Annotated in this window: 54 protein-coding genes (2 of these 54 only partly in view); 47 read left to right on the top strand and 7 right to left on the bottom strand. The window is 59.8% G+C overall.

Annotated elements, in window-relative coordinates; all coding sequences use genetic code 11:
* From KFE19_05680 to KFE19_05565, 24 genes are all read left to right on the top strand, one after another.
* Positions 1–493, top strand: the 3' portion of a protein-coding gene (locus tag KFE19_05680) for a hypothetical protein (protein QUO38996.1). It extends 269 nt beyond the left edge of the window; the window shows 493 of its 762 coding nt (coding positions 270–762); its start codon lies beyond the left edge, outside the window; the stop codon is at positions 491–493.
* Positions 494–608: 115 nt separating this feature from the next.
* Positions 609–1,082, top strand: coding sequence for a transcription elongation factor GreA (gene greA / locus KFE19_05675; protein ID QUO38995.1), 474 nt, complete (start codon positions 609–611; stop codon positions 1,080–1,082).
* Positions 1,083–1,094: 12 nt separating this feature from the next.
* Positions 1,095–2,594, top strand: a complete 1,500-nt coding sequence (gene lysS / locus KFE19_05670; protein QUO38994.1) for a lysine--tRNA ligase — start codon at positions 1,095–1,097, stop codon at positions 2,592–2,594.
* A gap of 524 nt (positions 2,595–3,118) precedes the next feature.
* Positions 3,119–4,186: a hypothetical protein gene (locus KFE19_05665; protein QUO38993.1), complete on the top strand. Its 1,068-nt coding sequence runs from the start codon at positions 3,119–3,121 to the stop codon at positions 4,184–4,186.
* Entirely contained in the window at positions 4,155–4,781 is a 627-nt protein-coding gene (locus KFE19_05660) for a hypothetical protein (protein ID QUO38992.1), read from the top strand. Before KFE19_05665 ends, KFE19_05660 begins: the two co-directional genes overlap by 32 nt.
* Positions 4,781–5,008, top strand: a complete 228-nt coding sequence (locus KFE19_05655; protein QUO38991.1) for a hypothetical protein — start codon at positions 4,781–4,783, stop codon at positions 5,006–5,008. The genes KFE19_05660 and KFE19_05655 overlap by 1 nt, the downstream gene beginning before the upstream one ends.
* On the top strand, positions 4,972–5,364 hold the full coding sequence (locus KFE19_05650; protein ID QUO38990.1) for a hypothetical protein: 393 nt from the start codon (positions 4,972–4,974) through the stop codon (positions 5,362–5,364). Before KFE19_05655 ends, KFE19_05650 begins: the two co-directional genes overlap by 37 nt.
* A 34-nt stretch (positions 5,365–5,398) precedes the next feature.
* The gene (locus tag KFE19_05645; GenBank protein QUO38989.1) at positions 5,399–6,370 is read left to right on the top strand and encodes a cell wall protein; all 972 of its coding nucleotides are present in this window, start codon (positions 5,399–5,401) and stop codon (positions 6,368–6,370) included.
* Positions 6,312–7,076: a class D sortase gene (locus tag KFE19_05640; protein ID QUO39533.1), complete on the top strand. Its 765-nt coding sequence runs from the start codon at positions 6,312–6,314 to the stop codon at positions 7,074–7,076. The genes KFE19_05645 and KFE19_05640 overlap by 59 nt, the downstream gene beginning before the upstream one ends.
* Before the next feature lie 69 nt (positions 7,077–7,145).
* Positions 7,146–8,405, top strand: coding sequence for an S-layer homology domain-containing protein (locus tag KFE19_05635; GenBank protein QUO38988.1), 1,260 nt, complete (start codon positions 7,146–7,148; stop codon positions 8,403–8,405).
* 81 nt (positions 8,406–8,486) lie between these two features.
* Positions 8,487–14,084: a hypothetical protein gene (locus KFE19_05630; GenBank protein ID QUO38987.1), complete on the top strand. Its 5,598-nt coding sequence runs from the start codon at positions 8,487–8,489 to the stop codon at positions 14,082–14,084.
* 65 nt (positions 14,085–14,149) lie between these two features.
* The gene (locus KFE19_05625) at positions 14,150–16,315 is read left to right on the top strand and encodes a hypothetical protein (GenBank protein QUO38986.1); all 2,166 of its coding nucleotides are present in this window, start codon (positions 14,150–14,152) and stop codon (positions 16,313–16,315) included.
* A 60-nt stretch (positions 16,316–16,375) separates the two neighbouring features.
* On the top strand, positions 16,376–17,929 hold the full coding sequence (locus KFE19_05620; protein QUO38985.1) for a C40 family peptidase: 1,554 nt from the start codon (positions 16,376–16,378) through the stop codon (positions 17,927–17,929).
* Between the two features lie 311 nt (positions 17,930–18,240).
* Positions 18,241–20,841: a hypothetical protein gene (locus KFE19_05615; protein ID QUO38984.1), complete on the top strand. Its 2,601-nt coding sequence runs from the start codon at positions 18,241–18,243 to the stop codon at positions 20,839–20,841.
* 36 nt (positions 20,842–20,877) lie between these two features.
* Positions 20,878–21,531, top strand: a complete 654-nt coding sequence (locus tag KFE19_05610) for an HD-GYP domain-containing protein (protein ID QUO38983.1) — start codon at positions 20,878–20,880, stop codon at positions 21,529–21,531.
* Positions 21,492–22,034 (top strand): hypothetical protein, encoded by a 543-nt coding sequence (locus KFE19_05605; protein QUO38982.1) that lies wholly within the window; start codon positions 21,492–21,494, stop codon positions 22,032–22,034. Before KFE19_05610 ends, KFE19_05605 begins: the two co-directional genes overlap by 40 nt.
* Complete coding sequence (locus KFE19_05600) at positions 22,021–22,710, top strand: hypothetical protein (protein QUO38981.1); 690 nt, start codon at positions 22,021–22,023, stop codon at positions 22,708–22,710. Before KFE19_05605 ends, KFE19_05600 begins: the two co-directional genes overlap by 14 nt.
* Entirely contained in the window at positions 22,685–22,879 is a 195-nt protein-coding gene (locus KFE19_05595) for a hypothetical protein (GenBank protein QUO38980.1), read from the top strand. Before KFE19_05600 ends, KFE19_05595 begins: the two co-directional genes overlap by 26 nt.
* Complete coding sequence (locus KFE19_05590; GenBank protein QUO38979.1) at positions 22,876–24,036, top strand: hypothetical protein; 1,161 nt, start codon at positions 22,876–22,878, stop codon at positions 24,034–24,036. The genes KFE19_05595 and KFE19_05590 overlap by 4 nt, the downstream gene beginning before the upstream one ends.
* Positions 23,990–26,032, top strand: coding sequence for a type IV secretory system conjugative DNA transfer family protein (locus KFE19_05585; protein QUO38978.1), 2,043 nt, complete (start codon positions 23,990–23,992; stop codon positions 26,030–26,032). Before KFE19_05590 ends, KFE19_05585 begins: the two co-directional genes overlap by 47 nt.
* 49 nt (positions 26,033–26,081) lie before the next feature.
* Complete coding sequence (locus KFE19_05580; GenBank protein QUO38977.1) at positions 26,082–27,611, top strand: S1 RNA-binding domain-containing protein; 1,530 nt, start codon at positions 26,082–26,084, stop codon at positions 27,609–27,611.
* A gap of 17 nt (positions 27,612–27,628) precedes the next feature.
* On the top strand, positions 27,629–28,183 hold the full coding sequence (locus tag KFE19_05575) for a hypothetical protein (GenBank protein QUO38976.1): 555 nt from the start codon (positions 27,629–27,631) through the stop codon (positions 28,181–28,183).
* A gap of 446 nt (positions 28,184–28,629) precedes the next feature.
* Complete coding sequence (locus KFE19_05570) at positions 28,630–29,094, top strand: hypothetical protein (protein ID QUO38975.1); 465 nt, start codon at positions 28,630–28,632, stop codon at positions 29,092–29,094.
* 1 nt (position 29,095) lies between these two features.
* Positions 29,096–29,629: a sigma-70 family RNA polymerase sigma factor gene (locus KFE19_05565; GenBank protein ID QUO38974.1), complete on the top strand. Its 534-nt coding sequence runs from the start codon at positions 29,096–29,098 to the stop codon at positions 29,627–29,629.
* 166 nt (positions 29,630–29,795) lie between these two features.
* Here the strand turns inward: KFE19_05565 and KFE19_05560 are convergent, their stop codons facing one another.
* Together KFE19_05560 and KFE19_05555 are read right to left on the bottom strand one after the other, a co-directional pair.
* Positions 29,796–30,560 carry a hypothetical protein gene (locus KFE19_05560; protein QUO38973.1) on the bottom strand — a complete coding sequence of 255 codons (765 nt, stop codon included), beginning with the start codon at positions 30,558–30,560 and terminating at the stop codon, positions 29,796–29,798.
* On the bottom strand, positions 30,557–31,117 hold the full coding sequence (locus KFE19_05555; protein ID QUO38972.1) for a sigma-70 family RNA polymerase sigma factor: 561 nt from the start codon (positions 31,115–31,117) through the stop codon (positions 30,557–30,559). Before KFE19_05555 ends, KFE19_05560 begins: the two co-directional genes overlap by 4 nt.
* 320 nt (positions 31,118–31,437) lie before the next feature.
* On the opposite strand from KFE19_05555, the gene KFE19_05550 reads away from it, so the two are divergent.
* The 5 genes from KFE19_05550 to KFE19_05530 all read left to right on the top strand — a co-directional run bounded on the left by KFE19_05550 (position 31,438) and on the right by KFE19_05530 (position 35,802).
* The gene (locus tag KFE19_05550; GenBank protein ID QUO38971.1) at positions 31,438–31,962 is read left to right on the top strand and encodes an XRE family transcriptional regulator; all 525 of its coding nucleotides are present in this window, start codon (positions 31,438–31,440) and stop codon (positions 31,960–31,962) included.
* 364 nt (positions 31,963–32,326) lie between these two features.
* Complete coding sequence (locus tag KFE19_05545; GenBank protein ID QUO38970.1) at positions 32,327–33,268, top strand: hypothetical protein; 942 nt, start codon at positions 32,327–32,329, stop codon at positions 33,266–33,268.
* 53 nt (positions 33,269–33,321) lie between these two features.
* Positions 33,322–33,492 carry a hypothetical protein gene (locus tag KFE19_05540; GenBank protein ID QUO38969.1) on the top strand — a complete coding sequence of 57 codons (171 nt, stop codon included), beginning with the start codon at positions 33,322–33,324 and terminating at the stop codon, positions 33,490–33,492.
* A gap of 38 nt (positions 33,493–33,530) precedes the next feature.
* Complete coding sequence (locus KFE19_05535; GenBank protein ID QUO38968.1) at positions 33,531–34,238, top strand: ABC transporter ATP-binding protein; 708 nt, start codon at positions 33,531–33,533, stop codon at positions 34,236–34,238.
* The gene (locus KFE19_05530) at positions 34,231–35,802 is read left to right on the top strand and encodes a hypothetical protein (GenBank protein QUO38967.1); all 1,572 of its coding nucleotides are present in this window, start codon (positions 34,231–34,233) and stop codon (positions 35,800–35,802) included. The genes KFE19_05535 and KFE19_05530 overlap by 8 nt, the downstream gene beginning before the upstream one ends.
* Before the next feature lie 123 nt (positions 35,803–35,925).
* Here KFE19_05530 and KFE19_05525 read toward each other — a convergent pair whose 3' ends face one another.
* Positions 35,926–37,257, bottom strand: a complete 1,332-nt coding sequence (locus tag KFE19_05525; GenBank protein QUO38966.1) for an ATP-binding protein — start codon at positions 37,255–37,257, stop codon at positions 35,926–35,928.
* A 269-nt stretch (positions 37,258–37,526) separates the two neighbouring features.
* Between KFE19_05525 and KFE19_05520 the strand changes: the two genes are divergently transcribed.
* The 5 genes from KFE19_05520 to KFE19_05500 all read left to right on the top strand — a co-directional run bounded on the left by KFE19_05520 (position 37,527) and on the right by KFE19_05500 (position 41,567).
* The gene (locus tag KFE19_05520) at positions 37,527–38,387 is read left to right on the top strand and encodes a Tat pathway signal protein (protein QUO38965.1); all 861 of its coding nucleotides are present in this window, start codon (positions 37,527–37,529) and stop codon (positions 38,385–38,387) included.
* Between the two features lie 9 nt (positions 38,388–38,396).
* Positions 38,397–39,062, top strand: coding sequence for a response regulator transcription factor (locus tag KFE19_05515; GenBank protein ID QUO39531.1), 666 nt, complete (start codon positions 38,397–38,399; stop codon positions 39,060–39,062).
* A complete protein-coding gene (locus KFE19_05510) occupies positions 39,059–40,423 on the top strand; it encodes a HAMP domain-containing histidine kinase (protein ID QUO39532.1) in 1,365 nt (454 codons plus the stop codon). The genes KFE19_05515 and KFE19_05510 overlap by 4 nt, the downstream gene beginning before the upstream one ends.
* A gap of 138 nt (positions 40,424–40,561) precedes the next feature.
* The gene (locus KFE19_05505; protein ID QUO38964.1) at positions 40,562–41,071 is read left to right on the top strand and encodes a helix-turn-helix transcriptional regulator; all 510 of its coding nucleotides are present in this window, start codon (positions 40,562–40,564) and stop codon (positions 41,069–41,071) included.
* A 25-nt stretch (positions 41,072–41,096) separates the two neighbouring features.
* Positions 41,097–41,567, top strand: a complete 471-nt coding sequence (locus KFE19_05500; protein QUO38963.1) for a hypothetical protein — start codon at positions 41,097–41,099, stop codon at positions 41,565–41,567.
* 158 nt (positions 41,568–41,725) lie between these two features.
* On the opposite strand, the gene KFE19_05495 is transcribed toward KFE19_05500, so the two are convergent.
* The gene (locus tag KFE19_05495) at positions 41,726–42,091 is read right to left on the bottom strand and encodes a hypothetical protein (GenBank protein QUO38962.1); all 366 of its coding nucleotides are present in this window, start codon (positions 42,089–42,091) and stop codon (positions 41,726–41,728) included.
* 99 nt (positions 42,092–42,190) lie between these two features.
* Here KFE19_05495 and KFE19_05490 point away from each other — a divergent pair, with 99 nt between their 5' ends.
* The 10 genes from KFE19_05490 (at position 42,191) to KFE19_05445 (ending at position 51,969) form a co-directional block, all read left to right on the top strand.
* Entirely contained in the window at positions 42,191–42,862 is a 672-nt protein-coding gene (locus KFE19_05490; protein ID QUO38961.1) for a response regulator transcription factor, read from the top strand.
* Positions 42,859–43,878 (top strand): sensor histidine kinase, encoded by a 1,020-nt coding sequence (locus KFE19_05485; GenBank protein QUO38960.1) that lies wholly within the window; start codon positions 42,859–42,861, stop codon positions 43,876–43,878. Before KFE19_05490 ends, KFE19_05485 begins: the two co-directional genes overlap by 4 nt.
* 112 nt (positions 43,879–43,990) lie before the next feature.
* Complete coding sequence (locus KFE19_05480) at positions 43,991–44,758, top strand: ABC transporter ATP-binding protein (GenBank protein ID QUO38959.1); 768 nt, start codon at positions 43,991–43,993, stop codon at positions 44,756–44,758.
* On the top strand, positions 44,748–46,988 hold the full coding sequence (locus KFE19_05475; protein QUO38958.1) for an ABC transporter permease: 2,241 nt from the start codon (positions 44,748–44,750) through the stop codon (positions 46,986–46,988). The genes KFE19_05480 and KFE19_05475 overlap by 11 nt, the downstream gene beginning before the upstream one ends.
* A gap of 147 nt (positions 46,989–47,135) precedes the next feature.
* Positions 47,136–47,855, top strand: coding sequence for a response regulator transcription factor (locus KFE19_05470; protein QUO38957.1), 720 nt, complete (start codon positions 47,136–47,138; stop codon positions 47,853–47,855).
* Positions 47,852–49,138: a sensor histidine kinase gene (locus tag KFE19_05465; GenBank protein QUO38956.1), complete on the top strand. Its 1,287-nt coding sequence runs from the start codon at positions 47,852–47,854 to the stop codon at positions 49,136–49,138. Before KFE19_05470 ends, KFE19_05465 begins: the two co-directional genes overlap by 4 nt.
* Before the next feature lie 163 nt (positions 49,139–49,301).
* Complete coding sequence (locus KFE19_05460) at positions 49,302–49,472, top strand: hypothetical protein (protein ID QUO38955.1); 171 nt, start codon at positions 49,302–49,304, stop codon at positions 49,470–49,472.
* A 5-nt stretch (positions 49,473–49,477) separates the two neighbouring features.
* On the top strand, positions 49,478–50,188 hold the full coding sequence (locus KFE19_05455; GenBank protein QUO38954.1) for an ABC transporter ATP-binding protein: 711 nt from the start codon (positions 49,478–49,480) through the stop codon (positions 50,186–50,188).
* Complete coding sequence (locus tag KFE19_05450) at positions 50,172–51,389, top strand: hypothetical protein (GenBank protein ID QUO38953.1); 1,218 nt, start codon at positions 50,172–50,174, stop codon at positions 51,387–51,389. Before KFE19_05455 ends, KFE19_05450 begins: the two co-directional genes overlap by 17 nt.
* A 235-nt stretch (positions 51,390–51,624) precedes the next feature.
* The gene (locus tag KFE19_05445; GenBank protein ID QUO38952.1) at positions 51,625–51,969 is read left to right on the top strand and encodes a GntR family transcriptional regulator; all 345 of its coding nucleotides are present in this window, start codon (positions 51,625–51,627) and stop codon (positions 51,967–51,969) included.
* Between the two features lie 140 nt (positions 51,970–52,109).
* Here KFE19_05445 and KFE19_05440 read toward each other — a convergent pair whose 3' ends face one another.
* Positions 52,110–53,327: a HAMP domain-containing histidine kinase gene (locus KFE19_05440; protein ID QUO38951.1), complete on the bottom strand. Its 1,218-nt coding sequence runs from the start codon at positions 53,325–53,327 to the stop codon at positions 52,110–52,112.
* On the bottom strand, positions 53,324–54,010 hold the full coding sequence (locus KFE19_05435) for a response regulator transcription factor (GenBank protein QUO38950.1): 687 nt from the start codon (positions 54,008–54,010) through the stop codon (positions 53,324–53,326). The genes KFE19_05440 and KFE19_05435 overlap by 4 nt, the downstream gene beginning before the upstream one ends.
* Positions 54,011–54,160: 150 nt before the next feature.
* On the opposite strand from KFE19_05435, the gene KFE19_05430 reads away from it, so the two are divergent.
* From KFE19_05430 to KFE19_05420, 3 genes are read left to right on the top strand one after another with little or no spacing between them, the layout of a single operon-like run.
* On the top strand, positions 54,161–55,072 hold the full coding sequence (locus KFE19_05430; protein ID QUO38949.1) for an ATP-binding cassette domain-containing protein: 912 nt from the start codon (positions 54,161–54,163) through the stop codon (positions 55,070–55,072).
* A complete protein-coding gene (locus KFE19_05425) occupies positions 55,069–55,818 on the top strand; it encodes an ABC transporter permease (protein ID QUO38948.1) in 750 nt (249 codons plus the stop codon). Before KFE19_05430 ends, KFE19_05425 begins: the two co-directional genes overlap by 4 nt.
* Positions 55,819–55,821: 3 nt before the next feature.
* A complete protein-coding gene (locus tag KFE19_05420) occupies positions 55,822–56,550 on the top strand; it encodes an ABC transporter permease (protein QUO38947.1) in 729 nt (242 codons plus the stop codon).
* Positions 56,551–56,612: 62 nt separating this feature from the next.
* Here the strand turns inward: KFE19_05420 and KFE19_05415 are convergent, their stop codons facing one another.
* Positions 56,613–57,671: the 3' portion of a HAMP domain-containing histidine kinase gene (locus tag KFE19_05415; protein QUO38946.1), read on the bottom strand. It continues 300 nt past the right edge of the window; the window shows 1,059 of its 1,359 coding nt (coding positions 301–1,359); its start codon lies off the right edge, out of view — the gene reads right to left on this strand; the stop codon is at positions 56,613–56,615.

Raw genomic sequence — 57,671 nt, 5'->3', positions numbered from 1 at the left:
GCGGGAGCTGGCGGCGGAGCAGACCTGCCGGGGACTGGAGGACCGGGGCCTGAGCGGAGGGACGGTGGCGGTGTCGGCAGATGCCATGAGCGCCGAACTGGTGCGGACTGTGACGGAGCTGTCCCTGCGGTGCCGGTATGTGCTGCTGGACGTCCCCTACGGCGGACCGGACCTGGCGGGCCGGCTGCGGCGGGAGTACGGCGTGGCGCTGCGGCTGGAGCCGGATCTGGCCCGGCTGGGGGAGGCGGAGGCCCTGGTGCTCTTCGCGCCCCGGACGGATCTGCGCCGGAACAATCCGGTGGTGGTAGAGGCTTACCGGGGTAGCGAGGCACCTCTGCCGCCGCTGCTGCTGCCGCCGGCGCTGGAGGAGCAGCTGCCGGCAGGCTGCTGCCGCATCCAGCTTCTGGCAGCGCTGCGGGAGAGCGGCGCCCTGCGGCCTGGTCAGATCTCCCTGGGACGGAGCGCAGCGGCGGGAAATGGCTCTGGCGCTTGACATTCTGAAATCCAACCTCTATAATACAACTCTATGATATTATAGAATAAGTATGTTCAGGGAGATGGAGGGGCCATTTTCCCAGGAAAATAGAATGCGGAAAGGAACTTTGGACATGGAAAAAGAGTACAAGATGAGCGCGGCCCGGGCGCAGGAGCTGCAGGAGGAACTGAATTATCTCAAGACCACTCGTTCCGACGAGGTGGCTGAGCAGATCAAGGTGGCCCGGGGCTTCGGCGACCTGAGCGAGAACAGCGAGTACGACGAGGCCAAGAACGAGCAGGGCAAGCTGTACTCCCGCATTGCCGAACTGGAGGAGATCCTCCAGCACGTGGTCATCGTGGACGAGGCTAACGCCCCCACCAATGTGGTCACCATCGGCTGCCGCGTGACCGTGGCCGATAAGAGCGGCAAGGAACTGCCCGCCTATAAGATCGTGGGCTCCCAGGAGGCGGATCCCATGCACGGCGCTATCTCCGAGGAGTCCCCCTTCGGCAAGGCCCTGGTGGGTGCCAAGGAGGGCGACACTGTCACCGTGGAGGCCCCCCAGGGCGCCATCGTGTACACGGTGCGTAAGATCGAGCGGTAAGGAGCGGAAGAGATGGCTGAACAAAAGACGAACCAGCAGCCCGAGCAGGACCTGAGCCAGCAGAGCAAGGTCCGCCGGGAGAAGCTGGCGGCCCTCCAGGCCGAGGGCCGGGACCCCTTCCAGATCACCCGCTTCGACTGGGACCACACCTCCGCTCAGATCAAGGAGAATTTTGACGCTCTGGAGGGCCAGAGCGTCAAGGTGGCCGGGCGCCTCATGAGCAAGCGGGGCATGGGCAAGGTCAGCTTCTGCGACCTCCAGGACCGCGACGGCCGCATCCAGCTCTACGCCCGTCAGGACGAGATGGATGAGGAGATCTACAAGCAGTTCAAGAAGTACGACATCGGCGACATTGTGGGCGTGGACGGCGAGGTGTTCCGCACCCAGCGGGGCGAGATGAGCGTTCGGGCGAAGACCATTACCCTGCTGAGCAAGTCCCTGCTGCCCCTGCCGGAGAAGTTCCACGGCCTCCAGGACAAGGAGCTGCGCTTCCGCCAGCGGTATGTGGACCTGATGGTGAACCCGGAGGTCAAGCGCAATTTCGCCATCCGATCCCGGTTTATCAAGTTCATGCGCAACTACCTGGACGACATGGGCTATATTGAGGTGGAGACCCCGGTTTTGAACACCATCGCCGGCGGCGCCGCCGCCCGGCCCTTCATCACCCACCACAACACCCTGGACATCGACATGTATATGCGCATCGCCACGGAGCTGCCCCTGAAGCGGCTGATCGTGGGCGGCATGGACCGGGTGTATGAGATCGGCCGCATCTTCCGCAACGAGGGTATGGACCCCAAGCACAACCCCGAGTTTACCACCGTGGAGCTGTACCAGGCCTACACGGATTTCCACGGCATGATGGACATTGCCGAGGGCATCCTCTCCGGCGCTGCCCAGGCCATCCTGGGCACCTATCAGGTCCAGTGGCAGGGCGAGGACATCGACCTGACCCCCGGCTGGCGCCGGCTGACCATGGTGGACGCCGTGAAGGAGTATGCCGGAGTGGACTTCGGCGCCATCACCGACGACGCCGAGGCCGTCTCCGCTGCCAAGGCCATCGGTGTGGAGCTGGCGGACGCCGCCGAAAAGACCTGGGGCAACGCCCTGTACGCCTGCTTTGACCAGAAGGTGGAGGAGCAGCTGGTCCAGCCCACCTTTATCACCATGTACCCGGTGGAGGTGTCTCCGCTGACCAAGCGCAGCCCGGCGGATCCCCGGCTCACCGAGCGGTTCGAGCTGTTCATCTGCCGCAGCGAGCTGGCCAACGCCTACTCCGAGCTCAACGACCCCATCGACCAGCGAGAGCGCTTTGAAAAGCAGGTGGAGCAGCGGGAGCGGGGCGACGAGGAGACGGAGATGCTGGACGAGGACTTCCTCACCGCCCTGGAGTACGGCATGCCGCCCACCGGCGGCATGGGCATGGGCATCGACCGGTGCGTCATGCTCCTGACCGGGGCCGACACCATCCGGGAAGTGATCCTCTTCCCGACGATGAAGCCACTGGATTAAAGACCCGTTGCGGCGCAAGGGTTTGCGGGTTTTTCACGAGCCTGAAAGAGCGGTTTTACACCAGTTTTACACCAGTTGGATTCAGCAGTAACACGTTTTTACACCTGATTTTACACCAGTTTTTAGAGAGCCTCCTAAAAGAGAAAGTGCCCGTGGCAGTTGAGCTACGGGCACTTTTTTTATACTTTTTCAGTTATTTTTATACACGGCGGTGCAACAAATGAAATGGGTTTAATTAGAAGCCATTGCGCGGGGGTGAAATGACCGGCTACACACGGCAGCTATTTGAATCCTCTGTCCACAGATTTTCTTTCTCACGATTTTTATATTCTTCCTGCTCTTCAGAAGTTGCCGGCCGGATCATGGCCTTTCCGCAGTCCGGGCAGGTATCCTCAGACGTTCTAAGGAACAGGTAATGACAATTATCACAGGCATATAGCATTTCAATCAGGCCTCGCTTTCGTGTTTACCAGTGTAGCACGGAGCGGGGCTTTTTTCAATCTATCAGGAGGGAGGCCGGCGAGATGAAGTGCCTGCTCAAATATCAATGGGTCAAACTACCCCGCAATCAGCTTCCGCCCGGCAAGGGCATTATGGCCTCTTGGGCTCGATTGGCCTCCCGTGCAGCCTTTAGGACTGGGCAGGCCCGGTACTGCGGTTACACCAACAAAGTGAGTGCCGGGGGCTGGGCAGGCGGCATCGTCGGTCTGAAGAGTATCCTGGCAATCAAACGTCGGCGGCAGGCCCTTGAACATATGGACACTCTGGCTGACCTCGGTTATATTACCTACTCACTGGACACAAAAACAAAGAAACTGACCTATCAAGTCACAGATTGGGTCGTAAGATGCTCTGGCGAGCCCTGTATGGGCCGTGAGGCGGTTTATGCGACAGAGGGGTATGGATTCCTCTGCCTGCCCAGGAACGTCACACAGAGGCTTGCAGAGCGGCATTATCAATTTGCTGAGGCAGACGCATGGCTCGACCTCTGGTGCCACACAGTTTGGCAGGAGCCCAGCAATGCGTTTTCCTTCTCGGCACCGGCTGTTCAGTTTGGGCAGTACGGCGCTGTTTTGACATTGGAATCCCTTGGCAGGCGTTGGGGATGGGAAAAGACGAAGGTCTGGCGCTTTTTCAGAAAACATGCGGATGCCTTCCCGCTGTATAAGCTGCCAGGCGCTTTCGGCTGCCTCATCTTCAATGCAGTCTATCCGACTGGAGAACAATTCACCTTGCCGTCCCAGGACAAAGTCGAGCGCATTTTGAGAGAAATACGCACAAAAGACGGGAATACGCACGAAAACCAGCAGAGCGACCATGCTCGCATCTGCAAGCTGGTCGCTTGGTACAGTCGTGCAGTGCTGCCCCGGGAACAAGAGGAGCGCCGTGTTGCATCTGAGGACTGCTATATTACGCGCGCGTATTTTTCTCCGTGTAAGATTTTAGAGTATGTTAGGGAGGACTGCCAAGGGATATCTCCAGCGACGCCAAATTTTGAATTATTCCGCGGAACCTTGCCACGGGCCGGGCCTGCGGATCAGGATGATGGAGGTATTGAAAATGGCAGATTTGAAGGCATCCCTCTGTGGTGAACTGCCGAATCAGGATAGTGCGATCCCCCAGGAGCAGCTGCGCGCCTTGCTGGAGCGCAGGGGGATCGTGGGAGATCCGGACATCCCCAATGCGAAAGCCCGGCTTGCGGAGCAGGAGCTTCGCCGGAATATGTACCATAACACCCAGGTCATGCTCAAGCACTACCGGGACATCGTCTGGGCCTTGGAATGCTTCCCCAGTGAAGTCGCACAGGAGCTGGATCAGCCGCTGAAGGATCTGGACGCGCTGCTCAGCGTAGTGGACACGCAGGTGGCGCTGGGGAACGCGAAGTTGGAGCACCGCCTGCTCAGCATTCGGAAGTCCCGCCTGCTGCTGGACCGGATCAATGAGGCCCTGACGGTCCTGCGCCATAAGCCGGGCAACGGGGAGCTGATGTATAACATCATCTTCCAGACGTTCATCACGCCGGACAAGCCCAGCCATACGGATATCCTGTACCGGCTGGATATCTCGGAGCGGCACTATTACCGGCTCCGCCAGCAGGCGGTCAACATCTTATCCATCCGGCTGTGGACGGCCCCAGCCGGCTGTCTGGATGCCTGGCTGGAGCTTTTGACGCTGCTGGAGGGGTGATGTCCTACTCTGCGGCAGAAAAATGGCAGAAAATTGGCAAGGTCGGTGCGGATGACAAGGGGAGTGCAGATGTGCTATCCTGTTATCGTCCAAAACTGGACCTGACGGCAGGGAGCCGCCTTGAAGTGATTGAGAACAGTCGCTTCGAGGCGGCTCTTTGCTGCAAATATGACGAAAAGGAGGGAAGCAAATGGCAAAGGACGAGAGCAGGAGGGATCGCTGGGTGAAGGCGTCCCAACGGCTGCGCAACGCTTTCCAGATGGCGGCGGTATCCTGTTACATGATGGTGCTGTTCGCCCAGCCGGCGGCTGCTGCGGACACCATGTGGACACGGTTCAGCACGATTATCGCAGATGTCTATGGCGAGCTGGTGGGCATCTCTACCATCGTGGCAGTGACTGCGGCTGCGGTGGCGCTGTTGGTGCGGATGATCTCCCGCAATGAGCGGGCCGTCGCAGAGGCGACCAGTTGGCTGAAGAGAATCGTCGTGACCTGGATCGTGCTCAATACCCTGGGCTTTGTGGTCGCCTACCTGCAGCCGCTGATTCAGGGCGGACAGTACACGCCGTCGACTACTCCCTGATTCCAGAAAGAGCAAAATCAAACCTGAGGAGGATATGTCAGTGAAGAACAAAATCTTATCTCTCACCGCATCGCTCCTGCTTTTGACCATGCTGACGCTGCCTGCGGGCGCGGTCAGTTTGGACGTGACGGATCCTGACGCCATGCTCCCGGTCGATATCATCCTCGACCAGGACAACAAGGAGATCCGCAAGGTGTATGATCTCTCGCCCAACACCGATCCCTCCACGCTCCCCATGGGGCAGTTTGAGCGGGATGGCCTCCTGTACGACTGCACCGATGTGCTGCGAGAGGTCATCATCGGCAGTGAGACGCAGGTCATCACCCAGGAAGAGAAGGTGGACAGCGACAAAAAGGACATGGACACGATTTTGTCCCTGCTGCCCCAGGAGAAAGAGGTCACCACGGAAGAGGGGTTTACCGGCACCCTCACGCTGGATCTGGACAGCATCAAGACCGAAGCGGCCGGGTATGGCAGCAGCACCCAGCCGGTCACAGCCACCAGGACCTACCCCAATCTTGCAAACCAAGACCTCAACCATCTGCCGAAAAGCATCACTGAGGGCGGACGGACCCTGACGCTCCAGGATGTCCAGTGGCAGACGGACAACACCTACAACGCCGATGACTATGAGATCGGGGATCGTTTTACTGCTGTCTGCACCTACGGCGGGAGCAAAACAGTCAGTTATGTGACGGGCTATACCACCACAGCCAACTACTCAGGTGAGGTCTACCGCACTGGGGTCACAGTGATCCGCTACACCGTCATTTTCACCGGCACGCCGATGGAGCCTGTTGCGGAGGAGCAGTCTCAAAGCGGCGGCCTCAACTGGCTCATGGTGGCCCTGCCCGCGCTGGTGGCTCTCGGCGCCGGTACCGGAGGAACATACTTTTTCATGAAACGGAAGGAGCGAAAGATGTATGAGGAACTGGCTGAAAGCAACGATGCTGCTGCTGGCCATCACAGCGATGATGGCGACCCCGGCACTGGCGGCGGAGTATGAGTTTGACGACTCGGACGGCCCCATGTATGCTCCGCCCACCTCCGTTGACCAGGTGATCGTGGTTGGCCGAGGGGTGACGGAGAGCAGTAACATCGACCGCAGCAAGAATACCGCCGTCATTGCGCCGCCTTTCGGCAGTCCGGAGTCCTATCTGCCTGGTGCCGGCACGACACTGATCCCCCAGTCCGGAACATCAACTGGCAGCAGCACCATCAGCGGTGAAACAATCTACCTGCCGCCGGCGTCCTACGATGAAAGCACCCCGGCCGCGGATACCAGCCTGAGCAGCAACAAGTTCACCCTCCCGGACGGCCTCTTTTATGAGGACGGCAGCCTGGGCCGGCTGAAGATCCCCTCTCTGGGGCTTTCCGTCAAGGTGTATGAGGACGAAAGCCTGGAGAGCCTTGCCAAAGGCGCCGGGCATTTCAAATCCACCTCCTGCTGGGACGGCAATGTTGGGCTTGCGGGCCATAACAGAGGTGTGGCCAACCACTTTGGACAGATCCACACCCTGGAGGACGGCGACAAGATCACTTACACCACGAAGCTCGGCACGCGCACCTATGAGGTGTTCTATGTGGGGCAGATTGAAGAAACGGATTTCTCCCGCCTGGGCCGGAGCAGCGAGAATATGATCACGCTGATCACCTGTGTCCGAAATGTGCCGGAGATGCGCTGGTGCGTGCAGGCCCGGGAGATCACCTGACAGTATTTTTGCAAAACTGACCTCTTTTCGATGTAATTAAGTCAAATATCAAGAAAAGGGGGAATCAGTATGCGTAAACTGCCCATCCTGCTGTTTACTGCCGTCTTTTCGCTTTCTTTGGCCCTGCCGGCGTATGCGGCGGAAAGCAGCAACAAAGAACTGAAAGCCGCTTCGCAGTACCTGAACAGTCATGGGATCATGGTCGGGGACGGGGAGGGGAATATGAACTTCAGCGCCCCGCTGACCCGCGCCCATCTGGCCACGATTCTTGCACGGCTGCACGGCGGCTCCGGACAGGTGGAGGAAAGCCGAGACTTCTATGCCGCCCAGTGCCAATTTCAGGACGTTCCAGACTGGGCCCGGCAATATGCCGGTTACTGCGCCTACCACGGCCTCATGGTCGGCTATGGCGATGGCCTGTTTGGCGCGGAGGATCCTGTGACGCCCACGGCAGCCTGCACCGTGATTCTGCGGTATCTGGCTCTGCCAGACCTGGTGTGGGATTACAACAGCGCCTGTAGCACCGCCTGTGATCTTGGCCTAAGTGAGCCTGCTATGACGGCTCAGGGAACCATATCCCGCGGTGATCTTGCGGTCATGCTATACCGCGCACTGACCGGAAACTTCCAGAGGACCTCCGCTGGAGCGACCGGAGCATCTGTTTCCATCAGTAGCTACAAGGGGAACATCCTGAAGGCGGGTACACGAAGCGGCCTGCTGGTCTATCCGTCGGACGCGCAACTTGAGCTGGTATCCAGCAATCCGGAAATCCTTACGGTAGAGCAGATCGCCGGGAATTGGGTCGCGGTCGCAAAGTCGCCCGGTACTGCAAGCATTTTTGTAGTTGCGGCAGACGGGGAACAGGGCCGTCTTACGATCACGGTATCCGATGTTGACGAAGGTCGGCCGGCAGCAGGAACTGATTACGCAGATAACCTGGAGATCCGAACAGAGATCCTTGCCCTTGTCAATCAGGTCCGGCAGAAATACGGCCAGTCCGCAGCCCCGGCCGATCAGTCGCTCATGGACGCGGCTCAGGACTATGCCACGCGCCGGAACACCTGGCACGACAGCCAGGAGGAGTGTGAGCTTGTCCTCGCTCATGGATATCCCTATGGGTTCAGCTGCAATTTAACAGTATTTACCAGCGTGACCGCGGAGGATGTTGCCAAAACCGCAGTGAAAAACTGGGTAAACTCCCCTGGGCATCTGCGAGCAATGCTCGACCCAAAGGCGGACAGTCTGGGCGTCGGTGTGGTGCGGTATGAGGGGGTGACCTACTGCTATTTATTTGTCGGAATGTCCGGCACCATCAATCCATACGCATAATACCTCAAACGCGGAAAGCCTTCCAGCAGCAGCTGGGAGGCTTTTTTCTTACACAATTTTCGAGAAAAGGAGTTTATCTGCATGGAAAAACTGAAACAATTTCCTGCTGCGCAAAAGCGCCTCGTTTGTATCCTGCTGGCGCTGATCTGCATGCTCGGACTCCTGCCCAGCACCGCTTTCGCGGCCGGCCCCAATACCATCGTTATGGAGGATTGCACGCATAACGGTGTCTATTATGAGTCTGCTGCCCTTAGCACCTGTTGGCTGCACCAGATGAAATTCGACTACAACGGTGACACCGTCATGGGATTTTGTGCCGATCACGGAGGCGGCATGGGCTGGTCACTTGAGGGGCATGAATGGAACAATCCCAGGGAAATTACCGACCCCACCGTGAAGACCATGCTGGCGTATTTCTATGCCCACAGCCGCGGGATCTTCACGGACCAGGCCCGCGCCCTGGGGGTGGACGAGGTCTGGAGCAGCGACTATACCTGGACCATGAACGCCTGGGTGCAGGCGGTGGTGTGGCGCTATCAGGAGAATCTCTTCTCTGATCCGGTAGCTGCCTGCGCCGAGGAGCTGCTATACGTTTATAACAATCTGGAGCACACCAACTACACCAGTATTGACGACGTTGTAGACGGGACCACTCTGCGCGACCGGGCGCAGTATATTTTGGATCTGGGAGCCCAGGGCGTCTGGGGCGACTGTAAAGTCTACGAGTACGACTACGCCGGCCCCGGTTCCGCCCAGCATCCGGCCTATGATGTTCAGAGCATCATCATTGGCGACTTGACCGTCACACGGGAGCGGTACCAGATGACCGTCAAAAAGGTGGATGCGACCAATCCCAACCTTGCGCTCCCCGGCGCCCGGTTCCTGGTGCAGAATGCCAACGGCACTTTTAGCCAGGAAGTCGTCACCGGAAGTGATGGAACTGTGACGATCACCAATCTGGAGGCCTCGACTTACTCTGTGACGGAACTGGATCCGCCGGATAATTACCAAATCGACAATGCCGGCCCTCAGTATGTCGTTCTGCCCAGCGCTACTGGTGAAACGACTGCAACTGTGACCTTCACTGACACCCCTATCCGTACGGGCGAAGGCAGCATCCGCAAAGTCGATGCCGATGATCCCACCAAGGGCCTGGCCGGCGCGGTCATCAAGATCGAGGGCGTGGACAATGAGTTCGTGGGCACGTACATCACCGGCGCAGGGGGCTACCTGGAGGACGTGCCCTGGGATGCCATGCCTATTGGTTCTTTTGTCGCGTCTGAGGTGACCCCGCCGAATGGGTACACCACCAGCAGTGATCCTGACAAGGTCCGCCAGGAGTTCTACTGGGACGGCAAGCATGATGTCGATTTGATTTTTGAAAACGACGCCAAGGTCAAAGTTCAGCTGATCAAGCTGGATGACTCAGATGACCCCATCGAGGGCGCCGTGTTCAATGTGGTCAAAGACGGCCAGGTGGTTGCCACGGAGGCCACCGACGCGGACGGCAGCATCATCGTTCCCAATGTTACCGAGGGGATGTACGCCTTTTTCGAGGTATCTGTCCCGGCCCCGTATGCCAAACTGCAGCAGCCGGTCATCGCCCATGTGGATCAGGCCACTGTGGACGGCGGCGGCACCGTCACTGTCACGGCGGTGGATCAGATGCTTCCGACCCTCACCATCCTCAAGCGGGACGGACAGACGGGTGAGGTGGTCCCCGGCGCGGTGTTTGAAATCACTGGCATTCATTACGGCTACCACATGGATGTGACCACCGGGCCGGACGGCACCGCGACCCTGACCGGCCTCCCCGTTGACAGCTACGAGGTGACGGAGATCTCCGTCCCGGACCCCTATGTGGTGGCGGCGGAGCCGACTCAGACCATCTGGCTGGGCCCTGGCGATGACCGTCAGTTGATTTTTGATAACCTCAAGCAGCCGGAGCTGACGATTGCAAAAGTAGACGCCGCGGACTCTACCACCCCGATCCCCGGCACCGTCTTTCGGATCGAGGCAATCGACGGCGATTATCAGCATGATGTGACCACCGGCCAGGATGGCACCGTCACCCTGCGGGTTCAGCCGGGCACATACAAAATCACAGAGCTGTCCGTTCCGGCCCCCTACTACCTCCCCGATAAGGACGCAGACCGGGAGCAGACGATCACGCTCAATGCCGGCGATGATAAAGAGGTGACGTTCAAGGACCACAAGGCCCCGGAACTCACCATTTATAAGGTGGACAGTATTGCAGGCGCTCCTGTTGAGGGGGCGCGTTTTCACGTGACCTATGCCAGCAATGGCGAAGCCGCAGATGCACCTGCCACCATCGACTATGGCGAGATCGTCACCGATGCCAACGGCGAGATCAAGCTCCACGAGCAGGGCCAGCGACTGTACCCCGGCGAGTTTACCATCGAGGAAGTTGAGCCTGCCCCTGGGTTCCAGATGAAGGAGCCCACCCGCCAGACAGTCATCCTCCACGGCGGCGAGAGCAAGACGGTGCGTTTTGAGAATACGCCGCTCAACGCAATTATTGTCGAGAAGTATGATTCCGTCACCGGTGAAGCCTTGGCTGGGGCCACCTTCCAACTGAGATTTTTGGGTGGTACCTCGGGCACCGGAGGAACCATCATCGGGCAGAAAGTGACCGGGCAAAACGGCACCGCCATCTGGACCGGCCTCACTGCGGGCACCTATATTTTGGAAGAAGTGGATCCGGCGGATGGATACAGCATTATCCAGTCCTCTGAGACGGTCTACCTGGCCGACAGCGGCGAGCAGTCCGTAATCACCGTGAGGTTCCAGAATATGCCGGACGGGATTTTGCTCGTCCGCAAGGTCTGCGCCACCAACCCCAGCGTTACCCTTCCTAATGCCGAGTTCAAAGTCACCTATGCGGACGGCACCCTCATCGGCGACAGCAACGGCATTTTTAGGACAGATGAAAACGGTGAGATCCGAATTGAGGGTCTGGCCCCCGGCAAGAGCGTCATCGTCACGGAGGTCTCCGCGCCGCCGGGCTATATCATCGACACACAGAGTCAGACGGTGCAGATTAAAGAGGGCAGAACTGTCACATTAACCTTTAAGAACCAGCCCAAGGGCGAGCTGATCATCCAGAAACGGGACAGCGCCACAAAGCAGCCCCTCCCCGGTGCGGAGTTCAGAGTTACAACCGCCGCCGGCTGCGAGGTGGGCTTGGATGGGGTAATCGGTGATTCCACCCTCACCCAGAACGGTATTTTTACGACCGACAGCAATGGAGAAATCCGCATCACTAATCTGGCCCCCGGGGCATACGTCATTTCTGAGATCCGCAGCCCGTCCGGCTATGTGATGGACGCCCCCTCCACCAATGTGGTCATTGGAGAGGGCGGCGATACTCAGACGGTGGTCATTACCAACTCCAAGGCCGGGTCCCTGGTCATCGACAAGCGGGATTCTTTGACAGGGGAGCCGCTGGAGGGAGTAACGTTCAAGGTCACTACTTCTACCGGCGAATTTGTCCCCGACGAGAACGGCTACATTTCAAGTAATGGCCTCTACAAGACGGACAAGGACGGCAATATCCAGATCGACGGGGTGGTGGGTACCTTGGTGGTGACGGAGGTGGAGACCATCCCCGGCTACACCATCGACCCGGCCCATCAGACGCAGACCGTCCAGGTCAATCCCAACGACACACAGACGCTCTACTTTACCAATACCCCCTCGACGACCCTCGTCATTGAGAAGTACATCGAAGGCACTACTACGCCTCTGGAGGGCGTTACCTTCCTGGTGACCGACAGCTCCGGCGCGGTGGTCGGTCCATCCAACGGCGAATATATCACTGACGAGGCGGGCCGAATCGTGATCGACGATCTGGAGCCCGGTACCACTGTCACCGCCCGGGAGATCAAAACGCTGGAGGGCTACGTCCTGGACGGCGCCCCGAAGTCGATTAAAATCAAGGCCGGCGAGGTGCAGATCCTCCGGTTTTACAACAGCAAGCAGGGCACCCTCGTCATCCGGAAACTGGACTCCGAAACCCATGAGCCTCTGGCCGGGGTGGAGTTTGAACTGACCTATGCGGACGGGGGCTATGTGGACGACGCCAACGGGCACCTTTCCAGCAAGGGCCTCTACACGACCGACCAGAACGGCGAGATCCGCATCAGCGGCGTGACTGGAACTATCGTGATCAAGGAGACCAAGACGATTGAGGGGTACACCATCGACGAGGCAACCCGCATCCAGACGGTGGAGGTCAACCCCGAGGACACCCAGACGATCACGGTGTATAACGATCCCATCGGCGGTGTGGAGATCCTGAAGGTTGATGCCAACCGAACCAGCAAGCGGATCCCGAACACGACCTTTGAAATTAGAAAGATCGACGATGAACTGATCGACACCGTCACGACGGATAAAAATGGCCGTGTGTTCTGCGCTCTTGAGAACGGCGCCTACTACGCCGTTGAGATCGAGGCAGGGGAGGGGTATCGCTTAGACGATACGCCGCATTATTTCGAGGTTGAAAACGGCAAGACCACCTCTATCAGCATTGAGAATGAGGCGTTCAGCGGTCTTCTCATCCATAAGGTTGATTCTACCACCGGAGAAGGGATCTATGGCGCGCATTTCTTGGTGTATGACAGCAGTAAAAACCCCATCGGCGAATACGTCAGCGATGACCGGGGCTATGTCTATGTTGAGGGACTCTCCAGCGGGCGCTACTATGTCCGAGAGTTGGACAACGAAGGCTACCTGGTGGATGATGAGCTGAAGACCGTCTATATCCGGGACGGGGCTACCACCGAGATCGAGTGGGAGAACACGCCTATCACAGCCCAGATCCAGATCTGGAAGAAGTCCGCGGACGACAATGCCATCAACGGCTTCCCGGCCGGGACCCCGCTGGAAGGCGCGGTGTTTGAGATCTACAACAAAGCCAATGCCCTTGTGGATACCATCGAGAGCAACAGCAGGGGACTTGCGGTGTCTAAGCCGCTGCCTCTGGGCCGCTATATCGTGAAGGAAGTGTCCAGTCCCCAGTATTACTCCGTCAGCGAGGAAGAAGTGACGGTGTATCTGGAGCATGAGGGCCAGATTGTTCAGATCGAGTTCCTCAACGAGAGCGTCTACACCAATGTGTCCATCGGCAAGAGCGGCTACACAGAAGTCGTGCCCGGCCAGGAGATCCGCTACACCTTCAAGGACATCGCCAACAACTCCACCGTTCCGCTGGACAGCTTCTACTGGCGCGACACGCTGCCGACCGATGCCGTGCGGCTGGATAAGATCATCACTGGCACCTATTCGGCCCGGCTGAACTACAAAGTCGTGTTCCAGACCAACCTCTCCAACACCCAGCGGGTGCTGGCCGACAACCTGAACACCTTGCAGAACTATACCCTGGACGCCTCCCCGGCGGCGCTTGGGCTGGCCTCCAACGAGTATGTGACCCAGGTCACCTTCCTGTTCGGCCGTGTCCCCGGCGGCTTCCGGCAGGTGGAGACTCCGTACATTTATTGTGATGTCCTGTCCGACCTGCCCCACGAATACCGCTTCGCCAACAAGTGCGATGTGGGCGGTATGTGGCGGAATCAGTGGATCCAGGCGACTGACCGGTGGGTGACCATCATCTACCGCGGCGGCCCGGTCCCGACCCTGCCCCGGACAGGCTACTAAGCACAACCGACCGATGATGGGGGCGGCCTCTGTGCCGCTCCCATCCATGTTGAGGAAACGAAACCATGTTAGATTGGATCTTTGAGGGCATAGCGACCTGGGTGGCCAGCGTGATGACCCAGATCATGGATGCCATCTCCGGGGTGTTCATCGGGGCACTGGGCACGGACATGACCGCGATGGAGGAATACTTCCCATTCGCTGTCAGTGCCTACACCATCATCCAGTACACGGCCTGGGCGCTGCTCTTTCTGGTGGCGGTCTGGCAGATCTTCCGCGCCTTCAGCGGCCCGCTGGCGGAGACGGAGAACCCTCTTGCAATTCTGGCGCGGGGCGCGATTTTCGGCTTTTTAATCGCCTATGCAAAACCCATCTTCAGCCTCGCCCTGGACATCGCGCGGGCGCCGTACACGGCGCTCATGGACTCCACGCTGGATCCCGGCGATTTTACCTTCGCGGGGATCGAGCAGGCGCTCACCAATGGGCTGACCACCCTCGTCTCAGTATCCACGGTGGTCGGCCTGATCCTTTTGATTATCCTGATGATCGCCCTGGCCTGGAACTACTTCAAATTGCTTCTGGAAACTGTGGAGCGGTATGTGCTCGTGGGCGTTCTCTGCTATACCTCGCCGCTTGCCTACGCCATGGGCGCGTCTAAAGCCACCTCGCGGGTCTTCCAGAGCTGGTGCCGGATGGTCGGCTCCCAACTGCTGCTCCTGGTGCTCAATGTGTGGTTCCTGCGCGCCTTCAACTCGTCGGTCGGCCAGTTCATTGCCAACGGCGGCGCGCTGACCAATGGCCAAGGCAATATCTTCCTATGGCTCTTTTGTGCCCTGGCGCTGCTGAAGATTGCCCAGAAATGCGACAGCTATCTGGCGGCACTTGGCCTGTCTGTGGCCCAGACGGGCAGCAGTATGGGCATGGAGATGCTGATGGCTGCCCGGGTGCTGACCGGCTTCTCCAGAGGCGGAGGCGGGAATGCCGCTTCCGTATTCGGAGGGGGAGCGCGGGGCGGCGCCGGTGCTGCTGCTGCCGGAACGGCCGGCGGTGTCGCCGCCGGAGGGATCCTGTCCGGCTTCATGAACCGATACCGACCCAACAGCTTTGTCCGCGATGCCGTGGTGGACGGCGGGAGCCGGATGGGCGCGGGCGGCGGCGTAGGCTTCGTGGGCAGGGCCTTCGGCGGCATGGCGGCCCGCAACGGGGCCACGCTGACGTCAAACTCCATATCCTCTGTGGCCACGCGGCCACCCAACGTCTCCGGCACCATCGGCGGAGAGATCGCCGACCGTAGCATTCCGGGCTATATGCCCCAGCTGGCGGGGGGAGCCGCGGCCAATATGACCTATTCCGGCACCCAGATCACCGGCGGGCACATCAGTACCACCGCCACCGCGCCGGATGGGCGGCAGGCCAAGGTAGACCTATACAGTACCGCCCAGCATGAGGCGCCAAGCACGCCGCACACGGTGGTCACGGCCGCCGACGGGAGTCAGTGGTATCAGGTTGCCTCCGGAGAGGGCATGGGCGCCTTCTATGCCACGCCCGCCTTTACTGGCGATGTGTCCGAGGCGGCCCAGGTCGCCGAGGCATTCCCCAGCGCACCGGACGGCACCCTGCTGCGGCAGGTGGACGAAGGGACTCTGGAGGCCAGTTACCCGGATGGCGGGAACAGCCTTTGGTACAACAGCGCCTACTTCCAGGAGCCGGATGCGCCCCATGAGGTTATCCAGGGTGCGGACGGCCTGAGCTGGTACGCGATGACGCCGGCTGCCGCAGTCCCGGAGTTCGAGCCGGAGACACCGGCGCCGTCGGGTGGTGGTCTGAGCCCATCTGCCCAGTACAACGCGGCGCTCTTTGGCCAGTTCATGCCTGGCTTCGACCAGCCGGTGGTGTCTGTGGACAGCTCCCGGTCCGCCGACGGTATTCTGGAGGTGCGCCACGAGGACGGCACCGGAACGGCTTTCTACGACCGGACCATGTATCAGGCGCCACGCGGCGACTACCATGTGTTTGAAGACAGCGGCGGCAGCCAGTGGTACGCCATCCCCGGCACGCCCGCTGTGGAGCGCCGGCCCGTCTATGAGGACGGCAGGCCGGTCTACGATGGCGACAAGCTGCAGACGACGACGGTGGAAACTATGCGCTACAAATCCACGCCGTCCCGCCACACGCAGCCCCAAAAGCGGCCTGTGACGGAGCGCAAGCCACCCAATCGGAAGAAACCCTGATCTGCGGGCAGACGCATCCATCTTCGGGCGCGTCTGCCCGACTCTTTTACCAGAAGCGAGGTGATCCCCTTGTCTGAAGAACAGCGCTTCGGCGATGGGCAGGACAACTACCTGCAAGGCATGCGGCAGGCCTCCGAGGCGGCGCGGCAGTTTGGCTCCGCCGCCGGCGGCGCCGGCGCCGCTGGAGCTGCAGGCTCCGCTGCGGGTGAGGCCGCGGCCAATGCGGCCGCAGCGACGGTGAAGGCAGGAGTAGAGGCTGGCAAAGCGGTGTCAGGAATTGCGGCGGGCACCGCAGTCGGCGGCCCTTGGGGCGCCGTTCTGTCCGCCGCCTGGTCGCTCCGGCACACTCTGTTCAAGATCCTCATTTTTATCTGCCTGTTCCTTCTCTTCATTATCATCGCGGTGGTGTCCCTGCCCTCCATCGTGTTCAACAACATTTTCCACACTGATCCATCCACCGTCGATCCCAACGGGCCGACGGAGGTGTCCGCAAACTTCGATGACCTGTCCGCCGTGGTGTCAGAATGTATCCAGGCCGGCTATGACGCCGCCCTGGCCAGGGTAGATCAAATCATCGCGGACGGCGGCTATGACTATGAGCTTTCCATGGAGGCGCTGGTCAACAACGCCCTCGTATCCGCAGACTACGACACCTGCTACGCCCTGGCGGCCTACTCCGCGTCCATGGGCCAGCGCGGCACCACAAAGGCGGATCTGCAGAGCAAACTCAATGCGGTGGCCGATCAGATGTATCGCGTGACCTATGAGGTAAAGGAGGCGCAGGTCCCGGCAGAGAGCAGGGAAGATACAGATGAGGCGGGGGAGGGCAGTGATTCGGAATCGGAAGAGGAGCCGGAAATGGAGACGGTGGAATATGTCGTCTGCACCATCCATCCCTTCGACCAGTCCGTGATCCTGGATGCCTTCGGAGTGGATGTGGACGCCACCTATGACCAGTTCAGCATCACCTATGGCGAGGCCATCCTCAATATGTCCAATGCCCTAAAGATGACCATGTACGGAACCGCCAGCGACGGAAGCGTGCCGCCGATCAGTGATGCGGAACTGAACCTGTTCCTGGCCAGCCTGGACTGCAGCGGCAAGCGGAAGGAGCTGATGCGCTGCGCCCTGTCCCTGGTGGGCCGTGTTCCATATTTCTGGGGCGGGAAAAGCGCCCCCGGCTGGAACAGCGAGTGGAACACGCCAAAGCTGGTGACTTCCGCCGGCTCCAGCAGCACAGGAACGATCCGGCCCTACGGGCTGGACTGCTCGGGGTTCACGGAATGGGTCTATCAGACGGCGCTTGGCGTCACCCTCTACGACGGGACATGGAACCAGTGGGATGCCACCCACGCCATCACCGAGGAGGAACTGCTGCCCGGCGACCTGGGCTTTATGGCGGTGCCAGGCACCGTCCCGGTCAATCATGTCCTGCTCTATGCGGGCGAGGACGCCGACGGAAATAAGCTCTGGGTCCACTGCGCCAGCGGGACAGGGGTGGTCCTCAACTCACCCGATTATGTGACCCAGTACCGCCGCAGGAACGATGTTGACCTGGAGGGCGACCTTGTCCCGGCGGCGCTTGATGTGGAGGAGGCCGGCGCAAGTGGATGACCGAGAGTTCAGCAATGTCTATACGATCCCGCCCAACTACACCGATTCCGGGAAGCTGTTGGGCGGTATGCTGGAGACCCGCAACACGATAGAGGCTGTGTTTTTGCTTCTGCTTGTGGGCTACCCAGAACTGATGTGGATGCTCCTGCCGGTCACCGCAAAGGTTGTGGTGATGACCATGACGCTGCTGCCGATGGGCGTATTCGCGCTCATGGGGATCGGCGGCGATTCCCTGCTCCAATTTGCCACGCACATCGTTCTGTTCTGGATGCGGCGTCGCCAGCTCCATTACAGGAGGATAGGTTATCACTATGGCACATCAGACACGCACAGGAAACTCCCGGGGGCGAAAGGCTCCGCCCGCCCGGGGAAGGCAGGCCGAGCGCCTGGAGTTCGTCCAGGACTACATCCCGATCAAAGACCTGCGAAACGGCATCGTTGAAACCACGGACGGCCGCTACCTGAAGATCCTGGAGATCGAGCCCATCAATTTCCTGCTCCGCTCCAATGAGGAGCAGTGGGGCATCATCTCCACCTTTGCCAGTTGGCTCAAGATCTCGCCCATGCGCCTGCAGTTCAAATCCGTCACCCGCAAGGCCGACTCGGACCGCTATGTGGCCGGTCTGGAGGCGGACATTGAAAAGGAAGATGTTGCCGCCTGCCGGGAACTGGGCGAGGGCACCATCCGCTTTATCCAGGAGGAGGGGAGCCGGGAGGCCCTGACCCGCCGGTTTTTCCTGATCTTTCAGTATGAGGCGGTGCGCCGGCAGTCAGACACCGACTACGGGGAGGTCTACGCCGCCCTTCAGACGGTGACCCAGAACGCCAGGACCTACTTCGCCCAGTGCGGCAACAGTATCGTGCAGCCCAAGGATGAAGACGCCTTTGTGGCGGAGATCCTCTATATGTACTTCAACCGCCGCTCCTGCGTGGAAGACCCTTTCCAGAGCCGGCTCAACCGCGTGGTGGTGGATGCCATGACGGCAAAGAAGCGGGTGGTGGGCGTGGATCCCGTGCCAAAGATCCGGGCCGTCAATTTCGTGGCGCCCCGTGGCCTCGATCTGAGCCATCCGGGCTATATCGTCATGGACGGTATGTACTACACCTACCTCTATATCCGCAAGAGCGGATTCCCGCAGCAGGTGCGGGGCGGCTGGATGTCCTCCCTGATCAATGCCGGCGAAGGCGTCGATGTGGATCTGCACCTTCGCCGGGAGATCCGCGGCAAGACCATTGACCGGGTGGCCCAGCGCATCCGGCTCAACCGCACCAAACTGCGGGAACTGCAGGACACATCCACGGACTATGAGGAGCTTGCCGGCTCCATCCAGGCGGGCTACTACATCAAGCAGGGCCTGTCCAGCAGGAATGAGGACCTGTTCTATATGACGGTGCTCATTACAGTGTCCGCCGCCACCCTCGACGAGCTCCAGTGGCGCAAGCAGCAGATGACCGACCTGATGAAGTCAATGGACATCCAGGTGGGGGACTGCCTGTTTCAGCAGGAGGCGGCGCTTCGCTCCACCATGCCGTTTCTCTACCTCGACCCCAGCCTGGAGCGCAAGTCCAAGCGCAACGTGCTCACGTCCGGGGCTGCATCCACCTATATGTTCACGAGCTTTGAGCTCTCGGACGACAACGGTATCCTGCTGGGCCTCAACCGGCACAATAACTCCCTGTGCATCGTTGACCCTTTCAACACCAAGGTCAATAAGAACGCCAATTTTACCATCTGCGGCACCTCTGGCGCCGGCAAGACCTTTACTATACAAGTGATGGCACTACGATTAAGAATGCGCGGCGTCCAGTGTTACATCCTGGCGCCGCTCAAGGGCCATGAGTTCAAGCGGGCCTGCCATAAAATCGGCGGCACTTATATCAAACTGGCACCCGGCTCCAGCGCCTGTATCAACGTCATGGAGATCCGGCCCACCCTCACACCGGAGATGGAGCTGATCGACGAGCTTGATTACAGCGATATCGACTCCATGCTGGCGAAAAAGATCCAGCAGCTGATGATCTTCTTCTCCCTCCTGATTCCGGATATGTCCAATGAAGAGGAGCAGTTGCTGGACGAGGCGTTGGTAAAAACCTACGCCAACTTCGGCATCACCCACGACAACAGTTCCATCTATGAGGATCCCGGCAGCGGAAAGGTCAAGACCATGCCCATTCTGGGCGACCTCTATGAAGTGCTCAAGGAGAGCCCGCTGACCGCCCGCCTTGCCACCATCGTCAGCCGGTTCGTCACCGGCAGCGCCCAGAGCTTTAACCGCCAATCGAACATCAATCTGAGTAACCGCTATGTTGTCCTGGACATTTCCGAGCTGAAGGGCAAGATGCTCCCCGTTGGCATGATGATCGCGCTGGACTATGTGTGGGACCAGGTGAAGGCCGACCGCACGAAGAAGAAGATGGTATTCATCGACGAGATCTGGAAACTGATTGGCGGCTCGGCAAACAGGCAGGCGGCGGAGTTCTGCCTGGAAATTTTCAAAATTATCCGAGGGTACGGTGGAGGTGCAGTTGCAGCGACACAGGACCTGTCCGATTTCTTCGGGCTGGAGGATGGCCGCTACGGGAGGTCCATCCTCAATAACTCAAAGACGAAGATTATTCTGAACCTGGAGCCAGATGAGGCGGAATACGTCAAGGATGTCCTGAAGCTCACCCGCACCGAAATCCGCAGCATCACCCAGTTCGAGCGCGGCGAGGCCCTGATCTCCAGCAACAGCAACAAAGTGCCGGTCATCATCAAGGCGTCCAGGGAGGAGCAGCAGATGATCACCACCGACCGCGCCGAGCTGGAGGCCATGCTCAACGAACTGAAGGCGGTGGCCGATACCGCAGAGGCTGCCGCTGTCCCGGACGGTGAGGCGGTTGAAGATAGCCGCGGCCAGGCGCTGAGTTAAACATCACATTATTCTCAAGTTAAGGAGGGCAGCACTATGAATCTTCCCGCACCTCTGCCTCCCGCAGAGCAGGCCCACTGCCGCCGCACGGCGGCACTATCCGAACTGCTGGCCAAGCTGGCCGGCTTACCGGACTCCGAGGTGAGAACAGTTACCCAGTCCGCCCTTGTCCACGACATCGGCAAGACGGCCATCCCGCCCGCCATCCTTGGCAAGACCGGACCGCTGACTGAAGAGGAGCATGCGATCATGCGTATGCACACTGCCATCGGCGCCCATATCCTGATCCATACCCACGGCGCCATGCGCACCGCCTCCGCCGTGGCGCTCCAGCACCATGAGCGCCTGGACGGCAGCGGCTACCTGGGCCTGCGCGGGAATGAGATCCATCCCCATTCGAAGCTGGTCGCGGTCGCCGATGTCTTTGACGCCCTGCTTTCGCCCCGCCCCTATAAGCGGCCGTGGAGCATTCGGCGTACCTGCGATTACCTCTCCAGCCTCGCCGGCGTGAAACTGGACGCCAAACTCGTCGGACTTCTGCTGGACCACCTCCCGCAGGCCCTGGCGCTGCGCCATGAGGAAATACGCATAAGGAGCAGATTACGCATTCCTGCAGATTATGCACACAAGGGGAAGGGGGTGATTGGCCCATGCTGCTGCAGGAGGAACAGTACATTATCCATTGGCTGACGGAGTATGGCGCGCTGACCAAGACGCAGGTGGTCCGCATGCTGAAGGATAAGCCGCCCCAGACGGCGGAGAAGATCATCCGGGGGCTGAAGCGTGACGTGTTGCTCTATGACATTTCCGGCGGGTACTATCTGGGAGTTGACCCCATGTGCCAGCCGGACCCGCGCATGATCCTCGCGGTGTGGGTGCTTTTGCAGTTCATTGACAAGGTGGAGCCCATGGCCCACTACCCGGCCACCTATCCGTCCCAGATCTTTTTCCTCAAGGAGGACATCGGCTATGAGATCGTCGTCCTCTACGACGGGGAGCAGCATCTGGCCCGCCTGCTCCAGCCGCAGGAGGATCTGCGGTACATCTTTGTCCTGCCTCATATCCACATGGCGCAGGAGCTGGTGCTGCCGAGTGTCCCGTGCCTGTTTGCCACGGTGGACTACAACGGTCAGGAGGTGCCCGATGTGCGCTTTTACACAGAGAGCGAGGGCGGCCGGGATGGCGCAGTCTGACTTTGGGCAGGCTTTGGCCGGGGCCGAGCGCCGGATGGAGCGCGCCGCTGTGGAGCTTGCCCGCACCCGGCGCCTGCTGGAACGGGAGGATATGGCGGGCGCGTTCGGTTCTGCCTTTGCCTTCTCCGCGGAGGTGGAGAAGCTGGCCCTGCTCGCACGGGTGCTTCCGGCCTATACCGGGCACCCGAAGGCAGCGGAATTGACGGAGCAGATGCTGCTGGACACCGTGCCCATTGAGATGGGCTACGCCAGGCGGGGATGGTTTCTGCTGAAGATCCCCGCGCTCCTTCCAAAGAAGGGAACGGGATCGCCTATCTATATCCAGCAGTATCTCTATCCCGCCCTGCGCCGCTACTTCGACGGCAAGCCGCCGGCGTGCTACCGCAGCTGCGTGCTGGCTTACCGGCATGTGTATCAGCGCGGCAGGCCGGAGCGGGCCTACCGCGACCATGACAACATTGAGGTCAACATGGTGACCGATATCATCACGCTCTACCTGCTGCCGGATGACGCCCCCCGGCGGTGCGCCCATTACTACTGCAGCACAGCCGGGGAGGTGGACTGTACAGAGGTGTATGTGGTGCCCGCCAGCCGGTTTCCCGAGTGGCTGGCGGCGGAGCAGGCGGACGATCTGAAGGAGGATACCCTGTATGAAACGAGCGAAATATGGGCCTGAAAAGATACGGGATTTTAGGCCCGTTTCCAGGCCGCAGGCACACGTAAATCCGAAACGGCGGAAGATCCCCGAAAAGACAGGGGTTCCCAAGCGCGACCGGGAGCCGATTTGCGGCAAAGAGAGCAACAGCCATGCCTTAAATCCCGATGACCCCGGGCAGTCCGAATGATCACGCTCCGGCCCGGCAGCCACGTCTGGCGCCTGCTGCTCCTGCTGGCCATCTGCGGGGAGTACCCCTACCGCTCCCTTCACCTGCTGGGTAGTGTCCGGACGCTGGAGGAGCTGGTCAGAAGGCTGGAGGTGGTGCAGCACTTCCGTACCCCCGCCGGGGCAGACCTCGGCGCCTGTAAAATGCTCACCACCAGCGGGAGGGGGAACAGGCGGACGATCCGGCTGTATAAGAGCGCCCTATCGCTCCTGCAGGCCCTGCACCCGGCAGCCCTCAGCTGGTATCTTGCCGCCACCGGCGGTCACCGCTTTTCCGGGAGTGTAAGCCATGTGGAGCGAAATCATCGGGTCGCGGAATCGGTGGCAATCTGTATGGGGGCCGGAGTGGAAACACGCCCCTTCCTGCTGCCGCCCCTGCAGAAGCAGGCGATCCGGCAGGTCGTGCCGGCATATGCCTGCTTTTACCCGGCAAAATCGGTCAAGCAGCTGGACAATACCGAGATGAACAAGACCATCTTCACCCGCCTCACCGGCGCCATCTTCAGCCCGGGGTACTGTTACGCCGTCTACAACACAAGGGACGCCGTGATGAAGTGGAGCGGGATGGGCGAGTTCAAGACCGCCCGGCACCTGGAGGAGCTGGCCCGCATGAATGCGGGCCCCGCCCGGGCAGACCATGCCATCCTGCTGGGGGAGCATATGGACCTGGCGCTGCAGACCCTACTGGAGTCCGACAAGAGCCGGCGCATGGAGCTGCGCTTTGACCGGATCTATCCCCATGTGCATTTTATCCCCATGACCGAGCAGGGCTCCCGCCTCCTACGCCTCCTGACGCTCTCAGACTGGCATGAGCAGGTGCTTGCCGCGGTATTCCCGGAGCGGATGCGTGTGAGGTTACCCGGTGTGATGGAGTATGACGCACAGGATGGGAACACCCTGATTCTCTCCCACCTGGATGGCGACATCGCCCGCCTGGTGCGGGTGCGGCAGGCGCTGGAGCACAGCGGCGCGCCGTATGAGATTCTGTGCTTCCCCTGGCAGAGTCAGTTTGTGGACAGGTACATAGGCGGCCGGGCACAGCTGCGGGAGATCGGCTTGCCGGATCTGGAAGATGCCCTCGGACTCAGAGCAGGGGAGGGGGCAGACGAAGGGAGTTGATGCGATGAAAAGTAATTCTGTGCGCGCAGCGGGAATCGTCCTCGCCGTGATCCTGGGTGTGGCGGCGCTGCTCTATCTGGGCGGCCTCATCAGCCAGCTCACCATTGGCTACCAGAAGTGGCTGGCCGACGGCGGCATGACCGGCAAGGCCACCATGGGCGCCATCTATTTCTCGCCCCTTGTGTGCTGGCGCAGCGCCATGACGGGGAGCGGCCTGAAATGCACCTTATTCACGGCGGTGCTGGCAGGCGGCCTGTTCGTATTTGTACGGCTCCAAAACCGATTTGGGAGCAACGACTACGACCCCCGCAACTTCACCCGCAGCAAGCGGGGCACCTACGGCACATCCGGCTGGATGAGCGAGAAGGAGATGCGCTCCGTGCTGGAGGTGGCCGGTCCGGAGCGTGCAAAGGGGATCATCCTGGGCAAGACGGAGCGCGGCTCCGTCATCTGCCTGCCGGAGGACACCCGGCTCAATAAGCACATCGCCGTCTTCGGCGCCAGCGGCACCATGAAGTCCAGGGGCGTCATCCGGCCGGCCCTGTTCCAGAGCATCCGGCGCGGCGAGTCGGTAGTGGTCGCGGATCCAAAGTCGGAGATGTTCGCCGACACGGCGGAGCTGTTCAAAAAGCACGGCTATAAGGTGCGGGTCTATAACCTTCTGCAGCCGGAGTACAGCGACTCCTGGAACTGCATGTTTGACCTGGGCGGCGACACACTCATGGCCCAGATCCTCACCGACGTGATCATCTCCAACACGAAGGGCGATGAGAAGGGCGACCACTTCTGGGACAACGGCGAGAGCAACCTGCTCAAGAGCCTGATCCTTTATGTGGACCTGGACAGCACCCGCACGCCGGAGGAGCGGAACCTGGCCGCCGTCTATCAGATGCTCACCCAGCACACGGAGAAGGAACTCACCATGCTCTTTGACCGGCTGCCCATCGGCCATCCGGCCAAGGGGCCGTACAGCCTGTTCAGCCAGGCCAGCGACACCGTGCGCGCAGGCATCGTCCTGGGCCTTGGCACCAGACTCCAGGTGCTCCAGAGCGAGGCCGTGCGGCGGATCACCCGCAGCTCCGACATCGACCTGTCTGAACCGGGCTGGAGCAAGTGCGCCTATTACATCATCCTGGACGATCAGAACTCCTCCCTGGAGTTCCTGTCGGCCCTGTTCTTCGCATTCCTGTTCATCAAGCTCGTGCGCTACGCCGACAGCACCCCGGAACAGCGCTGCAAGGTGCCGGTCAACATCATCCTGGACGAGATGAACAACATCGGCACCATCAAGGATTTCGGCAGGCGGCTGTCTACCATCAGGTCGAGAGCGCTCCAGGTCATCATGTGCTCGCAAAGCCTTCCCCAGCTGCAAAACCGCTACCCCAATAACCTGTGGGCGGAGCTGCTGGGCAACGCCGACACCCAGATCATGCTGGGCGCCACGGATGACGTGACTGCGGAGTACTTCAGCGCCCGCAGCGGGGACATGACGGTGGAGGTCAACTCCACCATGACCACACGGCAGAGTCTCGCCCTGGCGCAGGTCATCCCCCAGTACCGCTACACGGAGGGGATCGGCCGGCGGCGGGTGCTGACCCCGGACGAGGTGCTCCGGCTCCCCAACGATGAGCTGCTGATCATCCTGCGCGGCCAGAAGGTGCTCCGGGCCAAGAAGTTCGACTTCACCGAGCATCCCTATGCCAAAGAGTGCGAGCGCACCAGTATCCAGCGCTACCAAACCGACCCGGCGCCGGCTCAGCCGCTGGAGCCACCGGCTCAGTCCATGCCTGCTGAACCCGACATGGACAAACCGCCCGGACCGGCGCCTGCCGCCGCCGCAAAGCCGCCCGTTAAAGCGAAACCGCCACAGGCAAAGCCGAAGGCGCCCGTCCCCAAGTCACCGTCATCTGGCGGTCAGCCCTCGGAATTCCCTGCAAAGTCCGCCAAACGGCCCAAGACGCTCTACGAGAGCTCCCGGCCGCCGGCGGATTTTTAATTGTCCGCCCCCATAACCCACATCATCAACCAAAGGAGGAACCCATACCATGGCAAGAACCAAGAAAGAGATTGAGGAACAGGCTCCCGATGCGGAGCAGGAAACCACCGGGACTGAGTCTGATCCCGTCCCCCAGACTGAGCAGGAAACGCCGCCCGGCGAGGTGGCCAATGCCGGTGTGACGGACCTGGAGCTGGCGGCTGCCAAGAGCCTGGATCCCGACGCGCCCCAGACCGACCTGGAATCGGGCGACGATCCCGATGGCCAGGCAGCTCCGCCCCAGACTGACCCGGAATGGGACCCGGATAGCCAGTCTGAGTCTGGCCAAGAAACCTTTTCATCCCAGACTGACATGGAATCCGCCGACTCGAATGCCGGTTCCCAGACTGACCTGGAACCAGCTGAAGAACCCGGCGATGGCCAGGCATTTGATCCCACGGCCGATCTCGGTTCCCAGACTGAGCCGGAAACAGAACCGGACGACAAAGCCTCGACTCAGTCTGAAGGGGACGCTGCGGCTGAAGGGGACGCCGAGCCGCCTGCCCCGCCCAGGCGCCGGCGCACCTCCCGCAAGAAGGCGGCAGAGGTGCAGGAGGCGCAGGACGGGGGAGAGGATGTGCCCGCGGAGGAGGAGCAATCCGAATCCGGGCAGCCCCAGAAACTCCGCATGCCGGGCAGGCGCCGCCAGCGGGTGGTATCCATCGACGCTGAACGGACGGTGGAGACGGATACAGACCGGCTGCGCAACGACCTGCTGGACCTGGTGGAGTCCCTCAAGAGCAAGAAGATCCTCACCGGTACGATCCAGGGCGTGGAGCGGCTGGCGGATAACCCGGAGATGTCCTATGCCGTCATCTACCACGGCGACTTCAAGGTCATCATCCCGGTGCTGGAGGCCATCGAGGAGCCGGAGGACTACCGTGGCCAGCCCAAGGGCGACGTGCTCCACTACCTGCTCAACAAGCGGCTGGGCGCGGAGGTGGATTACATCGTCAAGGGCATCGACCAGGAACACAACGTGGTGGCGGCCAGCCGGTTGGAGGCCATGGCGCTCAAGCGCAGGGAGTACTACTTCCGTACCGACCGGGACGGCAACTACCAGATCTATGAGGGCATCCGCGCCGAGGCACGGGTCATCTCCGTCATCCGGGCGGGCATCTTTGTGGACCTGTTCGGCGCGGAGTGCTATATCCCCCTCCGTGAGCTGTCCTACCAGCGCTGGGTGGACGCCGCGCAGCACTATCAGCCCGGCCAGCGCGTGCTGGTGCGGGTGCTGGAGGTGGACCGCAGCGACCGCAACCGGCCCAGGGTGACCGCCTCGGTGAAGCAGGCAATGGAGAACCCCTATGAGAAGGCGCTGAAGAAGTATGTGGTGGGCAACCGCTATGTGGGCACCGTCAGCATGGTCGATCTCAACGGCGTGTTCGTGTCCTTGGACGGCGGCATCGACTGCCTGTGTACTTATCCCAAGCGCGGCCGGCCGCCCCGGGGCGCCAGGGCGACGGTGCGGATCCTGGGCATCAACCACGAGAACAACCGGATCTGGGGCGTCATCACCCACATGTCCACCACGCGCTGAGGGGAGGGGAGCGGACCATGACGATCCAGAGACGGCTCCGGGTGACCCTCCTGACCGCCCTGTGCCTGGCCATGTGCCTTTGTACCACGGCCTTCGCGGATACGGACGGCACCGAGCCGAAGATCACCCAGCAGCCGGACCAGCTGGTACTTCAGCTAGGCACGCGCTGGGCGGGCGTGGAGTTTGAACTGCGCACCGATGCCGGAGTCTTCCCGGCCCCCATCATAGTGGACGAGACTGGTGTTCTGACCATGGATCTGGGCGGCAGCACCACCTACACCCTCAGCTGCATCAACTCCACCGTCCCCATCCCTGACCCGCCCGCAGAGCAGGTTCCTGATACCCAGCAGCAGCCGGACAGCTCAGCCCAGCAGCCTTCCGGACAGGTACAGCAGCCGCAGGAGCAGGTCCCCGCCGGAGAGCCTGCCGGCGTCCCCATCGCTCCTATGGTGGTGTTTTTCGTCGGCCTCGCCTGCGGGATCGGCGGCCTTGTGGCCCTCTACTTCGCCAAGCGACGCCGCCAGCAGGCCGACTACGACGAGTGGGCGGAGGAGGATGAGGAACAGTATTGACCGGCAAAAACCGCCCCAGACTGAGATAAAATCTCCCAGACTGAGATGGGCAAAAAAGTGGCGGAAATCGCGCAAAAACTGCGTTTTTTCATTGACTATTTGCCGGCATCCTGTTATAATTTCATTGTAGCAAGATACTGCGCGCAGGCTCTCGATACGCCGGGGCGCCTTGGCGTCAGACCTGCCGGTGCAGGCGGGGAATCGTGACGGAGCCGCTGTCCCGCGGCCCCACAAAGCGCAGGTCTTGTTGATAAAATATGTGGCCGGAAGGCCGCTGAAATACAGTGCAGAGTCAATGGCTGGATGCGACACCAATACTCCAGCACCTGGCTCTGCATTGTCTTTTTTCAGCGGGCTTCCGGCCTTTTTTGTTTTTCAGCCGGCTGTGATAAAGCCGGTGCGAGTAGGAACTATGGAAGATCTCTTCCGGAAAGGTGGGATACAAGGTGAGCAAGAGATCAAGACGCAGCCGGACAGGGGTGCTGCCCGGCGCCGGACGCCTGCGCTGCCACTGCGGCAGCCCCGCTGTGCTTCGAAGCGCGGAGGGCCTTTGCAGGACGCACCGGCCGGGTGCGATGGCCTATGTCTGCTCCCGGTACCCGGCGTGCGATTCCTATGTGATGGCGCACCCAGGCACCTTGGAGCCCATGGGGAGCCTGGCCGGGCCGAAACTGCGGCAGCTGCGCTATGCCGCGCATCGGGAGTTCAACAAACTGTATCAGTCCGGACTCATGAGCAAGCGGAACGCCTACCAGTGGCTGGCCATGACCGTACAGGCGCCCATGGCCCACGCCCATATCGGACATCTGGGCGAGTATTACTGTCAGGTGGTCATTGACGAGAGCCGGAAACTGCTCCGGGAGCGGCTGGAGCAGCAAAACAAATTGAAAGAGGTAGCAGGAGGTGTATGATATGCTGTCGCCGCTTACGAAGGAGCAGCGGATGAAGGTAGAAGAGAACATGGGACTGGTGGGCAAGGTGATCCAGGACTGCGTCCATACCCTGGGCGCCGGGAGCATGTTCGACTACGACGACCTGTTCCAGATCGGCTGCCTGGGGCTTTGCAAAGCGGCCCAGACGGATAAACCGGGGCACACGGTGGCCTTTTCCACCTACGCCTACCGGCTCATCCGCAATGAAATCTATACCGAACTGGAGCGCGCCACCCGCCGGGGGCGGGAGGTCGCCACCGATCCTGCCGAGCTGCCCTGCACGGTGCTGGACGATGATACCCCGGAGCAGCGGGAAGCCTGCTCGGCGCTCCTGGTGCGCCTGGAGCGGGCGGAGGCCGGGGCCGCCGGCGTGACAGCCAAGGGGTTCCAGGCCATCCGGATGCTGATGGACGGGTACACCAACCGGGAGATCGGGGAGATGTTCGGCGTGCCGGCAAATCATGTAACGGCGTGGGTGTCCAGGGCCCGCAAGGCCCTCGGCGCTTCAGAGTGATGGGCAGGTGAGAACTCCCTTTTTAAGGAAAGTAGTGATTTCAAAGAAAATTGAAAATTCCCGTCAAATTGACGGAAATCCCGACAGCTTATTAAAATTTCTCTCTGTCTGTCGGCATAGAAAAAGGACAGTCGATTTTCTCGGCTGCCCTTGTGGGGAAACAAAGTTATTCTTCTGCGTTTGAATCAAGTGTTCCTGCACCGTCATCGGTATATAGGTCGGCAGGGATTGAACTAACAGCAAGTTGTTCTTCTGGCGACAAGGAATTATACCATTCAAGCCATTCAAGAGTTTCTTCGGTCAAGTCAGATTTGCTAAATGACTGTCCATTAAATTCAATGGTTCCATTAGAACCTATATCCCCAGAAATAGGGGTCAATGCCTTTAATAAATCTTCGCCTGTAACACCTAACTGAGCACCATCACTTGCAAATGGAATGTGCAACAAATATTCTCCGTCTACTTCATAAACATAAATATAGATGCCAGAACCAATATCTTGTGTATTGCCCAAAAGGGAAAGGACTTCTTCTCTTGTCATAGCTGGCTCTAATTCTCTTATCTGTTCAGATGTTACTTGTGTCGGCACGTCAATCTGCTCTTCGTTACCTGGCAATAGGTTAAGGATTTCTTCGGTTAATGGACTACTTTCTCCAGCATCGATGGTTTTTACTGCTTCTTTTATTTCTTTGTGGGAGTAGTCGCCCAAATCTTCAACAGGAATACCGAGGGAATTCAGATAATCGACTGCCGCATTATATTGAATTGTATCAATAGCAAATGCGGTTAATGGTACCATCAAGCACAAACAAGCCGCAATAGCTCCCCACTTTACCCAGCCGGGCTTCTTTGCTTTGTGATATGCCCTTGCCTCGTTGATATGATTCTCATTGATGTCACCGAGGACTTCATACAGTTTTTCATTCGTCATAGTTCAAAGCCCCTTTCTAAAAGGTAGTTGTGTAGTTTTAGGCGGATGCGGTTAAGAGTCATTGATACAGCTCCATCATTCATATTGTGCCGGACGGCAATTTCTGAAATGCTGTCGGTGTACCAATATCGGCTGATAAAAATGCTTCTTTTCTTTGGTGATAGACGATCCAAAAATGTATCAATGGCTTTCGTGAGTTCCTTTTGGTCAAATGCCTGCTCAACATCATCCTTGCCAGACACCAGGTCAGAAAGTTCCTCCAGAACCACAGGCAATTCTCCGCTACCTCGTTTATCGGCGGTATTGTGTTTATACCTGTTAAACGACAGGTTTCTTGTAATTTTTCCAAGGAATGTGGACAGAATGCTTGGCCTGTAAGGCGGCATGGCGTTCCATGCGTTTAAGTAGGTATCGTTGACACATTCTTCAGCATCTTCCTGATTGCCCAGTATATTCTTAGCAATCGAGGTACAGTAGTTCCCGTATTTGTCAGATGTGGCATGGATGGCCTGCTCGTTTCTATCCCAGTATAATTGGACTATCTGTGCATCATCCATCGGTTTTCACCTCGCTTCCTTATTTACCTTTTCACCTATATACACAACTTTTGAACTCGAATCTCACACATTTTTTTGAAAAAAACTTTCTCTTTAATCATACCATATTGTTATCACTGTAGTATATAGCAATAGGACCACCATCCAGTTCTGAATGATAGTCCTGCCTGCCCAAAGGGAATGCTTGCTGTTTGGTGAAACCGACGGAGTTTGGGCCATCACTACTTATCTTGAAAAGGGACGGTGAGAAATGGGAATTGCTTTTCCGGCCGGAACCACCTATAATGGCACTTAGATTTTGTGTTTGTGAGGTTTCGGCCATGGGGAGAGCATCCACGAGAGAGAATAAGAACATCTATCAGACCACCCGGGAGGCCATGCACCTGACCCGGGAGGCCGCCGGCGAGCTGCTGGAGTCCATTCCGCCCGAGCGCATCGAGAAGATCGAGAACGAGCGGTCCCTGCCCCACCCGGACGAGGTGCTGACCATGGCGGAGAAGTACAAGCAGCCGGGCCTTTGCAACTACTACTGCGCCAATCAGTGCCCCATCGGGCAGGAGTATGTGCCGGAGGTGAAGATCAAGGACCTCTCCCAGATCGTCCTGGAAATGCTGGCCTCCCTCAACTCCATGAACCGGCGCAAGGACCGGCTGATCGAGATCACCGCCGACGGCGTCATCAGCGACGACGAGCTGGAGGACTTCATCCGCATCCGGGAGGAGCTGGAGCGCATCTCCATCGCGGTAGAGACGCTGCAGCTGTGGTCGGAGCGGATGCTGGCCACCGGCGCCATTGACGCTGAACGGTATGAGGAATATGAGCGCCGGCGTGCGGAGCGGGATTGAACCGGGTATTTTGCCGCGGCAGTGGAAATAGAGGGGCCTAATTTGCCAAACCGATGCTGGAAGCCGCTGGTGCGGGATGGTAGAATACGGGTAAGCAGAGAGAGCAGATGCTCCTGTGAAGTTTGCGCAGCGAGGTGACGGCGATGGATCCAAAAACGAGACTCCTGGCGATCCGCCTGATGGAGAACCTCCGGAAAAATCCCGCTTACGCCCAGACACTGGGCGTCCAGGTGACCTTAAAGAGATCCGCCTGAAGGGTTGGGCTCCCATCCCGATCCGGCGGCGGCTGAGGGCTTCACAGCTGGGTGAAGCCCTCTTTTGCAGAGAGAATTGATGCCTTGGGAAGGGAAAGGAGCGAAACGAGATGAACGGCTATGACCAGCAGCTGAAGGAGCTGCTCGCCCAGTGCGCCCGCAAGCGGAAACTGGAGGCCTCGGCCGCGGAGCTGCGGCGCCAGCGGGATACCTACGCCGCCAGGGCGGAGGAGCTGAAAGAAGCCATGCGGGAGGAGCAGGCGGATGTGGACCGGCTGGAGGGCCGGAGCCTGGCCGCCTTCTTCTACAACGTGGTAGGGAAGATGGATGAAAAGCTGACGCAGGAGCGGCAGGAGGCCTACGCCGCCCGGGTGCGGTATGACGCGGCGGCCCGGGAGCTGGCCGGCTCGGAGGAGGATCTGGCCCGGTGCCATGCGGAGCTGGAGGAGTTGGACGGCTGCGAGGAGCGGTACGCCGCGCTGCTCCGGGAGAAGACCCAGGCGGTCAAGGCCGCCGGCGGCGCGGCCGCGGAACAGATCCTCCGCATGGAGGAGCGCGAGGCCTACTTAGAGAGCCAGGAGCGTGAGCTGGGGGAGGCGTCCGCCGCCGGGCAGAGCGCCCTGGCGACGGCCGATGGGATCCTGGAGAGCCTGAGCAGCGCGGAGGGCTGGGGCACCTGGGACCTGATCGGCGGTGGGCTCATCGCCGACCTGGCCAAGCACAGCAGGCTGGATGAGGCACAGGCGGCGGTGGAGTACCTGCAGTCGCAGCTGCGCGCCTTCCGGACAGAGCTGGCCGACGTGACCATCAGCGCTGATTTCCAGGTCAATATCGACGGCTTCCTCCGATTTGCCGACTATGTGTTCGACGGTATCTTCGCCGACTGGGCGGTGCTGGACCGGATCAACCAGGCCCAGGCCCAGGTGGAGGACACCCGGGCGCAGATCTGCGCCGTCCTGGACCGCCTGGGGCAGATGGCGGACCAGGCGGAGCGGGAGCGGGCCGGACTGCGGCAGGAGATCGAGGGCCTGGTCAGCAGCGTGCCCATGTAGGATAAATCGCTAAGCGGTATGGGAAACAAGAGGGAATAAGGAGAATAACGAGTATGGATGATGACGCGGGTGCCCAGGCGCCCCAGTTGCTCTGGATCAATTGGACGGACCAGGTGGTGTCCTTCCATTCGGAGGAGGGGTTTGATCCGGTGGCGTTCCCCGACCACGACGCCATGCTGGCATATGTGTTCCAGAAGACCTCCAACGGCTTTCGCATCCAGTGAGAGGCCGCTGGGAGAAAATCGACTGCAAGGAGTAACCCATGAAATTTATCATTGAGCACCTGTCCAAGCGCTTTGAGCAGAAAGAGGTGCTGAAAGACATCGACTTTACCTTTGAGGAGGGGAGGATCTACGGCCTTTTAGGCCGAAACGGCGCCGGTAAGACGACGCTCTTCAACTGCCTGAACCGGGACCTCAAGGCCGACAGCGGCAGCTTTTACATCGAGGAAAACGGTGAGCGCCGGGAGGTGGCGGCGGAGGACATCGGGTATGTCCTCTCCACGCCCACGGTGCCGGAGTTCCTCACCGGTCGGGAGTTCCTCAAGTTCTTTGTGGACATCAACGCAGACTCCATCCGGGCCCCCAAGCCCCTGGATGAATACTTTGCGGAAATGAGCATCGCCCCGGAGGACCGGGACAAGCTGCTGAAGGACTACTCCCACGGCATGAAGAACAAGATGCAGATGCTGGTCAACATCATCGCCCAGCCCAACATCCTGCTCCTGGACGAGCCGCTGACCAGCCTGGACGTGGTGGTGGCCGAGGAGATGAAGAACCTGCTCCGGTCCCTGAAGGACGGGCGGATCACCATTTTCTCCACCCACATCCTGGACCTGGCCCTGGATCTGTGCGACGAGATCGTGCTGCTCAGCCACGGGGAGCTGGAGGTGGTGGAGAAGTCCAACCTGGACGACCACGCCTTCAAGGAGAAGATCATCGCGGCGCTGAAAGAGGAGAGCTATGCTTAAAACACTGCGCATCTCATTCGCCCTGAAAAATACATACCGGGTCAACGGCATCCTGCACTCCCTCAAGCAGATCCCCCTTTTGAAACGGGTGCTGCCCGACCGGCTTTATCAAGTGCGGGGGCTGAAGATCTTCGCCAACATCCTCTCGGTGCTGTGGAAGATCGTGTCCATCTTCCTGGGGAAGCTCCTCTACTTCCTCACCATGGTCTGCGGCGTGGGGCTCCTCTACGAGCGGGCGCCGGCGGGCCTCGGGTTCCTGCACATCCTGCTGTTCCTGACGCTGATCGGCTCGTATATGAACACCAGCCTCTTCAACCCCACCCTGGACAAGTACTACGCCATGATCCTTCTGCGGATGAACGCCCGGTCCTACACCCTGGTAAACTACGGCTACGCCCTGGGGAAGGTCGTGGTGGGGTTCCTGCCCTTCACCATCCTCTTTGGCCTGGACCGGGGCGTGCCGCTGTGGCTGTGCCTGCTGATCCCTGTCTGCATCGCCGGCGTGAAGGTGGCGGTGGCCGCCGACTCCCTGCGGGACTATGAGAAGCACGGCTATGTCCGCAATGAGAATAACCTCCAGAAGATAGCCTGGCTGCTGACGGCGCTCCTGCTGGCCCTGGCCTATGTGCCGCCCGCCGTGGGTTTCGTCCTGCCCCTCTGGGCCTCGGCGGCGCTGTTCCTGGTCTGGATCCCGCTGGGGCTCCTGAGCCTTCGGCGGGTGGGAACCTTCCGCTACTACCGGGAGATGAACCAGGAGCTGCTGGCCCAGATCCCGGGCCAGATGGACAAGGCCAGAGCGGCGGTCAAGACGGCCAATGAGAAGAACATCTCCGCCGACACGTCCATCACCAGCCGAAAGAAGGGCTTTGAGTTCCTCAACGACCTGTTCGTCAAACGGCACCGGAAGATTTTGTGGAAATCCGCCCTGCGCATCGCCTATGTCTGCCTGTTTCTCTGCTGCGGCGCGGTGCTGCTCATGGTGATCCAGCCCGGCACCAAGGCGGACATCAATAAGATGGTCATGACGTGGCTGCCGTACTTTGCCTTCATCATGTATCTCATCAACCGGGGCACCGGCTTTACCCAGGCCCTGTTCATGAACTGCGACCACAGCCTTCTGACCTACTCCTTCTACAAGCGCCCGGGGTTCGTGCTCAGGCTGTTTCGCATCCGGCTGCGGGAGATCATTAAGGTCAACGCCGTGCCGGCGCTGGTGATCGGGTGCGGCCTGGCGCTGATCCTCTATATCTCCGGCGGGACGGACAACCCCCTCAATTATGTGGTGCTGGTGGTCACCATCCTCGCCATGAGCGCCTTCTTCTCCATCCACTACCTGACCGTCTACTACCTGCTGCAGCCCTACACGGCCGGCACGGAGATGAAGAGCGGGACCTACCGCATCGTGATGGTCCTCACCTATGTGGTGTGCTACGCCATGATCAACGTCCGTATGCCCATCCTGATGTTCGGCGCGATGTGCATCGCCTTCTGTGTGGCGTACTCCATCGTGGCCAGCATCCTGGTCTATAAGTTCGCGCCCCGGACCTTCCGGCTACGGACGTAATATAGGAGATCTTCACCGAAGAAAAGAGCGGGGGAGCTGTGCCGGATGGCGCAGCTCCCCCGCCTTTTTCGTTTTTATGGGCCACCGTAGGAAGAAACTCACGGCAGAGTCAAGAAAAATGCCTCAGCCGGAGGCTGCGGAGAAGAACATGACAAAGTAGATCGGGAGATAGGTGATCTTCCCCTTGCTGGATACCTTGCGCTCATTGGACAGTACGAATGCCTTCTTGATATGGTAGTCCTCATTTTGGACAAAGGTGTTGAGCGCGCTGTGTACGGTATAGTCCTTGCCGGACTTGACCTCAAGGGGGACGGCGGAAAGGCTGCTATAATCGTCGATCAGGTAATCGACCTCGCCCTTGCTGCGGTTGTCATAGTAGTACAGCTTATAGCCATGGGCGGCCAGTTCGCCGGCGACGACAGTCTCATAGACGGATCCCAGATTGATGCTCTTTTCATCATCCAGGACGGCGCGGATATTGTTCCCGTAAAGAAGGCACGTCAGGAGTCCCACATCGTTGAGATAGAGCTTGAGCAGGTTTTTCCCTGCGGACTCGATCAGCGGGAAAACCGGATTGGAGATGGCCTGAACGGGCAGGGCGATCCCGGCGCTGATCAGATACTCAAACTCGTCGCTGTAATCGCGGAAGGTCTTTCCCTTCTTATCCTCGATGCTCTTGGCCACCACGCGCTTTTTCTTGTTCTCCATATTGGAGGGGATGAGGTCGTAGATGCGCCGGATCATCAGCTTCCGCTCCTCGCCGTATTTTGAGGCGTCGGCGGCATAGTAGTCATGGATCTCCCGCTGGATCTCCCGCACAGTCTGTATGTTCTTCTCCGCCAGATAGGTATTGACCGCATCGGGCAGCCCGCCGACCAGCAGATACTTGCGGAACAGATCCATTACCTTGTTGTGCGTCGCCTCGTCCAGCGCCTCCAATGCCTCAAACCTCCGGCGCATAGCGGTGATGGCAAATTCATTCAGCCCATTCGCATACAGGAACTCCTCAAAATCCAGGGGGAACATCTGGACCTTTCGGATGCTGCCCATGGGAATGGAGGGGGTCTGCGCCAGCGTGACGCCCAGCAGCGAGCCGCTTGCGATATAGGTGAACCGGCCGTCCTGAGCCAGAAACTTGAGCATGGTGAGCAGGTGAGGATAGGCCTGGATCTCATCCAGGAAAATCAGCGTATTTTCCTTTTCCTTCATCCTGTCGCCGGCGAGCATACTCACCTGAAGGTAGAAGTCCTCCACCGTCCGGACGTTGGCAAACAGCCCGGCGCCCAGCGCGTCCTCCACCAGGTTGATCTCGATGTAGTTCTCAAACAGCTTCTGCCCCACATAGCGGACGATGTAGGTCTTGCCCACCTGACGTGCGCCGTCAATGAGCAGGATCTTGTTCGAGCCCGATTGCAGATGTGCCTCGATCAGAGAGGCTATTTTTCGGTAAAGCATACGGCACCTCCTGATGAACAGATTTTTCAATAGGATTATACTGCATATAGTATGACTTTTCAATAGATTTTATATTCAAAAATCCGAACTTATCAAATAGAGGGACCGCCGGAGAGAACTCGTTTAGCCGCCGGGGTGATGACTACGCAGGGGGGGCGGCAGCAGGGAGTAACTTCAGAGTCCGACTGGATATTTTCCAATCCATCTTGATACTTTCCTTAGAATTGCCTGTTACCATAGCGGCAGAATCTGATAAGGAGACTTCTGCTATGGAAACGACACGCGCATTGACTAAGACCGGCGGCATCACCGAGACGGGGCTCAAGTGGATCGCCCTGGTCACCATGGTGATGGACCACATCCACTACTTCTTCGGCTTCACCGGCATGATCCCGGAGTGGTTCAGCATGGTGGGGCGGCTGGGAGCGCCCCTGTTCCTCTTCTGCCTGGTGGAGGGCTTCACCCACACCCACAGCCGGAAGAAGTACTTCGCCAAGGTCTACATCCTCTCCGCCGCCATGTCCGCCCTGCTGTTCTTCATGGCCTTCGGCGGCATCCTGGTGCGGCCCGACGGGTTCTACCCGGGGAACGGCATGATGACCACCTTCGCGGTGCTCATGGTGATCTGGCAGGGCATCGACTGGCTGGGACAGAAAAAGGTCCTGCCCGGGCTGGCGGCGGTGATCCTCCCCCTGGCCTGGCCCATCCTGGCAAGCCAGCTGTCTGTGGCCTTTCCCGCTCTGGCCACGCCGCTGGGCTTTGCCGCCTACTCGGTCCTGCCCACATGGGGCACCACCGGGGACAGCGGCTGGCCGGTGCTGGTGATGGGGCTGGTGCTCTACCTGTTTAGAAAGCGCCGGGGTGTGCAGGTGGCGGCCTTCTCCGTCTACTACATCCTCTATGGCGTAGTCTATATGGCCGCCATAGCCTCCGCTATGGCCCCGGACTTCGTCTGGTGGCAGCTCTTCACCCAGTACTATGAGATCTACGGCATCTTGGCGGCGCCCCTGATGCTGTGGTATAATGGCCGGCGGGGCGGCGGGCATAAGCTGCTGTTCTATGCCTTCTATCCCGCCCACATCTACATTCTCTACGCCCTCTCCTGGGGGCTGTACCTTCTGCTGAACTGAGGTGACATGATGGCCCATATCCTGGTGGTGGATGATGACAAGGATCTCTGCGCCCTGCTGAGGACCGCCCTGGAGCGGGACGGGCACCAGGTGTCCACCCGCCTGAGCGGCCGGGAGGTGGACGAATCCGCTTGCCGCTGGGCGGACTGCATATTGCTGGATGTGATGATGCCGGGGGAGGACGGGTTCGCCCTCTGCCGCCGCATCCGGGGGCTGGCGGACTGCCCCATCCTCTTCCTCACCGCCAAGACCGAGGAGGCCGACGTGCTCACCGGCCTGGGGCTGGGCGGGGACGACTACCTCACCAAGCCCTTCCGCGTCGCGGAGCTGCGGGCCCGGGTGGCGGCCCACCTTCGCCGGGAGCAGCGCACGCCCCATGCCCGCCTGCGCCGGGGGGCGCTGGACTTCGACCTGGGGGAGCGGGCGGTGTACTGGAAGGACACGCCCTTGAAACTGACCAAGGGGGAGTACGCCATCTGTGAGTACCTGGCCATGCACCCGGGCCAGACCTTCTCCAAGGAGCAGCTCTATGAGGCGGCCTTCGGCTACGACGGCGAGGCGGACGCCTCGGCCGTGACGGAGCACATCAAGAACATCCGGGCCAAGCTGCGCCCGGCAGGGGAGAGCCCTATTGAAACCGTCTGGGGGGTGGGCTACAAGTGGAAAAATGGATAAGACGGCCCGCCGGCCTCACCGCGCTGTTCTGGCGGTATCTGATCACCACCGGCGTCGTGGTCATCCTGCTGGCGGTCCTCTGGTGGTTTGGCATGACCACCATGATGCGGTATGGCATCGTGTATCCGGCCAACACCGCCGCCAGCGGGGTGGAGGCGGTGGCCCAGGCCCTCTCCTCCGGGGAACTGGACACGGAGGAGATCCCCTACTTTTACCGCTGGGCCATCTTTGACGGGGGCGGGCAGGTGCGGGACCCGGGGAACATGGATGAGAAGCACCTGGACTACGCCGAGGCCGCCCTGGCCGGGGAGCGGGACCCCCAGGGAATGTTCTACTCCCAGTACCACCGGCTGACCCAGCTGCCGGACGGGACCACCTGCGTAATCCAATATGACTACTCCATGCCCTACGGCGCCGAGGTGCTTCAGCGCCGCCTGCCGGAGTTCCAGACCTGCGCCACCATCGTTCTGCTGCTCGCCTGGCTGACGGCGGGCGCCATTTCCACCCATCACTTCGCCGGCCTCCTGCGGCGGGACGCCGCCCTGCTCACCGGCGCCACGGAGGCCATCGCCCAGCGGCGGCTGGACGTGCCCATCACCGGGCGGGCGAGGGTGCGGGAGTTCGGGGCGACGCTAAAGGCCATGGACGACCTGCGGCGGAACCTGGCGGAGTCCCTGGAGAGCCAGTGGGGCATGGAGCAGCAGCGCCGGCTGGAGCTGGCGGCCCTGACCCACGACCTCAAGACCCCCCTCAGCGTCATCAGCGGCAACGCGGAGCTGCTGGGGGAGGACGCCTTGACCGAGGGCCAGCGGGAGAGTGTGGACGCCATTTTCCGCAGCGCCCTCCGCCTCCAGGACTATGTGGCCCAGCTACGGGCCATGACCGGCTCCGAGGCCGCCCTCAGCCGGAAAAAGGAAACGTTTTCCCTCCCGGCGCTGGCCGAGGGCTGGCGGGAGGTGGGCCAAAGCCTCTGCGGGGCAAAGCCGGCGGTGTTCCGCTGCCCGGAGGCGCCCCGGCTGGAGCTGGCGGTCTACCGGGGGGACCTGGACCGGGCGGTGAGCAATCTGCTGGACAACGCGGCGCGCTACACGCCCACCGGCGGCGCCGTCACCCTGTCCGTGGCCGCGGACGGCGAGGCGCTGACCATCGCCGTGGAGGACACCGGCCCCGGCTTTTCCGCGGAGGCCCTGGCCCGGGGGGGCCAGGCCTTCTACACCAGCGACGCCAGCCGGCCCCAGGAGGGCCACATGGGGATGGGCCTCTATTTCGCCGCCCAGACCGCGAAGCGCCACGGCGGGGCCCTGCATCTTGCCAACACCGGCCACGGCGCCAGGGCGGAGCTGGTTTTGCCGATCAACTGAAGCCTGCCGGCTGCCCCTCAAGGGGCAGCCGGCAGGCTTTATTGCCGCTTTCTGGGGATGTTAAGACCCGTTGCTTGCGGCAACGGGCAATTTCGGCTACAATAACGGCAGCGACGGAAAGAAAAGAGGCTGTCCTTTATGCTCAACGAAAATATAAAAGCGATCAGAAAAGCAAAGGGCCTTTCCCAGCAGGAGCTTGCCGTCAAGCTGAACATTGTGCGGCAAACAGTTTCAAAATGGGAGCAAGGCTTGTCGGTTCCAGACGCCGATCTGTTGATTGCCCTGTCGCAGGCGCTGGAAACGCCTGTGAGCACGCTGCTGGGAGAAACAGTTATGGAGTCGGAGGCGGATCGCTTACAAGCAATTTCTGAAAAATTGGAGGTGATCAATTTGCAGCTGGCGCAGAGGAAGACCATGAGAAGAGCTATCATTCGCTGGCTGCTGATTTCCATATGTGCCATGATCCTCGTGATGTTTGCGGCCCTGATTATAGTAAACAGTCCTTATTTGGGCTGGGATTACAGTGACCCTGAAACCGCTGTCCTGGGAGTGGCGTTCCACGCCTTTGAATGGCTGTTTGTCAGAGTGGCGCCTGTTATCTTGATCGCCGCACTCATCGGAATTTTCTTCACACGCAAAAAGGATTGAGTGGATCAACAGGAGTGTTTCTCAAATGAAAAAGATCATCGGAATTGCTGCCGCGGCTGTGATTGTGCTGGGCCTGAGCCTCGTTATTTACAATCAGATTATTCCTGACGAATATGTGCCTGCTGATGATGAAATTGCCCTGCACCTAAAATTGGACACAGAAGAAGATGTTGGGCTGCTGGTTTATGATTATCGCGCAGGCGGCCGCGAATACAGCGGCGGCATATCCAACGCGGACGGATCGCTGATCCAGCACGACTCGGATAATATTGTGGTGTGGAATCGGGAGGAACTCAATCTCTCTTCTGACACCTTCGAGCTGTCCATGCAGTTTAGAATCATAACCGAATATGTGGCGCCCAACTATGAAAATGTATATCCGGATGACATCACAAAGTATATGGAGCCAATCTCGTGGGAGGCACACTTTGGTGAATCCTATTGCATTACCATCACCGGGGATCAGACAAATGGATATCAGGCTGTATTGAACTGATTTGATTAGAGGACACAGCCGAGTCCGACAAAGGCAAGTGAATGGGATTTGCCGCCCAATCTGGCCAATACCGATCACGGCGCCAGGGCGGAACTGGTTTTGCCGATCAACTGAAGCCTGCCGGCTGTCCCTCATGAGGCAGCCGGCAGGCTTTTACATTAGTCCTTTTGCGGGAGGATCTCCCCGCAGAGATAGGCGAACTGCGGGAGTTGATCCATAAAGGGTTTCCAGCGCCGGCGGATCTCGGCGCGCTCCAGGGGATCGGCGTTTTCCAGCCCGTGGTCGTTGTCGGTGAGATATAGGGTGTCCATTCCGATGCTCTCCAGGCACTCCCGGCAGAGGTCTTCCGCCGACTCGATCCGGCGGCCGGTATCCACATAGAGCGGCTCCAGGCCGATGGCCAGCCAGACGTAACCCACCTTGTCCGACCACAGCAGCTCATAATCCGGGCACTGCTGGAGATGCTCCGCGAATACCATGCGGACTTCATCCAGTTCCTTTTTCTCGGTTTCCGTGTAGATCATGATCTTATACCTCCTCAGTTTGTAGTGTGTCCTCTGTCATTTGGCTGATTGCGAAATGCTCACGGATACAGTATAATGAAAATTCCGGGAGGTGTCGTTATGAAAGAGAAAATTCTGGTCATCGAGGATGATCCCACCATCCAGGCGCAGCTGAAAAACCTCCTGGCCGGAAACGGGTATGAGGTGGAAGCGGTTACGGACTTTACGAATCCTGTGGAGCAATTCCGGGCGTTTGCGCCCCACCTCGTCCTCCTGGACATCAAGCTCCCTGGGAGCAGCGGCTTCGAGATCTGCTCCCAGATTCGGGCTTTCTCCGACCTGCCGATCATCTTTGTCACCAGCAGCAACACGGACATGGACGAGCTCAACAGCATCATGCTGGGCGGGGACGCCTTTATCACAAAGCCGTACAATCCGGCGATTCTGCTGGCCAAGATCGCCTCCCTGCTGCGAAAGGCGGGAGCCAGTTCCCAGGCCGCTGAGGTCCTCACCTGGAATGGCGCCGAGCTGCACCTGGAGAACAGCACCATCGCATACGGCGGGAAGGCGGCGGAACTGACCAAGAACGAGGTCAAGATCCTCTACTACCTCTTCAAACACGCCGGGAAGATCTGCTCCCGCAGCGACATCGTGGACTTCCTCTGGGACAACCAGCTCTATGTGGATGACAACGCCCTGAGCGTCAACATCACCCGCATCCGGGAGAAGCTGGCCGGCCTCGGCCTGACAGATTTTATCAAGACCAAGCACCGGCAGGGGTACACCATATGAGCGGGAAATTGTTTCTCAAAAACCATCTGCCCGTCATCCTGCTGAACCTGCTGGGCGCGTTGGCTCTGTCCCTGTTCCTGCTGGCGGTGGGGAACGACATTCAGACGGTCCTGTTCATCCTTACCGCCTGGACGCTTGTCCTGGCCCTGTACCTTGCCGCCGGCTATGTCTCCCGAAAGAAACGGCTGGAGAAGCTGCTGGAAATGGCCGGGCAGCTGAAGGAGCGGTATCTGCTCCCCGAGGTCATGCCGGTGCCGGACCAGGCGGAGGAGCAGGTGTACTATCAGCTCCTGAAGATGGCCGGGAAGTCCATGCTGGAGCGGATCGGCGAGGTGGAGCGGGAGCGGGGCGAATATCGGACCTACATCGAGCAGTGGGTCCACGAGGTCAAGACGCCCATCACCGCGCTGAAGCTGCTGTGTGAGAACAACCGCTCCCCCTTTTCCCGGGAGGTGCTGGCGGAGCTGGAGAACATCAACCGCTGTGCGGAGCAGGCCCTCTACTACGCCCGCAGCGAGCACACAGAGAAGGACTACTCCATCCGGGAGATGAGCCTGGCGGATGTGGTGCATGGGGCCATCGCCGACAATAAGTATCTGCTGCGGCAGTGCGATATGGCCATCACGGTGGATGACCTGGAGATAGTCGTCTATGCCGACGATAAATGGGTGCGCTTTATCCTCAATCAGATCATCAGCAACGCCGTCAAGTACCGCTCCCCGGAGCAGCCCGTCCTGCACATCTTCACGGAGCGGTCGGGGGACCAGGTGCTCCTGTCCATTGCGGACAACGGGATCGGCATCCCGGAGAGCGATCTGCCGCGGATCTTCGAGAAGGGCTTTACCGGCCAGAACGGGCGGACCATCCACAGCTCCACCGGCATCGGCCTGTATCTCTGCAAGCGTCTGTGCGACAAGCTGGGGATCGGGCTGTCCGCATCCTCAGATGGCAGCAGCGGAACCACCATCACCCTCGCCTTCCATATCAACGACTTTATCACAGGGGTGCAGAGCTGACCGGCTCTGCACTTCTTACATTTTTGTAAGAACTGTGAAAGAAAAGTTGATACAAAAGCGGCCGCGCGGCAGGTACAATAGGGGCAAGAAACGAACATAGGAGGCAGGACACATGGAGCCTATCTTGAAGCTGGAGCACATCCAGAAATACTACGGCAACGGGGGAAATGTCACGAAGGCCGTCCAGGACATCAGCTTTTCCGTCCCGGAAGGGGAGTTCCTGGGGATCATGGGGGCCTCCGGCTCCGGCAAGACCACCCTGCTCAACTGCATCTCCACCATCGACACCGTCAGCGCCGGCCACATCTATCTGGAGGGGACGGACGTGACGGAGCTGCGGCCCAAGTCCCTGGCCCGGTTCCGTCGGGAAAACCTGGGCTTTGTCTTTCAGGACTTCAATCTGCTGGATACCCTGACCATCTCCGAGAATATCGCCCTTGCCCTCGCCATCAACGGGGCGCCCGCCGGTGCGGTGGAGCCCCGCATCCGGGAGATGGCCGAGAAGCTGAATATCCGGGACATCCTGGATAAGTACCCTTATCAGGTATCAGGGGGACAGAAACAGCGGTGTGCCTGCGCCCGGGCCATCATCAATCACCCAAAACTGCTGTTGGCTGACGAGCCCACCGGCGCGCTGGACAGCCACTCGGCGCAGATGCTCCTATCCACCATCCAGAGCATCAACGAGCAGCTGGGCGCCACCATCCTCATGGTGACCCACGACGCCTTCACCGCCAGCTATGCCAGCCGAATCCTGTTCCTGCAGGACGGGAAGATTTTTACCGAATTGAATAAGGGCAGCGACAGCCGGAGCGCCTTCTTTGAGAAGATCCTGCATGTCCTGACTCTGCTGGGAGGAGGGGAGAGCCATGTATGCTAAGCTCGTCCTCCGAAACGCCCGGCGGTCGATCCAGGACTACCTGGTCTACCTCCTGACCATGACCGTCTGCGTCACCCTGTTCTATTCCTTTCTCTCTATCTCCAGCAGCTACTACGAGCCGGATATTGGAACGGAGTATGACTTCACCATGCTCAGCGACGGCATGAAGCTGGCCATCTGCGCCGTCACTCTGATTCTGCTGTTCCTGATCCGCTTCGTCAACCGCTATATGCTCCGCCGGAAACAACGGGAGTTTGCCCTCCAGTCCGTCATGGGGATGGAGCAGCGGACCATCGGCCGGCTCTTCTTCGCAGAAACCTTCCTGATGGGGCTGGTGTCCATTGCCGCCGGCATCTTTCTGGGGGTGTTCTGCTCCCAGTTCATCACGGCGCTGCTGCTCACCTCCTATGGAAAGCAGTATGAGATCACCTGGACGATGTTCCCTGACACTGTGCTGCTGACGGCGGGATTCTTCATTCTCAGCTTCCTGGTGGTGGGCCTCTCCAACACCCGGGCCATCCGGAAGATGAAGATCATCGACATGCTCACGGCGGACCGGGAAAACGGGCCGGCGCTTCGCAAAAGCCGCTGGATCTGGGTGCTTGCGATTATCTTTGAAGTGTTCTCGGTCTGGATGTGTGTGACCGGGGTGCAGAAGGTTCTGTTCTACTGGGACAGCCGCTTTGCGCTGCCCGTGCAGCTCATGTTTGGGGGGAACATTCTGTTTCCGGCCATGAGCCTTCTGTGGCCGGTCCTCTGGATGCTCCGGCGGAGGAAAGGCGGGTTCCCGGCGCTCCTCTCCGGGCTTCTACTCTGCTCCCTTCTGAATACCATTGCGGCGGCCAGCATGCCGGCGCTGAACAGCCGTTATCTTCTGGCCCTGGGAGGTGGGGGCGTCAATCAGTACCTGCTCTTTGTCCTGGTGGATCTGATCTTCCTGATCTGCGCCCTGCTCTATCTCGCCAGCAGCTTTCTCGCGGCGTGGAAGGAGGGGGCGCCGGAGCACCGCTACAAGGGAGAAAACCTGTTCTTCTTCGGGCAGATCATCTCCAAGCTGAGCATCACCAGTAAGACGATGTCGCTGACCTGTGTGACCCTGGTGCTGGCCATCTTCCTATTCATCGCCGCGCCGATCCTGGTGGGGTGGGCCTCCGGATACCTGGACGAGCGCTCCATGTACGATGTGCAGATCTTCTCCCGGTATAACGACGTGTATGAGGAGGCGGACCTGCCCGACGACAACTATGACGAGGTCACGGCGTACCTTACCGGGCACCATATCCCCGTGGCAGGCGACTGCGCCTTCAGCCTGTACCTGCCGGAGCGGGCGGACTTCCACAACCGGGTGAAATACGAGTTCCCCGTCGCGGCCATCGCCCTGAGCGACTACAACGCCATCCGGGAGATGCTGGGCTATACGCCCATCACCCTGGCGGACGGAGAATTTGCGACCCAGTGGAAGGCCATCGCCACGGAGGAAGAGCGGGACAGCTTCCTGCGGGAGCATCCGCAGGTGCAGACCGACGCCGGTACGCTGACCCTCTCGGCGCAGCCCTTCTATGAGGACTCCATCGGGGAGACGGCCTACAACTCCTACACGGATGTCCTCTACATCTTCCCGGACAGCGTGTGTGAGCAACTGCTCCCGGTGATGTGCAACCGCTACATCACAACAGAGGAGGCCATCTCCTATGACAACGCCCGGGAACTGGAGCAGGCCTTTACCGGCCAGTACCCGGAGCTGGCTGACACCGGCGTATCCTACTCCATCCGGCTGAGCACCCTGCAGGTGAACAGCACGAAGGCCGGGAACTTTGTCCTGCAGGCCGCCATGCTCTACGGGGCCGTAGTGCTGATGGTCATTTGCCTCACGGTACTGTCCCTGCAGCAGCTCCTGGACGCGGGCCAGTACCGCTACCGCTTCTCCGTCCTGCGGAAACTGGGCGTGGAAGAGGGACGCATCGGAAGGCTGGTGCTCCGGCAGCTTGGAGTGTGGTTTGGGCTTCCCATCGCCGTAGCGATTCTCGTTTCAATGGTGGTGATCGTCTATTTCCTGCAGACCGTGTCCGCGGAGATCGCTGCCTACATCGGGTTCGGCACCCTGATGGCGCAGATCGCTGTGACGGCGGGGATCCTGATACTGCTGCTGATCTGCTATTTTCTCAGCACCTGGCTGCTATTCAAAAAGGCCATCGGAACGGCTCCAGACGGGAGGGCGCTTCCCATATGAAGAAGGCTGCCGGCTTCGTCAAGCCGGCAGCCTTTTGAGGATGCTCTTGTCTTCCCAACCAATAGAACCTATAATAGGGGATAAGATCGGTGCCTTCAGGAACCGCTGAGCACCGACATAATTCCAGAATAGGGAGGGGGATGGATTTTGGTCAAGATTGCGATATGTGACGACGAAGAAAAGTCTGTTGCCCTGCATGAGCGGATGGTCAGGGAGTGCCTGCAAGCGGCGGGGATCGGCTGTGAGATCACAACCTATACCCAGAGCCGCAATCTGCTTTATGATATCACTGACGACGCCTTTTTCTATGATTTGATCCTGCTGGATATCGAAATGCCGGGGATCAGCGGCATGGAACTCCCGCAGCAGATCAAGGGATTTTTACCCAACGTCAGGATCATTTTTGTGACCTCGCACACGGAATATGCCATTGACGCGTTTGAATTGTCCATCTTCCGCTATGTTCCAAAGAACAACCTGGAAGCAAAGCTGCCCGCCGCGGTGCTGGACGCCGCAAGACTGATTGAGCTGGAAGCCGGACAGGAGTACACCATCCAGACCGCCAGCCGCCTGGAGAAGATCCCGTTCAAGGATATATTCTATGTCCAGCGGGATGGGAAAAACGCCATGATTGTATCAAGCACCGGGACTGCGAAAGTCAGAAAGAGCCTGCAGCAGGTATTCGACGAATTGAACACGCCGGAGTTCATCTTTATTGACCGTGGCTGTATTGTCAATATCATTCACATTATGAAAATCAGCGGCGGGATGGCGGTGCTCAAGAATGGCGAGCAGCTGCCCATCAGCCGCTCCCACCTGCAGGAGGTAAAGCAGAAGATCAATGAGTTCTGGGGGGCGCATATATGATGGCATGGCTGCTGACGCTCTCCTATTTTTTCACCAATGAACTCCGGCTGTTTGCCGGGCTTTTCCTGGTATCCAGGGTGACAGGATTTCAGCCGAGAAGAGCTGCCATGCTGCTTGCCGGCATCGGGGGTGTCCTGGTCACAGCCCTGCAAACGGTGTCCCAGTCCGCGATTGGGCCGCTGGCCGTTGAGCTGCTGGTGATAACCGCCGTCTCCTGGTATTACCTGCGGGATAAGCTCAATCTATGCCTGTTCCTGGCCTTCTTTTACGAAGTTGGGGTTGGGCTGTGGGATTTCCTGCTGCAAGCCGGCCTGGGCATCCTGTTTCATTCGCGGAGCTTTCTTGAGCCGGCGGCTTTGGAATCCCTGGCCGGCGTTTGGCTGACGCGCGCGCTGATGCTGGGCGGCGCAGTTATGCTGATCCGGCAGAGTGGGCAAAGCGGCGGGGCAATGCGGAGCTTGTCGGTCCTTGTCATCCTCGGCATGGTCGGAGCGGTGACCTTGTCTGAGCAAAAGACGCTCCCGCTGGACGAGGACCTGGTGGGGACCTGGATCATCCTCTCCATGGTGCTGATGTTCGCAATCCTGTTTTATCGAGTCAACCGCCAGCGTGAGATGGAGTCGGAAATCGCGCGGCTGAAGCAGGAGCAGGCTGAGATCGTGGAGCGGGATTATCAGGCGCTGCGCCGTACCTATGAGGGCAACGCCAAGCTCTATCACGATCTGCACAATCATATCGAGGCTATTTATCAATGCCTCCTGCAAGGGGATACGGAGGAGGCAGCCCGGTACTGCGAGGATCTGAGAACCCCCGTCCGGGAGATTTCCCAGACGGTTTGGACGGGCGACAAGGCCCTTGACTACTTGATCAGCAGTAAAATGGCATTGGCGGAGCAGGAGCAGATCAAAACCAGGGTCAACATCGAGTATCCCCACAATACCAATATTCGCAGCGTTGACCTGACAACCATTTTAGGGAACCTGCTGGACAACGCTTTGGAGGCGGCGCAGGCCGCACCCGATGACCTGCGCTTTCTCAATCTGACCATCCGGCGGATCAACGCTATGCTGATCATCAAAGTGGAAAACGGATATGGGCATGACCTGAAACGGGAGGACGGGAAACTTCTGACCACAAAACCGGACAGAGCATTTCATGGATGGGGACTGAAGAGCGTACAGACGGCAGCAGACCGCTATGATGGGACCGTCAGCACGGATGATAAGGACGGCATATTTCAATCGGTCGTTACGCTGTCCTTCCAGGCGATCAAAACGGAATAACCTCCATGCGAGGTGCGGCGGGCAGCCTTTGGGACGCCCGCCGCTTTTTCGTGGTCAAAAACCTACCGTTTGCGGACATTTCCGCCGGCGGGCTTCTTTTGGTGTATGCTTGCATTGTAAACAAGAAGCCCGCAAACAAGCAAAAAGGTAGGAGGTTATCCATATGCGTCACTTTTATTTCCGTTTGATCCTCGGCATCGTTTTTATCGGCTGTATGATTTTCAGCTTCGTCACCATGAACATCCCGTTTGCACTGCTGTATATCTTCCTTGGCGGTTCCTTCCTGTATTCCGCCTATTCGATCTGGAAGAAGGACAAAGAGAATCGGGGGTGAGCGGTATGAGCAGCACGGCACTTCTTTCCCTCAACAATTTAAGCGTCTGGTACACCGCCGGCCATCCCGTACTCTCTGGGCTTTCGCTGGATTTGGGGGAGCATGAGGTTGTCGGGCTGATCGGTCTGAACGGCGCCGGGAAAACGACCCTCATCAAGACCGTGGCAGGTCTGCTGCCGGGCTACCATCTGGATGAGGCGGCATGGGACGGCCATTCGTTCTCATTCCGGGACAAGGCGTTCAAGCGGAGCCGGTACATTGTCTTTGCGGAGGATCGGTCGTTTCCGTATTTCACATTCCGGGAGTACCTGGCGTATGTGGCTGCGTCCTATGGCGTGGCCTTGCCGGATGTGACCGGCCTGGTAAAAGGCTTCCACTTCGAGGACTATACCGACGTGCTCCTAAAGGAGCTGTCCACCGGCAATCTGAAAAAGGCCTATCTCATTACGGCATTTGCCCTGCGGCCAAAACTGCTGCTTTTGGATGAGCCTGTGAACGGGCTCGATTTCCAAAGCACGGAATTTTTGTACCAGCTCATGGGCGGCTATCAGCAGTATGGGACACTCCTGTTTTCGTCCCATATTTTGGAGAGCATCTGTTTGACCTCTGACCGCGTGCTGGTTTTGGAGCAGGGCAGGATCGGCCGGACGTTTACCGGCACGGAGATCGCTGCCGGGAAGATCCGGGAGGTGCTGGCTGATGAAGAACACCATTAAGGCACTCTCCAAGCAGTTCTTTGGGGCCAAGTATGAGAGCGCCAGAAAGAGTCTTTTGGCGGCGGCGATCCTGTTTATCGCCATCTACGCGGCGGAAATTCGGGTTGCGGTTGCCCCCGCGATCCTCTATCTGACGTCCACCTTGTTTACCGCCGGCGTCATGTGGCAGGTGCTTACCGGACGGCGGCAGATGGAGGCCATGCAGGGAATGTTGATGCTCCCTCTCGATCACCGCGGTTTTGTCTTTGGCTATGTCTTGGTGCTGGGGGCGCATACCCTGGTGACCAAAACGCTGCTGGTCTGGGCGCTGTTCTTTGCGGCCGCCTCATGGAGAATAGGGGAGATCGCCCTTGCGGTCCTGTGCGGCTGTATGGCGTGTGTGGTGACGGCGGCGGGGTATCGGATGTGCCGGAGAGGTCATGCTGTGCTGCCGCTCCTTTGGGCCGCCGGCATCCTGGCCGCTATTTTGCTCTTGCGCCAGTGGGCGGCGGTCCTTTCTGCGGCGGCGGTGAGTGTGATCACCGCAGTACTGTATCTGGCTTTTGCGGATGCCTATGATTTTTATAGTGCCGGCGTTGCAAAGAAAGCTGTCCGGCATACAGGCCGCACCGGGAACGTCTTCACCTACCTGTTGCGCTATTTGATGGCGAACAAGACATACCTTATCAACACTGCGGGCCTGGCCGCGGTCGCCGGTTTTCTGCCGCTGCTGTTTGGCGAAGTTCAAGGCATGAATATGTTTCCCATCGGCCTTGCGATCCTTTGCCTCAACACGCCCATCTGTACACTGCTGTCCTGCGACCCGGATTTGGAGCAGGCGATCCGCGTGCTGCCCGGACAGGCGGAGCGGTTTTGCCGAAAGTATTGCCTGTTTATCTTCGCAATCAACAGCATTGTCGCCTGCATCTACCTTTGCAGCTGGCAGCTCATCAACGGCGGCACTGGTTTTGTCCATGGGATAACGCTTCTTCTGTTTGCTCTGCAAAGCGCCATCCTTTCGGTCGTTCTGGAGTGGAGGTATCCGATCCGTGGCTGGAAAACCGAAAGCGATCTGTGGCATCATCCCCGCAAATACCTCGTCCCGCTTATTATGCTGCTGGCTGCAGCACTGGTTGGGATATGGCCGCCGGCTCTTTGGATTTGGGCTGCGGCTTTGCTGACGGAGTGCTGCGTTTTGCTTGTTGTGACAAGGAGAGATTGACGATGAAAAATTCAAGGTGCTGCCCCAAATGTCATTCGGAAAAAATCGTGCGTGTGCCGGATCATCCGGCACGACACGCCAGTGGGAACAACATCTATACCACAAGGATGACCTTGTTCGGTAAAATTCCAGTGATCCGCTATGTTTGCTGTAATTGCGGTTATGTGGAGAATTGGGTGGAAAACGCGCAAGAGTTGGACGAGATCAAAAAGACATTCGGATAAGGAGACACTGCATGAGCTGGGACATTGAAGTACGCGAGAAAGTATATCAGCGCCTTGCCAATGAGATTTTCTTTCGTATCCTTCATGGGGAGTATGGGTTGGGGACAAAAATGCCCTCATACACAGAGCTTTCAAAAACGGCCGGGAGCAGTCCGGAAACCGTTAGAAAGGCATTCAGTGAACTGTGCCGCCTCGGCCTTATTGATAAGACTCGGTATGGTTATTTTGTGACATCAAATCATGGCCATATCTCTGCGTATCGTCAGAATTACCTCGCTGATTTGGAAGGGAAGTACTTGGATGCAAAAGCAAAAGTCAGCGTAGCGGCTGATGGGGGAATAACTTGTTCAAAATAGTACCCGCCCTGATACTTTCCTTATATTTCGCTGGTAAGATTTCTCCGATGGCAGAGACTTATTTCAGTACCTTATAGTCCACTGTATCACGGCCGCGAGTAAGCAAGAAGGCGGACGGTCCAAAAACCGCCCGCCTTCTTTCAGGCATTGCTTGCGGGCAGGGAAATGAAAACCTTCAGTCCGTGGGATGTCCCCTGCTCAAATTGCACCGTCCCGCCGTGGGCCTCGGCGATCTGTCGCACCAGCTTGAGGCCCGTGCCGTGGGCGGCGGAGCCGTCGGCCTCCAACTGACGGGTGGGATCGGCCACCGACGGAATGCCTGCCGCCGCGCCGCCCGCCACAAAGAGGACCACCGATTTCCCCTCGGCTCTGGCCCCCAGACGGATGGAGCCGCCCGGCGCGTTGTGCCGCACGCAGTTGGTGAGCAGGTTGTTCACCGCCCGGCGCAACAGGAAGGGGTCTGCCTCGATTTGGGGCAGGGGCTCCGACGGCAGATCCATCTCCAAGTCGAAGCCCTCGCCCATGCCGCCGTTGAGGAAGTCGGCGGCGGTCTGGCGGAGAAACGCCTCCACCTGGAGGGGCTCCTTCCGCAGGGCCTGCATGGCGCAGTCCAGCCGCATGGTGAGGTTCAAGTCGTTCACCAGGTCCCGGATCTCCTGACTCTGGGCGCGGATGATCCCCGCCTGCTTTCGGCGCTCCGGCGGCAGATCCGCCGCCCCCTCCATCTGGGCGGCGTAGCCCATGACCATGGAGAGGGGGGTGCGGATATCGTGGGACACGCCGTTGATCCAGTCGGACCGGGCGGCGTCCCGCACCCGCTGGGCCTGCCGGAACCACCGGCGCACCGCGAAGTAGGCCAGGAGCAGCACGCACCCGAGGGCCAGCAGAAAGATGCCGCCGATCCACAGGGGCGCGTCGTGGAGCAGACGGGACTGCATGGAGATGTCGTGCTTCCACATGCTTCCCTTGGGCGAGCCCACCACCAGCAGGCCGTCGTCCCGGATGCGGCATTGCACCGGGTAGTCGCCCAGATACCACCGGGTGAAGGAGGCCACGTCCGTGAGGGTATAGTGCTCCGGCACGTCGGCGGGTTTACGGAGGGACCAGATCACCTGTCCGTCCTCTCCGATCAGGATGGCCCAGCGGTCATCCCCCAGCAGCGCATCCCCGGAAAAGTCATACTCCGTCCCGTCATAGGTCAGGGCGTCGGAGACACGGGTGATGGAGACGCTCCAACTCCGGCCGCCGTCAGAGTAGTAGAAGGCGAGGGCCAGGATGCCCGCTATGGTGATGACGGCGATGAGCGCCGCCGAGGCGGTCACCAGCATGGCCCCCTTGAAAATGCTCCGTAAACTCATTTCGTCCCCTCCCGGCTGAGGCGGTAGCCCAGCCCCCGCACCGTCAGCAGATAGTTTGGGTGGGAGGGGTCCGCCTCGATCTTCTCCCGCAGGCGGCGGATGTGGACCATCAGCGTGTTCTCATAGCCCACCAGAGGCCCGTCCCACAATGCGGCGCACAGGGCGTCGATGGTGACGATGTTGCCCCGGGCATCCCACAGCTTCTTCAACAGAATGAACTCCTTGGCGGTGAGAGCGGTCTCCGCCCCGTTTCGGCGGACAGCGCTCTTGCCCCAGTCGATCTCCGCGTCCCCCAGCCGGGCGGTCTGGACCTCCTCCCGGTACACCCGCCGGAGCACCGCGTGCAGGCGGAGCAGCAGCTCCTGAGGGAGAAAAGGCTTGGTGATGTAGTCGTCCGCACCCAGGCCCAAGCCCTGCAGCCGGTCGGCGTCCTCGTCCCGGGCGGAGAGGAACAGTACCGGCACGTCCCGGTTTTCCCGGAGTTTCCCTAACAGGGAGAAGCCGTCCCCGTCCGGCAGGTTCACGTCCAGCAGCACCGCGTCCGGCGCCGCGGCCCGGAACTGTTCCAGCGCCTGGGCGCAGGTGAGGGCGGAGGTTGTCTCATAGCCGACCTGGGTTAGGATCTCCTTCACCATGTTCTGCAGGGCGGCCTCGTCGTCCACGATCAAAATGCGATAGGCCATACTGCGGCCTCCTTTATCATTTTCCCTTTCATTATACCAAATCCTGTCCATCCGTCCAGACCCGGCCGAAGAAGTAAGGTAAACGTAAGGTGGGCTTCATCGGGGCGTAAGGCAGGGGTGCTATCCTTGGGGACATAAGGAGGTCTTGCCATGAACATCATTGAGACACACGACCTGTGCAAGCAGTATGGAAACGCCCTGCGGGTGGCTCACCTGGATCTGGATGTGCCCGAGGGCAGCGTCTACGGCTTTCTCGGCCCCAACGGGGCGGGGAAGTCCACCACCCTGAAAATGATTCTGGGCCTGGTGCGCCCCACGGCGGGGGACATCCGGGTGCTGGGGAAGAAGATGGATGGCGGGAGCCGCCTGGCCGTGCTCCGGCAGGTGGGGAGCCTCATCGAGAGCCCCAGCTACTACGGCCACCTTACCGGGGAGGAGAATCTGCGCATCGTCCAGACCCTCCGGGGGGTGCCGGAGAAAAATATCCGGGAGGTGCTGCAGATCGTCCGGCTGGATGGTCAGCGAGGCAAGAGGGTGGCCCACTACTCCCTGGGCATGAAACAGCGGCTGGGCCTGGCGGCGGCCCTGCTGGGCTATCCCAAGCTGCTGATCCTGGACGAGCCCACCAACGGCCTGGACCCGGCGGGCATCCAGGAGATGCGGGAGCTGATCTGCTCCCTGCCCGAGCGGTTCGGCATGACGGTGGTGGTATCCAGCCACCTGCTCAGTGAGATCGACCAGATGGCGGACCATGTGGCCATCATCCGGGAGGGGGAGCTGGTGTTCCAGGACACCCTGGAGGCCCTCCACGGCCGCAGCCGCCACCACCTGGCCCTGCGCACCACCAACAACGCCGTGGCCCGGGCCATCCTCCAGGAGAAGTCCGTGCCCTGCCAGGAGGAAGGGGGATACCTCATCCTCCCCATCCTCTCTGACGAGATCGCCGCCCAGCTCACCCGCCTGCTGGGGGCGCGCAATCTGGGCGTCATCCGCTTAGAGGAGCGGCAGAAGAGTTTGGAGGACATTTTCCTGGAGCTGACGGGAAAGGCGGCGAGCCTGTGAAACTGCTGAAGCTGGAGTTTTTCAAGTGCCGCCGGCGGAAGATCCTGCTGGTGTGCGCCGCTGTATTGGCGGCGGAGTTGCTGTGGATCGTCTCCACCTTCCTCCGCCAGGACGCCGAGGATCTCCGCCAGGGCTGGATGCTGTTGCTTTACAATCTGGCTATGGTGGACGCCATCATCATGCCCATCAGCGTGGCCACCATTGCCAGCCGAAACTGCGAGCTGGAGCACAAGGGGACCACCCTGAAACTGCTGGAGACTATGGCGGCGCCGGGAGCTCTCTATGCTGCCAAGCTGGCCTGGGGCGCCCTGGTGCTGACCGCCCTGCTCATGGTCCGGTGGGCGCTCTTCATGGGGGTGGGCATCCTGTGGCAGTTCCCGGGGGAGGTCCCTTGGGGGAGGTTCGGGATCTTCACCCTGATCTCCTGGGCGGTGTCTATGATGGTCTACGCCCTGCAGCAGGGCTTGTCCCTGCGCTTTGCCAATCAGGCGGTGGCCCTGGTGTGTGGGATCTCCGGGAGCTTTCTCGGGATCTTGTCCCTGCTGTTCCCGCCGGCCCTGACCCGGTGCGTCCCCTGGGGCTACTACGGCCTTTTGTCCCTGGTGGGGATGAACTGGAATCCGGACACCCGGTTCACCTGGTTCTACTGGGAGTGGCCGGTGCCCACCGACCTGGTGTTGCTGTGCCTGTGGGCGGCGCTGTTCCTGCTGGTGGGACGGGCGCTGTTCGTGCGGAAGGAGGTGTGAGGGATGCTGCTGCGTTGTCTGAGGGCGGAGCTCATCAAGTTCCGCCGGTCGCCGGTGTGGCTGGCCTTTGTGGTGCTGCCCATTTTCCCGGCCATCCTGGGCACCATGAACTATCTGGGGAATCTGGGGCTGCTGCGGAGCGAGTGGTACAGCCTGTGGAGCCAGCACACCCTGTTCTCCTCCATGTTCTTCCTGCCGGCCCTGCTGGGGGTGTTCTGCGCCTGGCAGTGGCGGCTGGAGCACACGGACCACAACTGGAACAGTTTTCTCACCGCGCCGGTGCCGGTGGGGGCCCTGTGCTTTGCCAAGCTGATCTGGGCGGCGGTCATGTCCCTGCTCTCCCAGGCCTGGATCGGGGCGCTGTTTATTATCAGCGGGAAGATCGTGGGGCTCACCGGCCCCATCCCGCCGGAGCTGCTCGGGTGGCTGGCGTGCGGGGCCATCGGCGGCGTGTCGGTGTGCGCGGTGCAACTCTATTTCAGCCTGATCATTCGTGCCTTCGCCCTGCCGGTGGCCTTTGGCCTGGTGGGAGGCATTGCGGGGCTGATTGTCACGGCCCAGGGGTTCGGGTACGCCTTCCCGTACTCCCTGCTGTGCATCGGGATGCGGGCCAACAATCCGAATATGGAGCTGGACTTCGCCCCCTTCCTGCTCTCCGCTTTTGGCTACACGGCGGTGTTCACCCTCCTGGCCGTCCACCATCTCCGGCGGCACGATGTGGCGGCGGAGTAAATAGGCGGCAGGGAGAACGGCAAACAAAGGGCGGGCGGCCCTTCGCAAGCCGCCCGCCCTTTTCAGACATTCCTTGTGGGGATAGAAATGCAAATCTCCAGTCCATGAGGCACAGCCTGCCAGAACCGCACCGTTCCCCCGTGGGCCTTCACGATCTGCCGCACCAGCTTGAGGCCCAAGCCGTGCTCACCGCCCTGGGTGCTGGAGACATCCGCTTCCCGGTTCAGCGCCTCCAGTCGGGCGGCATCCATTCCAACGCCATCATCTGTCACTGTGCAGGTGCATCGCCCATCTTCCGCGCCTATCGTGACGGAGATATGGCAGCCCTGGGGATTATGGACGATGCTGTTGCGGATCAGGTTGTCCAGCATCCGCCGGAGAAGGGCGGCGTCACCCTCTATTCTGGCAGCGCGGCCCGGATGCGTCTCGGAAAATGTGATTTCATACCGCTCCGGCAGACCGTCGTTGAGCACCTCGCTCACCGCTTGCCGCCCGATCTCCACCAGATCTACTGCCTCCCGGCGGATGGGCTGGAGGGCGTATTCCAACTTGGTGGTCAGGTTCAGATCCTCCACCAGAGATTTCAGCCGCTCCCCCTGCTGCCGGATCATCCCGGCATGGTGCCGGGCCTCGGTGGGGAGAGTGTCGTCATCCTCCAGTTCGCTGGCGTAGCCCAGCACCATGGAGAGGGGGGTGCGGATGTCGTGGGACACGCCGCGAATCCACTCCGCCCGGGTGTTATCCTTGCGCATCAGGTAATCCCCGGCTCGGTTGAGCCCCGCGTTGATCTCCGCCAGTTCTCCGTGCTCGTCCAGGGGCTGGTAACTGCCCCGGCTCAAATCCTGGATGCCCCGCAGGATGGGGGACATGGCCTTCTCCACCCGGCGGGTGTTCCGCAGCGTCAGGAAGACCATCAGCAGCAGGTTGCACACAAAGACCGCGATGGCCCCCATCAGGAACATCATCAGGGAGGAAAGCTCCATGGAAAAGTAGTATTTCACTAGGGTGCCCGGTGCAAATCCCACCACCATCAAGGCGCCGTCCTCCCGGCTCCACACCTTCACCGGATAGTCCTGAAGATACCAGCGGCTGAAGGAGGCCACCTGGGCGCTGGTATAGGA

It is taken from the genome of Dysosmobacter sp. Marseille-Q4140, assembly GCA_018228705.1.
Lineage (GTDB): Bacteria > Bacillota > Clostridia > Oscillospirales > Oscillospiraceae > Oscillibacter.
This window is presented reverse-complemented; position numbering and strand designations above follow the sequence as displayed.

Bases quoted from the DNA above. Each gene is read 5' to 3' on its own strand.
- KFE19_05605 (QUO38982.1), top strand. From the start codon at position 21,492: ATGCTGCTGCAGGAGGAACAGTACATTATCCATTGGCTGACGGAGTAT.
- KFE19_05475 (QUO38958.1), top strand. From the start codon at position 44,748: ATGTATGCTAAGCTCGTCCTCCGAAACGCCCGGCGGTCGATCCAGGAC.
- greA (QUO38995.1), top strand. From the start codon at position 609: ATGGAAAAAGAGTACAAGATGAGCGCGGCCCGGGCGCAGGAGCTGCAG.
- KFE19_05660 (QUO38992.1), top strand. From the start codon at position 4,155: ATGGCAGATTTGAAGGCATCCCTCTGTGGTGAACTGCCGAATCAGGAT.
- KFE19_05520 (QUO38965.1), top strand. From the start codon at position 37,527: ATGGAAACGACACGCGCATTGACTAAGACCGGCGGCATCACCGAGACG.
- KFE19_05435 (QUO38950.1), bottom strand. From the start codon at position 54,010: ATGGCCTATCGCATTTTGATCGTGGACGACGAGGCCGCCCTGCAGAAC.
- KFE19_05625 (QUO38986.1), top strand. From the start codon at position 14,150: ATGTTAGATTGGATCTTTGAGGGCATAGCGACCTGGGTGGCCAGCGTG.
- KFE19_05460 (QUO38955.1), top strand. From the start codon at position 49,302: ATGCGTCACTTTTATTTCCGTTTGATCCTCGGCATCGTTTTTATCGGC.
- KFE19_05600 (QUO38981.1), top strand. From the start codon at position 22,021: ATGGCGCAGTCTGACTTTGGGCAGGCTTTGGCCGGGGCCGAGCGCCGG.
- KFE19_05565 (QUO38974.1), top strand. From the start codon at position 29,096: ATGCTGTCGCCGCTTACGAAGGAGCAGCGGATGAAGGTAGAAGAGAAC.
- KFE19_05655 (QUO38991.1), top strand. From the start codon at position 4,781: ATGTCCTACTCTGCGGCAGAAAAATGGCAGAAAATTGGCAAGGTCGGT.
- KFE19_05480 (QUO38959.1), top strand. From the start codon at position 43,991: ATGGAGCCTATCTTGAAGCTGGAGCACATCCAGAAATACTACGGCAAC.
- KFE19_05650 (QUO38990.1), top strand. From the start codon at position 4,972: ATGGCAAAGGACGAGAGCAGGAGGGATCGCTGGGTGAAGGCGTCCCAA.
- KFE19_05485 (QUO38960.1), top strand. From the start codon at position 42,859: ATGAGCGGGAAATTGTTTCTCAAAAACCATCTGCCCGTCATCCTGCTG.
- KFE19_05610 (QUO38983.1), top strand. From the start codon at position 20,878: ATGAATCTTCCCGCACCTCTGCCTCCCGCAGAGCAGGCCCACTGCCGC.
- KFE19_05590 (QUO38979.1), top strand. From the start codon at position 22,876: ATGATCACGCTCCGGCCCGGCAGCCACGTCTGGCGCCTGCTGCTCCTG.
- KFE19_05540 (QUO38969.1), top strand. From the start codon at position 33,322: ATGGATGATGACGCGGGTGCCCAGGCGCCCCAGTTGCTCTGGATCAAT.
- KFE19_05635 (QUO38988.1), top strand. From the start codon at position 7,146: ATGCGTAAACTGCCCATCCTGCTGTTTACTGCCGTCTTTTCGCTTTCT.
- KFE19_05450 (QUO38953.1), top strand. From the start codon at position 50,172: ATGAAGAACACCATTAAGGCACTCTCCAAGCAGTTCTTTGGGGCCAAG.
- KFE19_05665 (QUO38993.1), top strand. From the start codon at position 3,119: ATGAAGTGCCTGCTCAAATATCAATGGGTCAAACTACCCCGCAATCAG.
- KFE19_05500 (QUO38963.1), top strand. From the start codon at position 41,097: ATGAAAAAGATCATCGGAATTGCTGCCGCGGCTGTGATTGTGCTGGGC.
- KFE19_05555 (QUO38972.1), bottom strand. From the start codon at position 31,117: ATGGATGATGCACAGATAGTCCAATTATACTGGGATAGAAACGAGCAG.
- KFE19_05580 (QUO38977.1), top strand. From the start codon at position 26,082: ATGGCAAGAACCAAGAAAGAGATTGAGGAACAGGCTCCCGATGCGGAG.
- KFE19_05550 (QUO38971.1), top strand. From the start codon at position 31,438: ATGGGGAGAGCATCCACGAGAGAGAATAAGAACATCTATCAGACCACC.
- KFE19_05535 (QUO38968.1), top strand. From the start codon at position 33,531: ATGAAATTTATCATTGAGCACCTGTCCAAGCGCTTTGAGCAGAAAGAG.
- KFE19_05530 (QUO38967.1), top strand. From the start codon at position 34,231: ATGCTTAAAACACTGCGCATCTCATTCGCCCTGAAAAATACATACCGG.
- KFE19_05455 (QUO38954.1), top strand. From the start codon at position 49,478: ATGAGCAGCACGGCACTTCTTTCCCTCAACAATTTAAGCGTCTGGTAC.
- KFE19_05595 (QUO38980.1), top strand. From the start codon at position 22,685: ATGAAACGAGCGAAATATGGGCCTGAAAAGATACGGGATTTTAGGCCC.
- KFE19_05525 (QUO38966.1), bottom strand. From the start codon at position 37,257: ATGCTTTACCGAAAAATAGCCTCTCTGATCGAGGCACATCTGCAATCG.
- KFE19_05545 (QUO38970.1), top strand. From the start codon at position 32,327: ATGAACGGCTATGACCAGCAGCTGAAGGAGCTGCTCGCCCAGTGCGCC.
- KFE19_05615 (QUO38984.1), top strand. From the start codon at position 18,241: ATGGCACATCAGACACGCACAGGAAACTCCCGGGGGCGAAAGGCTCCG.
- KFE19_05560 (QUO38973.1), bottom strand. From the start codon at position 30,560: ATGACGAATGAAAAACTGTATGAAGTCCTCGGTGACATCAATGAGAAT.
- KFE19_05465 (QUO38956.1), top strand. From the start codon at position 47,852: ATGATGGCATGGCTGCTGACGCTCTCCTATTTTTTCACCAATGAACTC.
- KFE19_05495 (QUO38962.1), bottom strand. From the start codon at position 42,091: ATGATCTACACGGAAACCGAGAAAAAGGAACTGGATGAAGTCCGCATG.
- KFE19_05440 (QUO38951.1), bottom strand. From the start codon at position 53,327: ATGAGTTTACGGAGCATTTTCAAGGGGGCCATGCTGGTGACCGCCTCG.
- KFE19_05515 (QUO39531.1), top strand. From the start codon at position 38,397: ATGGCCCATATCCTGGTGGTGGATGATGACAAGGATCTCTGCGCCCTG.
- lysS (QUO38994.1), top strand. From the start codon at position 1,095: ATGGCTGAACAAAAGACGAACCAGCAGCCCGAGCAGGACCTGAGCCAG.
- KFE19_05585 (QUO38978.1), top strand. From the start codon at position 23,990: ATGCCCTCGGACTCAGAGCAGGGGAGGGGGCAGACGAAGGGAGTTGAT.
- KFE19_05420 (QUO38947.1), top strand. From the start codon at position 55,822: ATGCTGCTGCGTTGTCTGAGGGCGGAGCTCATCAAGTTCCGCCGGTCG.
- KFE19_05575 (QUO38976.1), top strand. From the start codon at position 27,629: ATGACGATCCAGAGACGGCTCCGGGTGACCCTCCTGACCGCCCTGTGC.
- KFE19_05430 (QUO38949.1), top strand. From the start codon at position 54,161: ATGAACATCATTGAGACACACGACCTGTGCAAGCAGTATGGAAACGCC.
- KFE19_05445 (QUO38952.1), top strand. From the start codon at position 51,625: ATGAGCTGGGACATTGAAGTACGCGAGAAAGTATATCAGCGCCTTGCC.
- KFE19_05490 (QUO38961.1), top strand. From the start codon at position 42,191: ATGAAAGAGAAAATTCTGGTCATCGAGGATGATCCCACCATCCAGGCG.
- KFE19_05640 (QUO39533.1), top strand. From the start codon at position 6,312: ATGCTGCTGCTGGCCATCACAGCGATGATGGCGACCCCGGCACTGGCG.
- KFE19_05645 (QUO38989.1), top strand. From the start codon at position 5,399: ATGTCAGTGAAGAACAAAATCTTATCTCTCACCGCATCGCTCCTGCTT.
- KFE19_05505 (QUO38964.1), top strand. From the start codon at position 40,562: ATGCTCAACGAAAATATAAAAGCGATCAGAAAAGCAAAGGGCCTTTCC.
- KFE19_05630 (QUO38987.1), top strand. From the start codon at position 8,487: ATGGAAAAACTGAAACAATTTCCTGCTGCGCAAAAGCGCCTCGTTTGT.